Source organism: candidate division WOR-3 bacterium, from assembly GCA_011052815.1.
In the GTDB taxonomy this organism is placed as follows: domain Bacteria; phylum Hydrothermota; class Tepidihabitantia; order SM23-42; family SM23-42; genus DRIG01.
This window is the reverse complement of sequence record DRIG01000066.1, coordinates 1-41,235: the sequence shown is the minus strand read 5'-3', so window position 1 is coordinate 41,235 and position 41,235 is coordinate 1. Positions and strand designations below refer to the sequence as shown.

At 44.7% G+C, this 41,235-nt stretch carries 39 protein-coding genes and 1 tRNA gene; 16 read left to right on the top strand and 24 right to left on the bottom strand.

Going from position 1 to position 41,235, the window contains the following annotated elements; all coding sequences use genetic code 11:
* The first annotated feature begins 395 nt into the window (after positions 1 to 395).
* From ENI34_06390 to ENI34_06330, 13 genes are all read left to right on the top strand, one after another.
* Positions 396 to 1,271, top strand: coding sequence for an Omp28-related outer membrane protein (locus ENI34_06390; GenBank protein ID HEC78754.1), 876 nt, complete (start codon positions 396 to 398; stop codon positions 1,269 to 1,271).
* A gap of 238 nt (positions 1,272 to 1,509) precedes the next feature.
* Positions 1,510 to 2,160 (top strand): response regulator transcription factor, encoded by a 651-nt coding sequence (locus ENI34_06385; GenBank protein HEC78753.1) that lies wholly within the window; start codon positions 1,510 to 1,512, stop codon positions 2,158 to 2,160.
* An 8-nt stretch (positions 2,161 to 2,168) separates the two neighbouring features.
* Positions 2,169 to 5,252, top strand: a complete 3,084-nt coding sequence (locus ENI34_06380) for a PAS domain S-box protein (GenBank protein HEC78752.1) — start codon at positions 2,169 to 2,171, stop codon at positions 5,250 to 5,252.
* Positions 5,249 to 6,343, top strand: a complete 1,095-nt coding sequence (locus tag ENI34_06375; GenBank protein HEC78751.1) for a histidine kinase — start codon at positions 5,249 to 5,251, stop codon at positions 6,341 to 6,343. Before ENI34_06380 ends, ENI34_06375 begins: the two co-directional genes overlap by 4 nt.
* Positions 6,344 to 6,354: 11 nt before the next feature.
* Positions 6,355 to 7,809 carry a PAS domain S-box protein gene (locus tag ENI34_06370; protein ID HEC78750.1) on the top strand — a complete coding sequence of 485 codons (1,455 nt, stop codon included), beginning with the start codon at positions 6,355 to 6,357 and terminating at the stop codon, positions 7,807 to 7,809.
* On the top strand, positions 7,787 to 8,173 hold the full coding sequence (locus ENI34_06365; protein HEC78749.1) for a response regulator: 387 nt from the start codon (positions 7,787 to 7,789) through the stop codon (positions 8,171 to 8,173). Before ENI34_06370 ends, ENI34_06365 begins: the two co-directional genes overlap by 23 nt.
* A gap of 129 nt (positions 8,174 to 8,302) precedes the next feature.
* Positions 8,303 to 8,959, top strand: coding sequence for a response regulator transcription factor (locus ENI34_06360; protein ID HEC78748.1), 657 nt, complete (start codon positions 8,303 to 8,305; stop codon positions 8,957 to 8,959).
* An 89-nt stretch (positions 8,960 to 9,048) separates the two neighbouring features.
* The gene (locus ENI34_06355) at positions 9,049 to 9,921 is read left to right on the top strand and encodes a response regulator (GenBank protein HEC78747.1); all 873 of its coding nucleotides are present in this window, start codon (positions 9,049 to 9,051) and stop codon (positions 9,919 to 9,921) included.
* Between the two features lie 29 nt (positions 9,922 to 9,950).
* The gene (locus tag ENI34_06350; GenBank protein ID HEC78746.1) at positions 9,951 to 10,958 is read left to right on the top strand and encodes a response regulator; all 1,008 of its coding nucleotides are present in this window, start codon (positions 9,951 to 9,953) and stop codon (positions 10,956 to 10,958) included.
* Positions 10,951 to 13,638, top strand: coding sequence for a PAS domain S-box protein (locus tag ENI34_06345; protein ID HEC78745.1), 2,688 nt, complete (start codon positions 10,951 to 10,953; stop codon positions 13,636 to 13,638). Before ENI34_06350 ends, ENI34_06345 begins: the two co-directional genes overlap by 8 nt.
* 70 nt (positions 13,639 to 13,708) lie before the next feature.
* Positions 13,709 to 14,458 carry a hypothetical protein gene (locus tag ENI34_06340; protein ID HEC78744.1) on the top strand — a complete coding sequence of 250 codons (750 nt, stop codon included), beginning with the start codon at positions 13,709 to 13,711 and terminating at the stop codon, positions 14,456 to 14,458.
* Between the two features lie 2 nt (positions 14,459 to 14,460).
* Complete coding sequence (locus ENI34_06335; GenBank protein HEC78743.1) at positions 14,461 to 15,366, top strand: carboxypeptidase regulatory-like domain-containing protein; 906 nt, start codon at positions 14,461 to 14,463, stop codon at positions 15,364 to 15,366.
* 70 nt (positions 15,367 to 15,436) lie between these two features.
* Positions 15,437 to 15,522: transfer RNA gene (locus tag ENI34_06330), tRNA-Leu, on the top strand.
* A 25-nt stretch (positions 15,523 to 15,547) separates the two neighbouring features.
* Here ENI34_06330 and ENI34_06325 read toward each other — a convergent pair.
* From ENI34_06325 to ENI34_06310, 4 genes are read right to left on the bottom strand one after another with little or no spacing between them, the layout of a single operon-like run.
* Complete coding sequence (locus ENI34_06325; protein ID HEC78742.1) at positions 15,548 to 16,894, bottom strand: sigma-54-dependent Fis family transcriptional regulator; 1,347 nt, start codon at positions 16,892 to 16,894, stop codon at positions 15,548 to 15,550.
* Positions 16,895 to 16,912: 18 nt separating this feature from the next.
* Entirely contained in the window at positions 16,913 to 18,526 is a 1,614-nt protein-coding gene (locus ENI34_06320) for a hypothetical protein (protein HEC78741.1), read from the bottom strand.
* Entirely contained in the window at positions 18,523 to 19,773 is a 1,251-nt protein-coding gene (thiC, locus tag ENI34_06315; protein ID HEC78740.1) for a phosphomethylpyrimidine synthase ThiC, read from the bottom strand. Before thiC ends, ENI34_06320 begins: the two co-directional genes overlap by 4 nt.
* Entirely contained in the window at positions 19,773 to 20,015 is a 243-nt protein-coding gene (locus ENI34_06310) for a hypothetical protein (GenBank protein HEC78739.1), read from the bottom strand. Before ENI34_06310 ends, thiC begins: the two co-directional genes overlap by 1 nt.
* A 119-nt stretch (positions 20,016 to 20,134) precedes the next feature.
* On the opposite strand from ENI34_06310, the gene ENI34_06305 reads away from it, so the two are divergent.
* Complete coding sequence (locus tag ENI34_06305) at positions 20,135 to 20,389, top strand: translation elongation factor-like protein (protein ID HEC78738.1); 255 nt, start codon at positions 20,135 to 20,137, stop codon at positions 20,387 to 20,389.
* A 13-nt stretch (positions 20,390 to 20,402) separates the two neighbouring features.
* Here the strand turns inward: ENI34_06305 and ENI34_06300 are convergent, their stop codons facing one another.
* The 16 genes from ENI34_06300 to ENI34_06225 all read right to left on the bottom strand — a co-directional run bounded on the left by ENI34_06300 (position 20,403) and on the right by ENI34_06225 (position 34,219).
* Entirely contained in the window at positions 20,403 to 22,049 is a 1,647-nt protein-coding gene (locus tag ENI34_06300) for a long-chain fatty acid--CoA ligase (protein HEC78737.1), read from the bottom strand.
* Complete coding sequence (locus ENI34_06295; protein HEC78736.1) at positions 22,042 to 22,434, bottom strand: hypothetical protein; 393 nt, start codon at positions 22,432 to 22,434, stop codon at positions 22,042 to 22,044. The genes ENI34_06300 and ENI34_06295 overlap by 8 nt, the downstream gene beginning before the upstream one ends.
* A 7-nt stretch (positions 22,435 to 22,441) precedes the next feature.
* Entirely contained in the window at positions 22,442 to 23,422 is a 981-nt protein-coding gene (gene hprK, locus ENI34_06290) for an HPr(Ser) kinase/phosphatase (protein ID HEC78735.1), read from the bottom strand.
* Entirely contained in the window at positions 23,419 to 23,736 is a 318-nt protein-coding gene (gene raiA, locus ENI34_06285; GenBank protein HEC78734.1) for a ribosome-associated translation inhibitor RaiA, read from the bottom strand. Before raiA ends, hprK begins: the two co-directional genes overlap by 4 nt.
* A 63-nt stretch (positions 23,737 to 23,799) precedes the next feature.
* Positions 23,800 to 24,810, bottom strand: coding sequence for a thiamine phosphate synthase (gene thiE, locus ENI34_06280; GenBank protein ID HEC78733.1), 1,011 nt, complete (start codon positions 24,808 to 24,810; stop codon positions 23,800 to 23,802).
* A gap of 105 nt (positions 24,811 to 24,915) precedes the next feature.
* Positions 24,916 to 25,122 (bottom strand): cold shock domain-containing protein, encoded by a 207-nt coding sequence (locus ENI34_06275; protein ID HEC78732.1) that lies wholly within the window; start codon positions 25,120 to 25,122, stop codon positions 24,916 to 24,918.
* 137 nt (positions 25,123 to 25,259) lie between these two features.
* A complete protein-coding gene (locus ENI34_06270; GenBank protein ID HEC78731.1) occupies positions 25,260 to 25,742 on the bottom strand; it encodes a GNAT family N-acetyltransferase in 483 nt (160 codons plus the stop codon).
* Positions 25,708 to 26,631 carry a cation transporter gene (locus ENI34_06265; protein HEC78730.1) on the bottom strand — a complete coding sequence of 308 codons (924 nt, stop codon included), beginning with the start codon at positions 26,629 to 26,631 and terminating at the stop codon, positions 25,708 to 25,710. Before ENI34_06265 ends, ENI34_06270 begins: the two co-directional genes overlap by 35 nt.
* Before the next feature lie 22 nt (positions 26,632 to 26,653).
* Entirely contained in the window at positions 26,654 to 27,835 is a 1,182-nt protein-coding gene (locus ENI34_06260; protein ID HEC78729.1) for a threonine synthase, read from the bottom strand.
* Positions 27,836 to 27,875: 40 nt separating this feature from the next.
* Positions 27,876 to 28,613 carry a hypothetical protein gene (locus ENI34_06255; protein ID HEC78728.1) on the bottom strand — a complete coding sequence of 246 codons (738 nt, stop codon included), beginning with the start codon at positions 28,611 to 28,613 and terminating at the stop codon, positions 27,876 to 27,878.
* Positions 28,614 to 28,615: 2 nt separating this feature from the next.
* On the bottom strand, positions 28,616 to 29,365 hold the full coding sequence (locus tag ENI34_06250; protein ID HEC78727.1) for a polysaccharide deacetylase family protein: 750 nt from the start codon (positions 29,363 to 29,365) through the stop codon (positions 28,616 to 28,618).
* Positions 29,322 to 30,617 (bottom strand): MFS transporter, encoded by a 1,296-nt coding sequence (locus tag ENI34_06245; GenBank protein HEC78726.1) that lies wholly within the window; start codon positions 30,615 to 30,617, stop codon positions 29,322 to 29,324. Before ENI34_06245 ends, ENI34_06250 begins: the two co-directional genes overlap by 44 nt.
* Positions 30,618 to 30,620: 3 nt before the next feature.
* The gene (locus ENI34_06240; GenBank protein ID HEC78725.1) at positions 30,621 to 31,739 is read right to left on the bottom strand and encodes a glycosyltransferase family 1 protein; all 1,119 of its coding nucleotides are present in this window, start codon (positions 31,737 to 31,739) and stop codon (positions 30,621 to 30,623) included.
* On the bottom strand, positions 31,736 to 32,170 hold the full coding sequence (locus ENI34_06235) for a dUTP diphosphatase (GenBank protein ID HEC78724.1): 435 nt from the start codon (positions 32,168 to 32,170) through the stop codon (positions 31,736 to 31,738). Before ENI34_06235 ends, ENI34_06240 begins: the two co-directional genes overlap by 4 nt.
* Positions 32,171 to 33,019 (bottom strand): hypothetical protein, encoded by an 849-nt coding sequence (locus ENI34_06230; protein HEC78723.1) that lies wholly within the window; start codon positions 33,017 to 33,019, stop codon positions 32,171 to 32,173.
* A 12-nt stretch (positions 33,020 to 33,031) separates the two neighbouring features.
* A complete protein-coding gene (locus ENI34_06225) occupies positions 33,032 to 34,219 on the bottom strand; it encodes a pyridoxal phosphate-dependent aminotransferase (GenBank protein HEC78722.1) in 1,188 nt (395 codons plus the stop codon).
* A 95-nt stretch (positions 34,220 to 34,314) separates the two neighbouring features.
* On the opposite strand from ENI34_06225, the gene ENI34_06220 reads away from it, so the two are divergent.
* Positions 34,315 to 35,811: a leucyl aminopeptidase gene (locus ENI34_06220; GenBank protein HEC78721.1), complete on the top strand. Its 1,497-nt coding sequence runs from the start codon at positions 34,315 to 34,317 to the stop codon at positions 35,809 to 35,811.
* Positions 35,808 to 36,788 carry a hypothetical protein gene (locus ENI34_06215; GenBank protein HEC78720.1) on the top strand — a complete coding sequence of 327 codons (981 nt, stop codon included), beginning with the start codon at positions 35,808 to 35,810 and terminating at the stop codon, positions 36,786 to 36,788. The genes ENI34_06220 and ENI34_06215 overlap by 4 nt, the downstream gene beginning before the upstream one ends.
* Positions 36,789 to 36,890: 102 nt before the next feature.
* Here ENI34_06215 and ENI34_06210 read toward each other — a convergent pair whose 3' ends face one another.
* From ENI34_06210 to ENI34_06195, 4 genes are all read right to left on the bottom strand, one after another.
* The gene (locus ENI34_06210; GenBank protein HEC78719.1) at positions 36,891 to 38,546 is read right to left on the bottom strand and encodes an FAD-binding protein; all 1,656 of its coding nucleotides are present in this window, start codon (positions 38,544 to 38,546) and stop codon (positions 36,891 to 36,893) included.
* A 12-nt stretch (positions 38,547 to 38,558) separates the two neighbouring features.
* The gene (locus ENI34_06205) at positions 38,559 to 39,251 is read right to left on the bottom strand and encodes a 4Fe-4S dicluster domain-containing protein (GenBank protein HEC78718.1); all 693 of its coding nucleotides are present in this window, start codon (positions 39,249 to 39,251) and stop codon (positions 38,559 to 38,561) included.
* A gap of 220 nt (positions 39,252 to 39,471) precedes the next feature.
* The gene (locus tag ENI34_06200; GenBank protein ID HEC78717.1) at positions 39,472 to 40,485 is read right to left on the bottom strand and encodes a M42 family peptidase; all 1,014 of its coding nucleotides are present in this window, start codon (positions 40,483 to 40,485) and stop codon (positions 39,472 to 39,474) included.
* Between the two features lie 6 nt (positions 40,486 to 40,491).
* Positions 40,492 to 41,115: a hypothetical protein gene (locus tag ENI34_06195; GenBank protein ID HEC78716.1), complete on the bottom strand. Its 624-nt coding sequence runs from the start codon at positions 41,113 to 41,115 to the stop codon at positions 40,492 to 40,494.
* Between the last annotated feature and the right edge of the window lie 120 nt (positions 41,116 to 41,235).

Genomic DNA, 41,235 nt, shown 5'->3' with positions numbered 1-41,235 from the left:
GCATCCACTGCTTCTCCCTTTCCCTGTTTCTCCCCGTTATTCTAAGCACATTCACTCTGTTCAGTGTAAACTCCGCGAAGAATCTCCCATTCTCCGTTTCTCCGTTTCACCATTTCCCCTTTTCCCTCTTGACAATTTTCTTATTTTATATATATTATATAAAGTTATAGTAGAATAGAGAAATTTCCCATCGGAAAGGAGGCGATATGAAAAAAGCTCTATTATTAGGTTTAAGTCTTGTTGCAGGAATCGGCATGCTCTCACCTCTCTTCGCTGCAGAGCGTGTCGTGGTCTGTGAAGAACTCTATCAGGAAGGTTGAAGTTCATGCAATCCCGCCAGTGGGACACTGGCTAATATCGCAATAAACTATCCTGGAAGAGTCGCTGCCATTGAAATGCATATCTCTTCAAGCTATCCCCTGTATTGTGCCGAGGCAGTGCAGCGTATGTACACCTATCCTCCTCCATATTATTATAATGGCTCGTGGTACTATGCGACCCCCTGGCTCTGGTACGACGGCGACCCCCACGGCAGTTACACTTACTCGACATGGGAATCAAAAATCACCAGTCGGATGAGTCAACCATCACCGGTTACTGTCACGATGTGGGGCGATTATGATCCGGGAACAGGAACCGGTACAATAAACGCCCAGTTCCGCAACGATTCGACAGCGACGTTGAACGGAAGAGTCCTCTTCGTCATCACTGAAGATAGTCTGTATTATGCAGCTCCGAACGGCGATTACTGGCATAACCATGTGGCTCGTGATTATATACCGAATCAAAACGGCCAGAGTGTCAGCATCGCACCGGGAGACTCAGTCACGGTGACTCAGAGCTTTACCATTCAATCAGGGTGGGATGACAGTATGTGCGAAATCGTGACGTTCATTCAAAATCCGACTCTTGCCTCTGATTCCACTAAAGAAGTATGGCAGGGTGGAATCGTAAAGGTTCTTGACCTCATAGGAATAAAAGAGGAATCTTCGAAAACTACCACCGTTCAGAAGATATCACCGGTTCCCAACCCTTGCGTCAACGGAACAAACTTCCAGTTTGAACTACCCATTGGTTCTCATTATGAAATCAGTATCTTTGATATCACAGGCCGTCTCATTACAAAGATGACAGGTACAGCAACCGGCAATAGAGAATCAATCAAATGGTCGCTCAAGGATGACACCGGTTCCCAGGTGGGCGCCGGCGTATATTTCTATAGATTCGATAGTCAAACACTGACAACGAACGGGAAAATAGTTGTAAGATAAGATATACCTATCTGTTCTGCTATTCTTATAGAGGGGGGTTGCTTTAAAGCAAATCCCCTCTATATTACTGGATCAAATAATACTCCTTGACAATTCGATTTTTCCCGATATAATTTTACAATAGAGTATGAGTCACTGAAAATAGGTAATTATACTTACATTGAAACCGGTAGTTTGTCTAATTGAAAAAATAGGTAGAATATACTAAAATAAATAAAAAAACTTTAGGAGAATAATTATGTATACTATCTTTCTGGCAGACGACCATACCCTGTTACGGGATGGTCTGAAAAGAATCATTGAGGAGAATTCAGGATTAAAGATCATCGGTGAAACCGGTGATGGACTCCAAATAGTTCCACAAATCAGGAAACTTAATCCGGAAATGATAATTCTGGATATATCCATGCCCAATTTAAGAGGTATTGAGGCGGTCAGAAAGATAAAACGGGTTGATAAAAAAATAAAGATTCTAATTCTGACAATGCATAAAAATGAAGAATATGTCTATGAATGCCTGCTTAACGGCGCCCATGGGTATGTTCTGAAAGAAGATGCTGATACAGAATTAATAAGTGCAATCAATTCCCTGCGGAATAATAAACTTTATATCTCATGTTCTTTCTCAAGCGATGTCCTCAGAAGGCTGCTTGAGCATAAAAAGAGTGCCAGGGAAAATTCTGCATTCAAAAGCTTGTCTCCACGTGAAAGAGAAGTACTCAAACTCATTGCAGAAGCAAACTCGAACAAAAAGGTGGCGAAAAAACTCGGCATCAGTGTCAGGACCGTGGAACATCATCGTCTTAGCATTATGCGGAAACTTAATATACAAAACACCGCCCAGCTGATAAAATATGCCATAAAAACAGGGTTGATCGAGGTGACATAGGTGGAAGTATGAACGCCAGAAAGAAAATAACCCAAAAAGGCAGGAGAAGGATTAAACAAAAAAGAGCCTACCGCCGATACAGATCAAGCCAAACAAAACTGGAAGACGAGGAAAAATATCTGGCGATCTTAAAAGAATTACCGGATATCGTCTATAAAATAGACCCGGACGGTTATTTCACTTTCGTCAATAATTCAGTACGGATACTTGGATATGACCCCGAAGAATTAATCGGTGAGCACTTCAGTAAAATAATACATCCTGACGATGTCAGGGAATTCGGAAGATTATATGTTTTGCCGAAATACAGAGGTAAAATCACCGGTGACGAAAATGCACCAAAACTCTTCGATGAAAGAAGAACCGGCGTGCGAAAAACAAAAAATCTTGAAGTCCGGCTTATACCGAAAAAACAGAAAAACAAGAAGGATATTGAACCCCTGATCGGCGAGGTGATCGCATTCGGTGATGTAAGTTCCACCGGATATTATAACCCCTCGGCAAAGATGAAAAACAAGAAGTTTCTTGGAACTCTGGGGATTATAAGAGATATTACAGACCGCAAAAGGACAATGGAAAAACTCCATTACCAGGCAGACTTGCTCCAGAACGTCTCCGATGCTATAATCTCCACTGATCTTGACTTCCGGATCCGAACATGGAACCGTGCAGCGGAACAGATGTACGGGTGGCAGGCGTATGAAGTCCTTGGAAAACCTCTACACAAGGTCACCAATTCAATATTCCCGAGCGGAACAGAAGAAAAAGCGATGAAAGAGCTTTTCAAAAAAGAACACTGGCGTGGTGAATTAATCCAGGAGAGAAAAGACGGCTCACGGATGAAGGTGTTGTCCTCCATCAGTTTGATTAATGACCACACAAACAATTACATCGGTACCGTGGCTGTGAATCATGACATCACAGAACAGAAAAAAGCCGAAGAAAACATTTTGAAGAAGCACAAAGAACTGAAGATGCTTCAAGAAATCACTGCGACCCTTCACAGCAGCCTGGAGTTGAATAAGATATTCAAGCAGATAACCGAGGGTTTTATAAATCTCCTTGAATACAACAGTGCCTTTATCCTGATGCTGAATGAACAGAAAAATCGCTTTGAGGTCAAAACATCCTCCACACGACATAATCTTTTCCAAAAAATAAATGAAATTCTGGGTTATTCAATCAAAAATCTCTCCTTTTCTGCTGACGCCGACCTCGGAGCAAAAACCCGTTCGGCACTGACTGGGAAGATCGTCACCGCCGCATCCCTGGAAGAGATAGCTTATCCGATCTTAAGCAAAAAGATATGTCAGGCGTTACAGAAAATCGGCAGTTCGCGGAACTATATGGTCGTACCCCTGGAAGTGGAAAAGAAGATCATCGGTGGAATAATGATCTCATCACCACGTAAGGAAATATCTGAAGAAGAACTGGAAATCGTCAAAACCCTGGCGAACACGGCGGCGACCGCCATCAATAACGCCTACCTGCTTATGCAGACCAGAGAGGCTGAAAAAGCAATGCGCGAAAGTGAAGAAAAATACTCGTCTGTCGTTGAAAACAGCAAAGATGCAATAATCATCCACCAGAACGGTGTGGTAAAATTCGCAAACTCCGCCGCCTGTAAAATTGGAGGTTATAGATTTAAGGAGATCATGGGGAAAAACATCACCGACTTCATTGCCAAGAAATACCACTCAATGATACGACAGCGGGTGAAAGATCGCCTCGCCGGCAAAAGCGTCCCGAATATCTATGAAATAGAAATTCAAAAAAAGGACGGTACCCTCATCCCGGCTGAAATAAACAGCACAATAATTAATTACTTGGGAAAACCGGCGTTTCTCGTCTTCATGCGCGACATCACAGAACGCAAGCGTTCAGAAGAAGAAGTTATACAGCGTACCAAGGAACTCGCCACATTGAACACCATCTCCAAAGTCATCAGCCAATCACTCTATCTACAGGAAACTTTAAGTGCCGCACTCGCTAAAATACTGGAAGTGATGAACCTTGAAATTGGCGGCATATATCTTGCTGATGAAACAAGAAGCAAATTGGAACTGTTCGTCCACAGCGGTGTTTCCAAAAAGTTCGCGAAAGAGGTAAAGGTGATAAGCGTTGATGAGGGGACGATAAAGATGGTAGAGGAAAAAGGTAAATTAGGGGAATTTATATTGTCTCTAAAAACGATAATATCCAATCCAAGGGAGTTCGAAAGAATACTCTTGGCGATAAGGAAAGAAGGACTGAACCTGAAGTATATGCACTATGTATTATTGCAGGCGAAAGGAAAAGTTGTGGGGCTGATGATCGTCGGCTGCAGAACCTCCTGTCTGCTGTCCAAACAGGAAGAGCGCCTGTTGACCTCGATCGCCCAGCAGATCGCACTTGCGATCATAAACGCCCAGTTGTATGAAGAGAGTAAAAAAGAGCTGAAACAGCGTATCGAAGCCGAAGAAAAATTAAAGGCGTCATTGAAAGAGAAAGAAGCGCTCCTCAAAGAAATCCATCACCGAGTGAAAAATAATCTGCAGATCATTTCAAGCCTCTTGAATCTCCAGGCCGGATATATCAAAGACGAGTATTACCAGAATCTCTTCAAAGAAAGCCAAAACCGTATTAAATCAATGGTGCTCATACACGAAAAACTGTACCAATCAAAAGACCTTGCAAACATCAAAGCGGATGATTATATCGACGGTCTGGTAAGGCATCTCTTTCACTCTTATGGTGTAAAACCCAAAACCGTTGTTCTGAAGAAAAACATAAAGAACATCACGTTGAATATCGATACGGCGATCCCCTGCGGTTTAATAATCAATGAACTGATTTCCAACTCATTGAAACATGCCTTTCCTCGTTCTCTACCCCGATCTCCGGAGATCACCTTAAAATTATTCCAGGATAAACGCAACAGAACCGTTCTTATCGTCAGCGACAACGGTGTGGGGCTGCCGAAAAACATCGATCTCCAAAAAACAAAATCACTGGGACTGCAGCTGGTATCGGCATTGGTGGAGCAGCTCAGCGGTGTCATTACGGTTGAAGTCAAGGAAGGTACAAAATTTACCATTACCTTCAAAAAATGAATAAGAGAGAGCAACACCTCAATCTTGTGTTGCGCGCGATCCGCAACGTGAATCAGCTCATCACCAGAGAGCAAGAAAAAGAACTACTCCTTCAAAAGGCATGCGACATCCTGATCAAAGTGAAAGGCTACACCGCAATCCTGATCCATTACGACGGCAGGATATTCCAAGCAGGAGACCGTAAAGAATGTAAAAAACTGAAAAAGAAAATCCTGGGCGAAAAAGTTCTCCAGAAGAGAAAACTCCATGCAGAGTCTTTCAACGGAAAGTATCTCGTAATCTCACCCATCATAAAAAATACGATAAAAGCGACCCTCTATGTACTCCACTCCCGGATATTCGACCGGGAAGAACTTTCATTACTCAAAGAGATCAGCGGCGACCTTGCATTCGCACTCCATTCAATAAAACTCGAGTGTGAAAAGCGGGAAGCCGAAAAAACCATTAAAGAATCACTTCAGGAAAAAGAAGTGCTTTTGAAAGAAATCCATCATCGAGTTAAGAATAATATGCAGATCATATCAAGCCTCTTGAACCTCCAGATCCGCCACAGTGCGGATGGAAAGATAACCACGGTCCTGCGCCACAGTCAGAATCGCATCAGGACAATGGCATTGATCCACGAAAAACTATATGAATCAAAAGACCTGACACACGTAGACTGTGAAGAATATGTAAAAGACCTCAGTAAACAGTTGATGCTGTCCTATGGAATAAGTAGATCACGTATTAAATTGAACATCAATATCAAAAACATATATTTTGATATCAATACGGCGATTCCCTGCGCATTGATCATCAATGAACTGCTGTCAAATGCTTTAAAATATGCATTCCCCCGCCTTTCCATAATCCCGAAAACCCGCAGACAGCATAAGATCGACGTAATACTCCGTAAGAGCAAAAAAAATCTCTATACCTTAATTATCAGAGATAATGGAGTCGGCATTCCTCAGCATATCACGCTGAATAGCTTAAAGACCCTGGGGCTGCAACTGGTTAAAACACTCGTTGAACAACTGAACGGTACGATAAAATTGGAAAGAAAAGGTGGAACAAAATTCACCATTACCTTTGAGAAAATCAAGTAGAAACTGATTTTATGTCCGGGACGCGGATATTAATTGTCGAAGACGAAAGTATCGTAGCCAAAGATATCGAGCAAAGGTTGATAAACCTCGGTTATCAGGTGACATCCATCTCAGCAAGCGGTGAAGCAGCCGTAAAAAAAATAAAGAAAGAAGATCCGGATATTGTACTTATGGACATCAAACTCAAAGGAAGAATGGACGGGATCGAGGCTGCTGAACAGATCCGTACCCGTTTCAAAATTCCTGTGGTCTACATCACCGCCTATGCAGACAACCAAACCCTGGAACGTGCCAAAATAACCGAGCCGTTCGGATATATACTGAAACCGTTCGAAGACACCGAATTAAAATCAGCCATTGAGCTGGCGCTCTACAAACACAAAATTGAAGGAAAATTGCGAGAGAGCGAAGAGAAATTCAGAACAATCTTTGAAAAGGCGAATGATATCATCGTATATTTAAATAAAGACGGCAAAATCATCGACATCAACGGAAAGGTCGAAAAGATACTCGGCTTTAAACGCAGCAGGATAATAAATAAAAACTTTTTAGACCTTTCTTTCCTCGGTGAAGAAACAATAGCAAAATTCTCTGATCTTTTCCAGAATGTCCTCGATACGAAAGATACCACTGAACTGATGGAAGTTAAAATAAAGGATGTAAAGGGAAAAACAAAGATCTTTGAGGTGAGTACGACGATAATCGAAGAAGAAGAAAGAGGAATCCAGGGATTTCTCGGTATCGTAAGGGATGTCACAAGACGCAAGAATATGGAAAAAGCACTGCGGGAAGAACAGCGGCGCACCAAAGAATTGACGAAAAAGATTATTTATGCCCAGGAAAGGGAACGTCTCTATCTCGCGTCTGAAATACATGACGACCTTCTCCAGGGATTGGTTGCGGTCCTCTATTTCTTTCAGATGATCGATCTTTCCAAGCTGGATGCGAAAACATTGAAACAGCGCAATAAACTGATTGAAATAATTAAAACGTCCATAAAAAGAGGACGGGCGATGATCAGTGAGATCGAACCGCTCCGGGAATTTGACGCAGGTTTTATCCATGTAATAAAAAAGACAATCGACCATAAATTCATCGATTCAAAGATAAAGATAGACTTCAAGTATCCTGAAAAACTGCCGGATATGACCCTCATTATACGAACGAACATCATCCGTATTATCCAGGAGGCACTCACAAACATAAACAAACATTCCCGCGCCACCGCCGTTTCCCTAGAACTCAAAGTGTATAAAAACAACCTGAGATTAAAAATAGAAGATAATGGAATCGGTTTTGACTTGAAAAACATCATGAACAAAAGAACAGGCCATTACGGTCTTCTTATTATGCAGGAAAGGGCGCGCTTGATCGGCGGGAGCATCACCATCAGAACGAAACCGGGAAAAGGAACTATCATCAGAGGAACTTTCCCTCTTGTAGATGAACAGAATGAAAAAAGATAAAATAAGAACTCTCGTCGTTGACGACAGTCTGTTTTTCCAGGATGCGATTAAATGCTTTTTCGAATCACACCCGGAAATTAAATTACTCGGAGTTATGGAAACAGGTGAAGACGCCCTTGAATTCATTGAAAAAGAAAAACCCGACCTGATAATACTGGATGTACGGATGTCCGGTATGGACGGCCCACAGACCGCTCGTTTAATTAAGGGAAAATATCCCTGGATAAAAATCATCATCTGCACGATCTGGTCGGAGAATGAGGCCGCCACCTATACCGCCGAGGCGGGAGCCGATGATTATTTTGTCAAAGGAGAACCGCTTCCTTATTTATTAAAGAAAATCCGCGTTCTTTTCAGCTGCTAAAACAATAAACAATTAACCTCCCACGATTTTGTAAATAGGTATTTATACATATGTAAATATACGCAATAGGTTCTATTGTAATTTCCCGGTTATTTTTTAGAATGTAAGTATGGAAAAGGAGTGATAACTATGCCTTATTCAATCTTTCTGGCTGATGATCATACCCTAATCCGCAATGGGTTAAAGCGTATCATCGAGGAAAAAGGTAATTACAGGATCATCGGAGAAACCGGTGACGGTCTGGAGATCATCACCGGCGTTAAAAAATTACAGCCCGACATCGTTATCCTCGATATTTCCATGCCCAGACTCAGAGGTATCGAGGCGATCAGAAAGATAAGGCGTTTCAACAAAAAAGTTAAAATTCTCATCTTAACGATGCACAAAAATGAAGAATATGTATATGAATCCCTGACATGTGGAGCTCAGGGATACCTGCTCAAAGAAGATGCAGACAAAGAACTTATGACCGCTCTCGAGACATTGAAGAACAACAAACTGTACGTCTCCCCCACTTTCTCAAGCGATGTGATAAAAATGCTCGTCCAGCGTAAACAGAAACCGGCAAAACGAACAAAAAAAACACCATACACAACCCTCACGCCACGCGAACGGGAAGTTCTTAAACTCATTACAGAAGGCGATTCGAATAAAAAAGCCGCCAGTAAACTGGGGATCAGCGTGCGGACCGTGGAACATCATCGACTGAGTATAATGCGTAAATTGAACGCCCACAACACCGCTGCTCTGGTCAGACTAGCGATTCAGAATAAGTTGGTTCAATAGATTATGAGAAGGCACGGCTCATTCTTTTCGTACCTCCCTCCTGAGGCAGCTGGGACGGACGTCCCGGCTGCCTCATTAATTTAAATGATATGAATATCCGGCTGTTGTTGATTGAAAATGATCTCGAACAAATCGAGATTTTCCGAACAATGTTGACTGAAGTAATGGACTCAGAATTCGAACTGGTCACGAGCGACAATCTGGAAGAAGGATTAAGTAAGTTAATTGAAGAAAAATTCGATGTTGTTCTACTGGACCTGCAGCTCCCGGATATTCAGGGGCTTGATGCATTCAGCCGTCTCTATGGGCAGTTTCCGGATGCCCCGATAATAGTCGTCACCACGGTCGAGCAGAAATCACTGGGTGCCAAAGCAACCCAGCTCGGTGCAAAGGACTTCATAATCAAAGAGCAAACAGACAGTTCACAACTTTTATGTTCAATCCAATACGCCATTGACCAACAAAGAATCCAGCAAGAACTGAGCGGACTGCCTCTGATAGATAAACCCACCGGTTTATATACGAAACAATCATTTCTCATCCTGGCGATGCACTATTTGAAATTGGCGAAACGCAATAACCGCGGTCTTATAGTTCTCGTCGTCGAATGGAATAAAACACCGACATCTGGTGAACCGTCTCAGAAAAATCAGGAGGAATTGATTGCGGTCGCCAATATCCTGAAACAGACATTTCGCAGATCAGATATAATATCCCGAATAGACGAAAAACAGTTCGCGGTGATCGCCCTGGAAGCACATAAGAGTAATATCAATAAATTGATTGAACGTCTCAAAAAGAATCTGGATATCTATAATGCATCCAGGAAAATCAGCGGCAGGTTTTCTCTCAATATCGGTACGGCATACTACGACCCCGCAGTGAATCGTTCGATAGCGGAATTACTATCTCAGGCACGTAAAGTCTTATGTTGTATTCCCGGAGAAAGACGGACCACATGAAAAGAGAAGAAACAAAGAGAGAGAAGATCATAATATTCGAAGACGAAAGAATCGTCGGAGAAGACATAAAACTCATTCTGGAACGATTGGGATATAAAGTACCCAGGATCGAAACGAGTGGTGAAAAGGCGATTAAAATAATCAAAAAGTTCAAGCCGGATTTATTGCTCATCGACATTGTTCTGAACGGTAAACTTGACGGTATTGAAGTGGCTGAACAGATACGACGACATTACAACATCCCGATCATCTACCTCACGGCATACGCAGATGAAAAAATATTGGCGCGCGCCAAAGCGACTGAACCGCACGGTTATATAATAAAACCGTTCGACGAAAGGGATCTGCGTACCGCGGTGGAAATAGCCCTTTACAAGCATAAAACAGAGCAGAAACTAAGAGAGAGTTTTGAAAAGCTGAAAAAGAGTCTGGAATCAACCGTCAAAGCCCTGGCAATAGCTCTGGAAAAAAGGGACCCGTATACTGCAGGCCACTCGTGGCGTGTCGCTCAACTGGCATTCGCCATTGCAAAAGAATTAAAGATTCCTGAAGAAAAAATTACCGGTGTTCATATGGCGGCGGCTATCCACGACATCGGCAAAATCTACGTACCGTCGGAGATTTTAAGCAAACCGACCCGTCTTACCGAGGGTGAATTTATGATCGTCAAATCACACTGTCAGGTCGGTTATGACATTCTAAAGACCATTGAATTTCCCTGGCCCATTGCGAAGATTGTCTACCAGCATCATGAAAGATTGAATGGCACCGGATATCCCCAGGGGCTGAAAGACAAAGAAATACTTCTCGAGGCGAAAATCCTGGGCGTGGCTGATGTAGTCGAAGCGATGTGCTCCCACCGACCTTATCGTCCTGCTCCTGGGTTGGATAAGGCACTGAACGAAATTGCCGCGAACAAAGGGATTCTTTATGAAGCGGATGTCGTCGACGCCTGCCTGCGTCTCTTCAAGAAAAAACACTTCAAATTCAACAGTCAATATCTTTTAGATGAACCGGACAGGATGAATAATGGCTAATGAAAAAATACTGATAGTCGAAGACGAGATGATCGTGGCAAAGGATATCGAAAATATCCTGGCGAACAGAGGTTTTGTCGTCACCGCGATAGCCAATACCGGCAAGAAGGCGATCGAAAGCATCAAGAAGAACAAACCCGACTTGATCCTTCTCGATATCGTGCTTAAAGGGAAAATGGATGGGATTAAAACCGCTGAACAGATTCAAAAAATATTCGACATCCCCATTATATTCGTAACCGCATTCACAAACGACACCATACTCCAGAGAGCGAAGAAGATAGAGCCTTACGCATATATCGTCAAACCATTCGAGGCGAGTGAATTATATACAAATATAGAAATGACTCTGTACAAACATAAAATGAAACAGGCGCTGCAGGAGAGTGAAGAACGTTTTAAAATACTCTTCGAATACGCTCCGGATGCCTACTACATTCATGATTTGAACGGCAACCTCATCGATGGCAACAGGGCGGCTGAAGAAATAACCGGTTATTCGATAAAAGAATTAAAAGGAAAAAATATTTTCGAAATAAACATCCTGCCGCCTGAACAGATCCCGCGTGCCAGAGAACTGCTGTCAAAGGGGGTCAAAAAGATAATCAGGGATTCCCATGAGTTTACGATCATCCGAAAAGACGGCTCACGGGTTTACGTGGAAATAAGGACTTTTCCCGTAAAGATAAGAGGCAAAACATATATGCTGGGTATCGCTCATGACATCACTCATCGAAAGCTTTTCGAAGAAACATTGAAGGAGAGTGAAAAAAACTATCGGGAACTGGTTGAAAAAGCAAGTGTGGCGATCTTGATCAACGACATCGACGGAAATATCAAATATTTCAATTCGAAATTCGCCGAGATATTCGGTTATACCTACGAAGAGATGAAAGATAAAACTTTTTCGGCGCTCATCCATCCGGATGATGTCAAGAAAGTACTAACATTCCATAAAGAGCGAATCAATGATAAACTGGCTCCGAAATCCTATGAATTTCGCGGGATTAAAAAGGATGGTTCTTTGATCTATGTAGAAGTGCAGACGACCACGATCAAAGAAAAAGGCAAAATAGTGGGAACACGTTCTTACCTGTGGGATATATCGGCTCGTAAAAATACTGAAGAAGAACTGCGCATTCTTTCCCTCATCGACCCTTTAACCGGCCTATATAACCGCCGCGGATTTCTGACACTTGTGAGACAGCAGGTTGACCTGGCGAATCGCAGTAAAAAAGGATTCTTTTTGATCTTCGCCGACATCGATAGAATGAAATGGATAAATGATAATCTCGGACACCACGAAGGTGACCGCGCTCTGAAAACAATCGCCGCCATCTGTAAACAGAGTTTTCGGAAATCAGACATCGTCGGCAGATTAGGAGGTGATGAATTCGCAATCTGTGCGATTGAGGCGCGCAAAGACAGTGCCCAGATGCTTATCAAACGTCTGCGGAAAAATTTATTCAACTACAATAAAAATTCGCAGAATAAAGTAAAACTCTCTCTGAGTATCGGCACCACATACTATGACCCGGAAAATCCATGTCCGGTGGAAGAGCTGCTCGAGTACGCCGACAAACTGATGTATGAACACAAAATGCAGAAACACAGCCCCCGCTTAGTTCTTACAAAATCCGAATCGCCCCATTTGGCGAAAAAAGAAAGAACAGAGTTTTATCTCCGTTCTGAGGTTATTAAAGTGCTGATAATCGAAGACAATCCCGATGACCGCGATCTCTTTGTCAAGATGCTTATGCAGGCGAAAAACAATAAATTCGACGTTGTTCATGTAAAAACTCTGAAAAACGGACTGAACTACCTCGCCCGGGAACCTATCGATATCGTAGTTCTTGATCTGAATCTTCCCGACAGTATGGGATTCGAAACACTGAAGAAACTTCATACGAAAGTTCCGGAAATTCCAATCATAGTCCTCACAGCCATGGAGGTCGAAGACCTTGCGGTGAAGGCAATAAGAGAAGGCGCCCAGGATTGCTTTGCAAAAGGAAAATTCACCGCCGACGTTTTGATCCGCGCCATCAGATATGCAATAGAGCGTAAATACGCCGAGCTTGAGTTGAAAAACAGCTTCGGAAAATTCCTGCACGTATTGGAAGAAACAATCAACACCCTGGCGACCGTCGTTGAAATGCGCGACCCCTATACTGCAGGCCACCAAAAAAGAGTGTCTGAACTCGCTCAGGCGATCGCTAAAGAGATGAAACTGAAGGAAGAACAGATCAAAGGAATAAAGCTCGCCGCTTTAATCCACGATGTAGGAAAAACAAAAGTGCCTGAGGATATCCTTAATAAACCTGAAAAGCTGAACGCCAACGAGATGAAAGTCGTCAAAGTTCATCCCATTGCAGGTTATGATATCCTGAAAACAATCAAATTCCCCTGGCTCATCGCACAGATCGTCCATCAACATCATGAAAGACTGAACGGTTCAGGATATCCCAAAGGAGTCAAGGGAAAAGATATCCTTCTGGAGGCGAAGATACTCGCCGTCGCCGATGTGGTTGAAGCGATGAGCGCGGACCGCCCTTACAGAAGCGCTCCTGGACTTGAAGAGGCATTAAAAGAAATTCAAAAAAACAGCGGTAAACTCTATGACAAAAAGGTTGTAGAAACCTGCCTCAAGTTATTCAAACAGGGAAAATTCAAATTTAAATAACCAGCACAGCCGCAGTATACTTGACAGGGCTGTTTTTATGATTATACTGTGGCTCTAACGGGATTCAAAAGTGAACACAAGAATAGTATCTTTATCCTTTCTTATATTCGTCACCGTTGCCATCGCCCAGGAATCAGTCGGTGACTCTTCAAGAACTGTTCTCTCGGATGCGAAATCTTATTATACGATCGGTGATTACACAAAAGCCATAAAAGAATTAAAGAAAATTGAAGATCAATCGAAAGGCAGCGAAAAGATCGAAGTATATGAATATCTTGCACTCTGTTACGCCGCCGTCGGTGACCGCGAAACAGCGCTCGATTATTTCAAAAAACTTCTGCATATTGAACCGAAATACGAATTAAATCCGATCACGACCTCTCCTGACATCCTCGAACTTTTTGAAAATGCAAAGAAAGAACGCGCCGGAGAATCAGCAATGTGTTCCTGTTTTATTCCTGGTTTCGGCCAGTTCATGGAAGGAAACGAAGAAAAAGGCAAAATAATAATGGCGGCAGCCGGCTTCTTTCTCGGTACATCAATCATATCCTGGCTGATCACCGACAATAAAGGCAACTATTATAACAGCCTGGGACCGGATGATATGAATGAGATAAAAGATGCCTATCAGGACTACGACAGATGGTATAAAATATCCCTGGTGAATTCATCGATCTTCCTCAGTATCTACATCTACAGTATTATCGACGCCCTCTCATTGAAGAAAGAAAAGAAGACGATACCCCAGGACAAAAATACAGGTTTATTCTTTGAATCGACCGCGAATTCATTCCAACTCGGTTACAGGATGGAATTTTAATTATGAGAAAACAGATAGTGATAATCTATTTTTTCATCATCGGCTGCATTAATGCTCCACACAGCAATATCTATGATCCGGAAAATCCTCATAAAGCGCGGATAACCGGCTCGGTCAGGGAACCCGACGGTACTCCCCTGGAAAATGCTGTAATCGCCCTGTTCCAGGGAGAAAAAATGATCCAAAGTGATACGAGTGATGGAGAAGGTGTGTTTATGCTGGATGATATCACACCGGGTATCTATAAAATAGAAGCGACGGCGTTATATTACACCATGGTGGAAATATCCCCTGAAACTTTATGGGCCGGCACAAAGCTGAATGGTTTCGATATATATTTTTCAACACTCCATTTTGATAATGAGGCGGCCGGTACGGCGTCGGCTTATGGATTCGAAACAATAACCGGAGACTGGAATATTATGAATGACAACGGACAAACTACAGAACACTCCCTGCCGAATGTCTACAACGGAAAGAACAAGAATACTGAGAAAGCGCTCGTTCTCTATTCAATGGATTTCGGTGATTTCAAATTCAAAACAAAGCTTAAAATTTTGAACAGTACGGAAGAAAATTGGGAGGCAGGTATTGTTTTTCGCTACAGAAACGAAGAAAATCATTACTGTCTTAAAATATCTTCAGATACACTTTCTCTGGTCAAAAAAGAAAACGGCATCCAGAAAGCAGTCGCCGTTGTTGAATGTGCAACACCGAAAGAAAAGTGGTTCTCACTGGGAGTCGAATGTTACTTCACCGTAATAAAGACCTATCTGAATGACCAGCTTATGTTCTATGAGGTCAATAACGTGCTGACAAGTGGAAGAGCTGGACTGACGGTGATGAATAAAATTCCGACACAAACAACCTCGGTAAATTTCGACGATGTCACGATAACAACAGATTGATCCGAAAAGATCGGTTGACATCATTTTCTTATTGAATATAATACATTCAAGTAATATTAATACCTTTAACGCCGGGGTGATGGAATTGGTAGACATAGCGGACTTAAAATCCGCTTCTCAGCAATGGGAGTGCCGGTTCGAGTCCGGCCCTCGGCAGTATTGAGAATATCAAATAAAGGGTCTATAAGTACCCTTTTTTCTTATACTCTTTTATCCTGTTAAGAAGTGTTTTGTAAGATATCTCCAGGCGGCGAGCCGCTTCTGACTTATTCCCCCCGGTCTGCAAGAGGGTTCTTTTAATAAGCGCCGCTTCGGCGATCGCACGCCCTTGTTCTGCAGCCCGGCGTAAAGTCTGCACCCCGCTTAGATCAGAAAACGAAACCTTTGTCTCCGGCAGCAATATATGTTCCGGTTTGATTATATCTCCGGCGAGGATCACCGCCCGTTCAATAGTATTCTCCAGTTCCCGTATATTCCCCGGCCAATCATAATCCTGCAATTTCAATAAAGCCTTTTCAGAAATTTTCTTTGGCGAATGCAACCTTTTCAGATTGTGTTCAACCAGCAGAGGAATATCCTCTTTTCTTTCACGCAGCGCGGGAATCGTTATCGGAAAGACACTCAAACGGTAATATAAATCCTCCCGAAATTTCTCTCCCCTGACAAGTTTCAGAAGGTCTTTATTGCTCGCCGCAATCACCCGCACATCTACTTTTATCGAACAGGTGCCTCCGAGCCTTTCAAAACTTTTTTCCTGAAGAACGCGCAGAATCTTCGCCTGTAAATCAAGATCAAGGTCTCCAATCTCATCCAGAAAAATAGTTCCTTTATTTGCGAGTTCAAACTTTCCGAGTTTCCTGGCGGTCGCACCGGTAAAAGCACCCTTTTCCGAACCGAATAGTTCATTTTCAAGCAGTTCACGAGGGATTGCAGCACAGTTGATCGGTACAAAAGGGTTTTCTTTCCGATTCGACAGCATATGACACGCCCGGGCAAAGAGCTCTTTGCCCGTACCAGACTCTCCGAGAAGCAATACAGTGGCATCGGTCGGTGCCGCTTTCTGAAGTAACTCCGCTGCTTTCTTTATCGCCGCACTCCTGCCGATGATCTGGAAACCGTGCAGTTTCTCCGTCTCTTCCCGCAGGATAATATTTTCGTAAAAACACCGCTGTTCTTTAAGAAGTCTGCTGAGCAGATTTATAAGCTGTTCGATGTCGAACGGTTTGGTGATAAAATCATAAGCCCCGAGCTTCATCGCCTCGACCGCCTTTTCGATCGAGCCGAATGCGGTCATTATAATAAATTTGGTGTCGGTGTCGAATTTCTTAAACTGACGGAGTAGATCAATTCCGTCGATATCCGGCAATCTTAAATCGATGAGAGCTATTTCATATTTTTCTTTTTTGAAGAATTGCAGGGCTTCCCTTCCACGCCTGACCCAGGCTACGGATATCTCAGCATCCTCAAGATTACCCTTGAGCATCTCACCGAAACTCGTTTTGTCTTCAACAATCAGAACATCCGCCATCTTATTTCTGTAAAAAGACTAATTCTCGCCGGTCTTTTCAACGGTGAACGTCTTTATCATCTTTTTCAACTTATTCGCGACGGAAACCAACTCCTGACTCGTTGCGGAAAACTCCTGGGTTGCGGCTGACTGTTCCTGAAGCGAAGCCAGAATCTGTTGAGCCGCCGCGGTGTTCTCCTCGGCAATACTGTGTGACCCCTCAACCTGTTTGATGATATCTGTAATCTGCTGCTCCTCTTTGGAAATCATCTCTTTGATATTCTTTATCGCCTCATTCAGCTCCAGTACATTATTGGATATGGACCTCAAAAAATCCACTGTTGATTTAATGACGACGCTTCCGTCGTTGATCGCCTTCTTCACTTCTTCGGTACTTACCGTAACCGTCTTTATGGACTCCATCATCTCTTTTATAATACGCCCGATTTCTGATGCCGATTCCTGGGAACTGTCCGCAAGCTTTTTAACTTCATCGGCGACGATTGAGAACCCTCTACCCGCCTCACCGGCACGAGCCGCCTCAATCGAGGCATTGAGGGAAAGGATATTAATCTTCTCTGATATAGAATCGATGGTATTGACTATTTTGTTTATCGTGGAAGATATTTCCTGCAACTTCGACATCAAAGAGATCAAATAAGAATATCTCTCTCCAATCAATTCGATATTCTTTATCACCACATCACTCTGTTTAATGGCGTTGCCGGCACTGTCTGAAACGCTCACTGAAAATTCTTCAACTTTCTTCACATTGCTGACGACATCGAAACTCAACTCGCTCAGGGTCTTACCGGTTGATATCGTCTGGTCGAGTTCAAGATGCTGTTCATTGATTCCTTCGGTCATCTTCTGGGTCGTATGTACGATCTCAGACGATGAAGCCGCCATTTCACTCGCGGTGGTGGCGATCTGTTCGCTCATATCGGTCAGGCTCTCCACTATATCCATAATCAATCTTACGAGATTAGCCTCAGTCTTCAGAACCCGGTTGAAACTATGCGCGAGAAAGGCGATATCATCCTTATCATCTGTAATCTCGATTCTTCCCGTAAGATCACCATGTTCCGCCATCCCCGCCACTTTCCGTATCTCAAAAATTCTCTTCAGGTCATTATCAAACTCAAAGATCAGAAGCAGAGCGATGACGGTCAGAAAAACTATTCTCATCGCCTCGGTCTGCAGACTGACATAAGGATACTTCGCCTGGGTGAGAAGCACCACAACAAGATAAGATATGATAGAAAGAAAAGTAGCTAAGATACCGTATTTTTTACCGAGAAATATAGAAGGGTGAAGAATAACATAAAAATATATCAAGAAAAACGGAATTCTTAAACTGGGGTTGATAAATCCGAGTGATATACTTAGCACCAGTATCGTCAGTATCATTATCAAATAGGGCATTATACTCGAAAAGATGCCTCTTTTGCATAGAATAAACAGAACAAACCCACTGATGAGAAGAACGGCTGTAAGAAGTACGATCAATTCCGGGATATACAAAAACTTGAAAATCAGTCCGAAGATATATAAAAGTTCCAGCAATATACAGAAGACCACAACTGTCCTGGATGCCTTTATCGTAAAATTCTTTTCTTTTTCACGAAGTTCTTCTCTTAAAATATCCATCATGACCTCCCGATAACTTCTTTTGTTTTTTTCATCGCACAAAATTCTCCACACATAGTACAGGTCATATTCGATTTTGAAGGCGAACGTTTGAATATCTTCTCTGCTTTCTTCTTATCGATCAAAAGATTCAGCATCTGCCGCCAGTCGAGTGCATACCGCGCCCTGGATAACTCAAGGTCCCTCTTCTTCGCCTTACTGTTTCCTCTGGCGATATCGGCTGCGTGTGCGGCGAGTCTTGCCGCGATAACCCCTTCCCTCACCTCATCCACATCAGGCAGACCGAGATGCTCGGATGGTGTTACATAACATAAATAATCCGCTCCATAATAAGCAGCAAGAGCTCCACCTATGGCTGAGACGATATGGTCATAGCCGGCTCCGACATCAGTCACCAATGGGCCCAGTACATAAAACGGCGCCCCTTCACATATCGTCTTTTCGAGTCGAATATTGGCTTCAATCTCATTGATCGGCACATGGCCCGGACCTTCCACCATAACGGAAACATCTTCGTCACGCGCCCATCTTACGAGCTCACCGATGACGATAAGCTCTTTTATCTGATATCTGTCAGTGGCGTCGGCGATTGCACCCGGCCGCAGTCCGTCGCCCAGACTCAGTGTGGCGTTGTACTTTTTTGCAAGTTTCAGTAATCTGTCATAATATTCATACAGTGGATTTTCCCTTTTGTTGTAAGCCATCCATTCAACCATCATCGAACCGCCTCGACTTACAATCCCACAAACCCGTTTCTTCCGTTTCAAACCCCTGATACTCTCCCTGGTGACGCCGCAGTGCACGGTAATGAAATCAACACCATCGTCAAGGTGTTGCTCGATCACATCGAAAATCTCATCCACCGATGCGTCTAAAAATGACCTCCTCTTTTTCCGGGCATCAATCGCCACCTGGTAAATGGGCACAGTACCTACAGGAACTCCGGAAGCATTTATGATTTCCTTCCTGATTCGATTGATATTTCCGCCCGTGGATAAATCCATTACTGTATCTGCTCCGGCATCAACCGCTGCCTTCAATTTCTTTAACTCGTACTTCAAACTGCTGATATCGGGTGAGGTACCGATGTTGGCGTTTATCTTCACTCTCAACCCTTCTCCGATCAGAAGCGGTTTGATACGATGTTTTTTGTTCTTGATAAGAACGATACGGCCGTTCTTCAGTCCCTTTCCGATATGCCGGACCGAAACGCCCTCTTCCTCTGCCAGACGTTGAAGCAACGAACGCATCACATCTTCTCCACGGATACACCTACAGACGTCTTGGGGACGGCGACCGAAACAAATTTCAGGATAAAAGACATCGCCCGTTCTTCATCAGGAGCCTCAAAGGTCAGCAAAAAGTCGGGTTTACCGAACAAGGTTAAAAATTCCCTGATTTTGATATCTTCAGGCAATTCGAGGTTCCGAATGATTTCTCTCAATTCATCGACCTTACCCGGTATACAATCAAGCGTAGTAACAAAAATCATAAGCCTCCTTACAAACTTATTATAATCCAAAATTTTTTTTTGTCAATAAGACCGCCTTCTTAATAAAATATTGACACTCATACTTTTATGAGTAGAATAGAACGAAAAAAGGAGGATGAATGGAAAAATTAATCGGTACGATCACCCACTATTTCGGTAAGATCGGTGTGGCGGTTCTGAAAGTAACCGACGACGAAGTGGCGGTCGGTGATACGATCCATATCAAAGGGAAACATACCGACTTCACCCAAACAATAAACTCGATGCAGGTTGAACACGAAAATATCGAAAAAGCGAAGAAAGGTAATGAAGTGGGTTTGAAGGTCGAACAACCGGTTCACGAAAAGGACGAGGTCTATAAAGTAACCGAATAAAGAAGGATATATATTAAACCCTGAGTCCCCGATCAATAAAGAGATGACGCTTGATCTTCTGGGTCGTCGTCTTGGGGAACTCCTCTTCCCTCAATTCGAACCGTGTGATTCTTTTGTAAGAGGGTAACTCCTCGTTTACCTTCTTTATCTCCTCTTTAAAGAGTTCTTCTATATCCTCTTTTGTAAGAGTAAGATCGGCTGAAATACTGTATTTTTCAAGCAATTCGTAGTCCGGAAAGATCAAGGCGCAGATCAGTTCTTTTTTGGTTTCCGGTTCGATACGCGGTACGACAAGGACTTCTTTCACCCATTGACTCTTCAATAACTTTTCTTCCAGTTCTTCCGGATAAACATTCTTACCGCTCTGTGTCACGATCAAACTCTTTTTTCGACCGGTGATATAAAGATATCCTTCTCTATCAATCCACCCCAGGTCGCCGGTATAAAGCCAGCCGTTACGCAGAATCTTATCAGTTGCTTCTTTGTTTTTATAATAGCCGAGCATTACATTCGGACCCCGTACCACAACCTCACCGATACCGTTTTCATCCGGTGCATCTATTCTGACCTCTACCCCGGGGATAGGAATCCCCACTGATCTATTCTTGGGTCTTTCCAGAGGACTCACCGATATCACCGGTGAAGCCTCTGTCAAACCATACCCCTGAATAATAGGCAGGGCGAAAAGTTCCAGACCGCGTGCCACTTTTTCAGTAAGCGCGGCGCCGCCGGCACAGGCGATACGCAGATTACTGAGTCCCATCTCCTTACGGACCTTTGCAAAGAGCGGTTTGCGCAAAAATTTAAAAGCCGAACCTATCCCTTTAATCGTGTTAAACAGAATCTTTGTGGGAAGCGGGGAATGTGATATTTTTCTATAAACCGCTCCGAGAAATTTCTCGAAAAAGAGCGGCACCGCGATGATGCAGGTAACCTTGGCTTCTTCCATTGCAGCCAGAAGGTCTTTCGGTTTCAAACTCGCCGGGTAATAAACAGTGGCGCCCTGATAAAGGGGATACAGGAAGCCGCACGTTCCTTCAAATGTGTGGTGCATCGGAATGATTGAAACCATTGTATCATTCTCATCCACCCTGATCGCACTGTCGATTGCGATCAGATTACTGAAAATATTTGTATGGCTCAACATAACCGCCTTCGAAGTACCGGTGGTTCCGGAAGTGAATATCAACACCGCCAATGAATCCGGATCCAATTCCGGTACAGAAAATTCCCGCGTCGACTTCAGCTTCTTTATTTCATCCATCCGAATGATGAACTCCAGATTCTTCAATTCTTCTTTTACGTTTTCGATCTTTTCCAGATAGTGTTCAGAAACCACAATCCCTCTGGCTTCACTCTGCCGAAGGATATGAAGAATTTCTGTCTCTGAAAGCAATCGATCCACAGGGACACAAACCAATCCCGCCCTTACAACCGCCAGATATCCGATCGCCCATTCAGGTCGGTTCTCACCCAGCACCGCAAACTTATCTCCCTTTTTCAATCCAAGATAAAGAAGATAATTCTTCAGTTTTATCACTTCTGTCTTGAGTTGCCGATACGTGTAAGCGGTATCTCCTTTTTTGAGAGCCAGTTTATCCGGAAATTTCTCGGCGGCGTATTCAAAAACTTTCCCCAGATTTTTTATCTTTTTATTCATTTCTACACCTTAACTGAATAATATTCTCTTTTCCTTTTGCTATTAAAATGGGAATAAGTTCCCGTGCAGAGTGTTTTTCACGCAGCACAAAAAATTCAATGAGCATCGGCAGATTCACACCGCTTATGATGTTCAATTCTCTATTCTCTTTTAATAATGCATAACAGCTTATCGTACAGCTGCCGCCCGGTAGATCCAGAAAAATCAAGCTCTCCTGTTCTCTGTCTTTATCAACCGCCTCTGCAATCTTCTTATTCAACATATTACAGGAAAGTCCTGTATTGGAAATAATCTCGACATGATTCTGTTTTCCGACTATCTGTTCAGCCGTACTGACCATAACTTCAGCGAATTTACCATGTCCGACGACGATCGCCCGTACCATACCGTCCTTACTCTATATCTTCATCATAGTGCACACTGGGGGTTTCCATTTGAGACAGAACACGCCGCAGTTCTCTATCGTATTCTTCAGCAGGTCGGATACCACGCAGTTCAAGCAGATGATTCATGGCAATCACTTCGGCGATAACCGATATATTCTTGCCGGGTGTAAGAGGAACAACATAACGGGGGATTTTAACATCAAGAATCGTCTTCGTCTTTCTTTGCAGACCGACACGGTCGAAATCGCCTTTACTTTCATCCCAGAGTACCAGCTCAATAACAACCTCGATACGTTTTCTCAGACGCACTGATTTGACACCGAATATTCGAAAAATATCCACAATCCCGACGCCCCGAATCTCAATATGATGCCTCAAACGATCACTCTTTTCCGCACCTGAGCCGACAAGGATGTTCCCCCGCTGTATGATCTTCACAAGATCATCGACAACGAGACGATGCCCCCTCTCGATCAAATCAAGAGCACATTCGCTCTTACCCGTACCCGGTTTTCCGATCAAGAGTACTCCGACACCATAGATGTCCACGAGTGTACCCTGAATATATTTCGTGGGAGCAAGTTTATAATCGAGGTATGTCGAGAGCTTATGAATGAAGGGGGTCGTTGACATCGGAGTCCGTAAAATCGGAATCTTGCGTTTCTCTGCCTCTTCAAGAAACTTCTTATCGATCGCCAGCCCTTTGGCGACAATAATGCAGGGTTCAACGAGCCGCATAACAGTGGCGATGCGACGGCTTTTTATTCTCTTCGGCAACGTCTTTAAAAAAGAAACCTCTGTCTTACCGATGATGGCGATACGGTCACCGAGGAAATAACCGGTATATCCGGCAAGAGCCATACCGGGTCTGAAGATATCATAGGTTGTTATCTTTCTTGTCTTTAAATACTCCCCGCCGACGAGAATTTCAAACGAAAATTCATCTTTCTTTTCACGATACAAAGTTTCTACTGTTATCTTCTTCATTTCCGCCTTGTCTTCTGGGCGATCCTCTTTCTTTCACGGAATTTCTCTTCATATTTAATCAACTGCCGCTCGATTTTTCTGAAGACTTCATTTATCCCCTGATAGATATCGTGATTCTTCACCTTACTTATGACAGTCGAATGTTTGACAGAAAGATTCAATTCAACGATGCTGAAAGACTTATCCTTTTCAAAAATCAGATCCCCTTTTATAATGTGATGAGAGTACTTTTCCAGTTTGGAGATTTTCTTCTGTGCATATTTTTCCAGAGCATCAGTGAGTTGAAAATTTTTTGCGGATATCTTCAAATCCATAAAACCTCCTTGTTTTTGGGGTGATTATGTTCTGAGATAACATATTCTATTCAATTATAACCATTATTTTTTTCGTGTCAATGCACGAATCTTTCTTTTGATATCTCCGTCGAAAATATATGAACAAACCGCGATACCGGCGGCGCCGCTTTTAAGAACACGCTGAAAATTCCCGGCGTTGATACCGCCGATCGCCACCACCGGGATATTGACCTTCCTGCAGATCTTCTGCAGGGTCTTCAAACCGCATACAACAGCGTCGGCTTTGGTCACGGTTTTAAAAACAGCACCGACACCGAGGTAATCCGCTCCCTGTTTCACCGCTCTTTCCGCTTCCTCTGTTGTCCGTGCCGAAACCCCGATTATATAGTTCTCTCCAAGAATCTCACGGGCGATCCTGGCATTAAAATCATCCTGTCCTAAATGAACTCCATGGGCGCGGCAGGCTAAAGCAATATCGGTACGGTCGTTAATGATGAACTTTAAACCGTCACCCCTTATCGCCTTCTTAATCCTGACTGCATAATTGTAAAACTTCCTGGCCGTCAATCTCTTGGCTCTCAATTGAATCATTGTAACGCCGTTTTTCTCAAAGATGCTCACAAGATCTTCTATCCTGTGGAAACCTAAATACCTTTCATCGAGAATCACATACAATGAGGGATCGAACTGTTTTGCCAGTATAGCTGCCACAGTCTTTTCCAGATCATAAATTTTGAACCTGAGCTCTTTCACTCTGCGGCTTATGCCCAGTGTTCCGCTCTTGGTAAGTTCCTCGAGAATGCGACAGGACTCCTTTGCACGTGTAAAGTTGGCGATAACAAGTTCTTTCAAAGAAGAGTCGGTCCGGGTGTCAAACTTACCATGCCTGCCCGGATCCTTTTGGCTTTTGCGGTGACCGATGATTTCAAACCACGGTAGATTCCTCTTGATATTCAAAAATTCTCTTCTTATGTTTCTGATTAAATCAAGAGATTTTTGATTCGCAAGTTCGAATCTGATTAAATCTTCTAAAAATTTCAGGGATTCATCGAGACGATTCAAATTTACGTCCGCAATACGCTCCCACTGCACATAGAATTATAACTAAATTACTTTTTATGTCAATATGAACAACTACCTAAAAAAACAGGGGGTCTGGTTTGAGCCAGACCCCCTGCGAGACGGTTTAAGTCTCTTTTATTCGCTTACTCGTTCGACTTTCAAGGCTTTATCACCTTTTGGTGTTGATGTAATTTCAAACTTAACTCTTTCGCCTTCTCTAAGGACCCGATAACCATCACCCACTATATCTGCATAGTGAACGAACACATCACCGGAGCCGTCTTCTTTCTCTATAAATCCAAAGCCTTTCTTACTATCGAACCACTTAACCTTACCGTAGATATCCAAATGTCCTCCTTTCAAGCCATCGTACCTTTATTCACATTTTAAAAATGCTAAAAAGGCAAACCTCTACGGTCACAGCTTGAATCATTATATCCGATATAGAACTTTTGTCAAGAAGATTTTAAAGCCGCAGGTTAAACCTTCGGCCCCTTCCTTTTTGTAAAATAGATGATATCGGAATGGCGTTTATATCCCATCCTTTCAAACGCCGTCATGGACACTTTGTTCCACTCTTCAATCAGGCAGGCGATTATCTCTATCCCCATCTTTCCGAAACGGCGCTCAACCTCCTGCACCAGTCGATGACCGATCCCCTGCCTTTGATACGCCGGAGCGACCGCAAGCCGGTTTATCCAACCCTTTCTACCGTCGTGCGTACCGAACACCGAGCCGATCAAGATACCGCCTTTCTCTGCAACGAGAAATACAGCAGTGGGGTGTTTCAATTCAACGGCGATTTTCTCTCTCCTGTCCCGACCTTCCGGTTTATAAGGTAATCCCGCTTCATTCCACAACCGAATGAGATCATCATAATCTTCGATGCGTAACGGCCGAATCTTAATACCGACCTGATTACCGCTTTTACCTGTGACCATCATCACCTTCCGGCTCGACATGGACAGTCACTTCTGCCCCTTCGATAAACTCCTTTATACACTCTTCCACTTCGGTGGCTTTTTTATGGGCTTCATCAAGAAGGGTATCGGGTTTCAATCTGATATGGACCGTTATCTCATATTTTCCGCCGTAGTCGTGGACATGGATGTGGTGCACATCATTTATGCCGTCGCATTTCAAAGCGATCATCTTGATTCTGTTGATAAACGACGCTGAAGGTGCCTCACCGATGAGAAAACTGGATGATTCTTTAATGATCCCCAGACCTGTATATACGATAAAACACGCAATCAGTATACTCAAAATTCCGTCTACATAATAAAGCCCGAACCGATACATTATAAATCCGATAATTACAAGAACTGTTGAAACGGCATCGGCGCGGTGGTGCCATGCATCAGCCCGCAGCGCTGAAGAATCGATCTTTCTTCCCAGTTTAAAAGTGAAGCGTGCAAGCCACTCTTTGCAGATAACTGTGATAAAAAGAATCAAAACAACAAGCCACCTGAATTCCACGGGAACAGGATTCCGCATTCGATGGAATCCCTGGATAAAAAACTCAAAGCCGACGATGATGAGCATGCAGGCGATGATGATCGAGACGACCCGCTCTGCACGACCGTGACCAAAGGGATGCTTATGATCGGGAAGTTTCGTCGAAATCCTGAAACCGATGATTACCACCAACGAGGTGGCGACGTCGGAAAGGGAATGTATCGAGTCTGTAATAAGAGAGATACTGTTCACCGCCATTCCCATGATAAACTTCACGAGTGAAAGAATGATGTTTACTATAATACTGATGACACCAGCGGCATATCCGTATCTCCGCTGTCTGTTTTCACGGTCGAGTCGAAATAGAGAGGTGAAAAAATCACCCATTCTCATTAAAAACTTTTATACCTTTCTATTACAAACGAAGATTTTTCACCCACAGGTGGGCATACTTGATGCCTGTAGCGGTGTTGAAAAGGACCACTGTTTCATTATCCTTGATCCATCTTTTACTGCGTAATTGTTTGAAAGCGGCGAGTGTAGCCGCTCCTTCAGGGCAACAGAATATTCCCTCTGTGGTTCCTATCTGGGTTATCGCCTCCATCATATCTTCATCAGAAACCGCAACCGCCGTCCCCCGGCTTTCGCGGATCGTACGTAAAATAAGAAAATCACCGATCGCAGCCGGCACCCGGATTCCACTGGCAATGGTCTCTGCTTCCCGCCAGGGTGCCGCCGACTCCATACCGCCTTCAAACGCCCTCACAATCGGAGCACAACCTTTTGCCTGAACAACGACCATCCTGGGCAGTGCAGACTTGACCCATCCTAAATTCTTCAACTCCTCAAATGCCTTCCACATACCGATAAGTCCTGTACCGCCTCCGGTCGGATATATTATGACATCCGGTAATGTCCAGCCCATCTGCTCAGCGATCTCAAAACCCATGGTCTTCTTGCCCTCGATACGGTACGGTTCTTTGAGTGTCGACATATCAAACCATCCGTATTGTGCTGCATCACTTGCAGCACGCTGACCGCATTCGTTGATGAGCCCGTCGACGAGCTGAACCTGGGCTCCTCTTGCAATACACTCGACGATGAACGTCTTGGGAACATCGCGCGGCATATAAATATGCGCCTTCAATCCGCCGAGAGCGGCATAGGCGCTCATTGCACCGGCGGCATTTCCTGCAGAAGGCAGTGAAAGTTCGGTGACCCCGAGCTCACGCGCCCGTGAAACAGCCACCGCCATACCGCGTGCTTTAAAAGAACCGGTCGGATTCCTGCCTTCATCTTTTATATACAGATTATCGAATCCCAGAACCTGACCGAGCCGCGCGGCGTGAATCAAGGGAGTATATCCCTCCCCCAGTGAGATGACATCATCCAATGATTGTATCGGCAATAACTCGTGATAACGCCAGAGGTTTTGAGGTCTCAGCAGTATATCCTCTTTCTTCACCTTCTTCTTTATCTTCTTTAAGTCATACAGAACCACCAGAGGTTTACCGCAGAAAGTACACAAATTCCAGCGGCGATCCGCTTCCAATTTATTGCCGCACTTTGAGCACTCTAAATGATGTATATATGTCATAACATTATAATCATATATCGAATTTACAAGTAGTCAATATTTATTTTTCCTTCTCCTCGATCTCTTTGAGCAGTCTTTTCGCTTCTGGTTTGTGAATGAGCACATAATCGGCTTCATACGTGGGAGTCGTTATCTGCAGGACTTTATTCAAGTACCAGCGTGCCTTTTCATAGTTTTTCTTCTTGATATAAACCTTCGCCATATCAATATAGAGAACAGTATAATTTGAATCAATCTCAAGCCCACGATTCAGCGCCTCGATCGATTTGTTAAGGTTACCGCCCAATAACCACGGAAGTTCATAATAGAGCATCGCCCGGGCGTCAAATGCACCGGTATGTTCAGGATTAAGTTTCAACACCCTGTCGATCTCCTTCTTTATTTCAGGAACCAATGCCAGTGAATTCAGTACGCCTTTGGTTTGACCTATCCTCCCGAGGTTAACCATATACCAGAAATGCGCCCACGCTGAATCATCATCGGCTTTGATCGCCTTTTCACCATACTCCTTGCCCTTGTTGTACAGCTCCAGTTTCTCTTCCTTGGTCTCCGCAGCATCGCCGAGCAGATAAAAGACTCTCGAAAGTTCATATAACGCACGGACATTTCCAGGTTCCGAGTTTACGACCTCCTCAAGAATATCCCTGCTCTTGAAAAGATTCTCAAAATTCTGATGCCTGGTTAAATACAGCTCTACAGCCCGGTCAACGAGCGAGTCACTTGACTGAGCAAAGAGCAGCGGTAAAAGAGCAAATAATAATATAAAACTCCTGTGCATCTTCAACTCCTGTTTTTGGCATACACTTTCTTCTGGCTGAGCATGGTGGCTATCGTAAAATAGTTAATCACCTTCTGCTTCAGCCGTTCATATCCATACTGGAGGATCGGTCTTTCGAAAATTTTTATTCTCAAAGTACCGACGGTGTCTGTTATATATATCGCTTCTTTTTTCAAAGCAAGGGCATTACCGCCGTCGCCTCCGAAACCGAATTTATAACCTGCTTCACCTGCAACCCTGATCACCTGTTCATTGAGCCGATTAAAGGGATACGAGACGCAATCGCATCCGCCGATCTTCTCATCCAGTATTTTTTTCGACTCAAAGAGTTCATATTCAAGATCAGGAAGAGACAGCCTCGTCAGATTGCGGTGTGTCATTGTGTGAGAACCGAATTCAATTCCGTAATTCCTCATTTCAATAATTTCATTCCAGGACAAGTGTGCGGTACGTTCTCCGTTCAACGAAAGGTCCCAGATATTCGTTTTGCCCACGTATCCGGCAATCAGAAAAACCACGGCTTTCATATTATATTTCCTGAGAATGGGGAATGCATACTCATAAACACTCTTTTCTCCATCATCAAAGGTAATCACCACCCCCTCTTTCTCTTCACCGGGCAGAACGGCCGCTATACCACACGACCTTAAAAATTTCAAGAAGCTCTCGAACTGTTCCGGCCTGTTCCAGGTTCCACAAAACTGGAATTTAGGCGTTATCCTGTGAAACTGCAGAGCCTTTACCACGCGCAAGGATCAACCAGCTTACGACAGCAAGCACCGCCAGTAAAATGCCGAATACATAAAAGAGAAAATTCTTTGCAACGACTGTCGCGAGAAAACCGACAACCAGAGCCGCAGCCACGAACGAGCCGTTCAATATCCAGTCCCGTATGGAAAACATCCTGCCGCGGACGAACTCATCTGCATAACGATGGATCAAGGTCTCCTGACCGATGAATACCGGTGATATCGCAATACCTCCGATGAAGACCGCCACGGCGAACATCCAGAGATGATTCAAAAAAGGAAAAACAAATAAGGTGCCCGCCAACAGAATAAAACAGACGATGATTAATTTCTTCAGATCAAAATGATGGCCGAAAACACCCACCAGCCAGGCACCGGATAAAAGTCCGAGTGCACCGACGGCGGCGAGAAATCCAACCCCCCTTGTGCCCCATGCCATCTCCTTCTGTATCGTCGGGATGACCAGAACATAGATTATACTTCCGGCGATGATCAGCAGCAGGATTGAAATCATGGTGAAGCCGAGATTCCTTTCTTTCAATATAATCTGCACTGCATGTTTCAGTTCTTTCCAGACCTTGACCAGACCGTTACGGACCAGAAGCAAGAACCCCCGCGCCTCTAAATGCTGTTCCTGTTTCTTTATCTCCGGCAACCTCACCTTCATCACATAGAGCATAACCGCCGAGACACCGAAAGTGAGCGCATCGAGGATAAAAGCGACGATCCATCCGGCAAGTCCGATGAACTTATCCCACATCTGCCAGTCAACGATAAAACCGCCGGTCAACATACCGAGAAAAGTCGCTCCCCTGCCCACGAAATTGACCACGGAATTCGCCCTTAAAATACCGTCGTGCGGCACAAGGTTCGGAATTATCGCACTCCGTGCGGAATTAAAGAACAGGGTAAGGAGAAACATAAAAAAGACAACCCCGAATACCGGATAGATGTTCTTTGTCAAAAGAAACAATATCGGGATCAAAATAGCGCAGACCATCCGCAGGGTGTCGCAGACGACCATCACCTTCTTCTTATGCCAACGGTCGACAAGCACACCGGCTATCGGACCGAATATGAGCACCGGCAGTGTCATAAATATGGCGAGTTGCGATAAAAGAAAGGGAGTTCTGGCACCGGGGTAAAGACCGATCACCCCGATAAGGGCGATGTAGTCCAGTTTGTCACCGAATTGACTTATGGTCTGGGAAAAGACGAATATTGAAAAATCCCTGTTTTTTAATGTCGCCCACACCTGCTACCTTCCCTGTTCTAAAACTTCCTGATAAAAATCAAGCACCTTTTTCGTCACGATCTTCCAATCATATTTCAAAGACTTCTTCCTGCCGTTCTCTCCCAGAACCTCCATCTTCTTCCTGTTCTTCAGAAGACGGACCACGGTTTCGGCAAGTGACTCGGCGTCGCAAGCTTTAAAAAACACCCCTTCTTTATCATCCTCCAGGACCTTCCGATAACCGGGAATATCAGAAGCCACGATCGGCTTGCCTGACGCCATCGCCTCGAGCAGCACGATACCGAAACTCTCCTGCCCTGTCGCCGGAGAACAATAGATATCACAGGATGCATAATAACGGGGTAATTCTTCAGGACTTACGTGCCCTGCAAAGATGACACTCTCTTTTATATGTTCCTCTACATAGCGGCGGTAGAAACGTTCAAGAATCCCTCTGCCGACCACGATGAGTTTTGCTCCGGGAAACTCCCTGGTTATCAAAGGAAAGGCTTGCAAGAGGTATTTAAGACCTTTTCTCGGTTCGAACCTGCCGACGAAAAGAATCTTGGGTGAATATCTTTCCAACTCGGGCAGAGGTTTGACTGCAGGGTGAAACCGGGTGGTATCAATGCCATTGGGGATAATCCTGTAATTACCCGGGAAATATCTGGAAACCGAATCCCGCGCCACTTCAGAAACAGCGATCATTCCGTCGATCTTTCTGAAATACTGCTCCAGCACCGGTTCCCAGAGCAGATAACCGAAACTCTCCTCATGGGCTGAATGGCAGGTGACAAAGTTCTTCGCCTGTGAATATTTGAGTGCAAAATACGGCAGTACGGGCGCCACCGGACCGTGGATATGGATGACGTCGAACTTCTGCCGTTCAAGGAATCGTCTTAATCGCCAGGGGATCGTCAGCCCGATCGTAATAACGGAGAAAGATTTATTCTTCGGAATTTTTATCGCCCGGCCTATTCTCACTATGTTCTCATCAACATACGGATAATTCTTGCCGAATGATGGAGCAAGGACCTTTGCATCGTGACCGAACTTCCGCAGGTTCTGCCAGAGATAGAGCATATGCTCGGGCACTCCGCCGGTATGGGGATAGAATGTATCAGAAACAAGCAGTATCTTCATATTCCTGTATGTCCGAAACCTCCCTCACCTCTTTCTGTCTCCTGCAGTCTGTCCACGGGAATGAATTCCGCCCGGACAACGCGGCTGAAGATCATCTGCGCAATACGATCGCCGTTTTGAATGACGAATCTTTCACTTCCGAAATTGAATAATATGATCTTTATCTCACCGCGATAATCCGCATCGATCGTACCCGGTGCATTGAGAACACCTATTCCATTGACGGCGGCAAGGCCGCTGCGCGGTCTCACCTGGGCTTCATATCCTCGGGGAAGTTCAATCCTCAGCCCTGTCGGAACAGTACAGAACTGCCCGGGTTCAAGAACAATCTTTTCCTTAATACACGCACAGAGGTCACAGCCCGCCGCATGCTCACTGTGATAACGGGGAATGGATTTTCCTATAATCTTAACCTTTATCCGACTCTCCATCTATTCGATCCATTCCGGATGAAAGACAAACCATTGATCAGGATATCTTCGTATGATCGATTCGAATTTCTTCACCATCAATCTGTTGAAATCTTCAACACCGCCTTCAAAAACAAAAGGCGGTTCAATTACGCCGATATAACGATGACGCTTTGTCGGCGGGTTCAACGCCATATACGCGAATACAACCGGGATCTTCTTCTTCACGATGATCTCCGCCAACCCCCTGGGGATTTTCCGTTTGCCGGTGAAGAAATCCACGGTTAGTCCGTTCTTCTGAATATCACGGTCAGCCAGTACCGCAAGTATCCGATTATTCTTTATCGCATCAAGAAAGGCAAAAGCGGATCTGGAAACAGGAAAGGTCTTCATCCCGGTCCGTTCACGGTGTTTTGTGTAGAGGGCGAACATCTCAGGCTCGGTCTCTTCCACTAAAGCACTGACCGCCAAACCCTGGGCCGCGAGATAAGCACCGGCGTAATCCCAGTTTCCCAGGTGGAGGGTGAGAAGAACACATCCACGTTTCATTTTCAGGGCCTCTGATGCATGATATATCCCGACACCTTCAACGTCGAAATCTTCTTTCCCGATGAAATCCAGCCTGAAAAAATCAACCATCGTACGTGCAAAATTCATAAAAGTTCTCTTTATATAATAACAGAACATCTCAGATTCAATCTTCTGGTCTGAAAAGATATATTGTAAATTTTTCCTGATGTAATTCCTCTTTTCTCCGGCAAAATAACAGAAGACAAGCCCCAACAAACCGGCAATCCTGTCAGCGAGCTTAAAAGGTAAAATTCTTACAAGCGCGACGCCGCACTTTTGCAACCGCACAACAGGATTCATGCACCTTTCTTCTCAACCCTGATACGCCTGGAGGGCGGCTTTCAGAACCTTAATCGCCTCGCGCAAGTCTTTCTCTTTCAGCACATAAGCAATGCGGACCTCGTTCACACCTTTATCCGGAGAAGAATAGAAGCCGTTCGCCGGTGCAAGCATAACGGTCTTGTTCTCGTGATTAAAATCGGTCAAAAGCCACTCACAGAATTTATCCGTGTTGTCCACGGGCAATCTCAATACCGTATAAAAAGCACCTTCAGGTCTATGACCGTACACACCGGGGACCGCCGGAAGTTCTTCAAAAAGAATATTCCTGCGCAACTCGTATTCTTCAATCATCGGCTTTATATATTTATCGATATTCTTATAAGCAGCCACTGCACCGACCTGTTCAAGGGTCGGCGGACACAATCTCGCCTGGGCGAATTTAAGCAGGCGATCCATTATCATTTTGTTCCGACTGATAATCGAACCGACCCGGGCGCCGCAGGCTGAAAACCGCTTTGATATGGAATCCATTACAATTACACGATCCTCGATCTCTGAGAGTGAAAGTGTGCTTATATGCGTCCTCTGATCATAAACAAACTCCCGATACACCTCGTCCGAAAGCAGAAATAGTCCGTACTTTTTGCACAGGCCGTTGATGATAAACATCTCCTCTTCAGTAAGGACCGTACCCGTAGGATTATTGGGGGTGTTGATCAATATCGCTTTTGTCTTTGAACCGATCTTCTCTTCAATAACTTCTTTCGGAGGTAGATGAAAACCCTTCTCGACTTCGGTTGTGATGGGAACAAGTTTAACCTGCGACATCACCGCCAGTCCGTTGTAATTTGTATAAAACGGTTCAAAGACGATTATCTCATCTCCGGGATCGCACACCGTCATCATTGCGAAAAGAATGGCTTCGCTGCCTCCGGTCGTAATCCATACATTATCAATATCAATATCAAATCCCAGATTTCTGTGATAATCGACGACCGCCACACGCAACTCAAGAAGCCCTGCCGACGGTCCGTAGCGAAGTACTTTTTCCCGATAGTGTGCAATCGCCTCGAATATCTCAGGTGGAGTATCGATATCCGGTTGTCCGATATTGAGATGAAATACATGAATACCCTTTTTCTTCGCCTCTTCAGCAAAAGGTGCCAGTTTACGGATTGCTGAATACGGCATATCTTCTGCTCTTCTGGAAAGCTTTATTTCCGCCATAAAGAATTATATATAAGTAAGTTTAAAAGTCAACCTGCAGGCGAGTGAATCTTGACAACCATTCGATTTACGATATACTTAAACTTATGAAAATAGAAATAATCAACCAAAAAATCACGGATTTCGCAGGTGATGTAATCATTGTTAATCTATTTGAAGGAGTGACCTCCCCCGGCGGTGCGACCGGTGCCGTGGACAGGGCGCTCAACGGCATAATCTCACGACTCATAAAAAAAGGTGAGATAAAAGGAGAATTCGCTGAAACCACGATAATCCATACACCGGAAAAGCTGAAGACGGAAAGGGTTCTTGTGGTCGGCTTGGGGAAACAGAAAGAGTTCGACCTTGAGCAGCTCAGAAAGATCGCCGGCGCAGCGGCACATGCCTGCAGGAAAATAAGGGCGAAAAGAATCGGCACGATTGTACACGGAGCAGGCATCGGCGGCATCGCTCCGGAAAAAGCCTGTCAGGCGCTTGTCGAAGGCACGATCCTGGGGCTCTATCAATTCAAAGAATATAAGAAGATAGAAAATTCGCAGATTAAAGAATTTGCAATCGTTGAATTAGACAAGAAGAAGATCAAACCATTCAAAAAAGGACTGAAAATCGGTGAAATACTCGCTCAATCCCAGAATATCGCCCGTGACCTCATTAATGAACCGGCGAATAATCTGACTCCGGAAAAACTGGAAACAAGGATCAAAACACTCATCAAAACCACTGGTTTGAGTAAGGTGATAGGTTTCAAATGTCTCTATAGAAAAGACCTTGAAAAATTTGGTATGGGGGCATTATTGTCGGTTTCCCAGGGCAGTTGTAATGAACCGCGCCTGATAATACTGAGATTGAAAAACAGCAACAAACCATTGACGACCCTGATCGGAAAAACAGTGACGTTCGACTCCGGTGGAATATCGTTGAAACCATCGGCGGGAATGGGAGCGATGAAAGGTGATATGGCGGGTGGTGCGGCGGTCATCGGTGCAACCATCGCCCTTGCCCGTGCAAAGGCCAGAATAAATCTAATGACCCTCATCCCTGCTGTAGAAAATATGCCCTCAGGTTCGGCTTCGCGGCCCGGTGATGTGGTGCGGGCGATGAACGGCAAAACCATTGAGATAATCTCAACCGACGCCGAAGGAAGAATGACCTTAGCTGACGCGATATGCTATGCGGAAAAACAGAAGGCGGAAACGATCATCGATATCGCCACCCTGACCGGTGGTTGTGTCATCGCCCTGGGCGATCTTACAGCGGCGGTGATGGGTAATGACCAGAGACTGATCGACAAGTTGTTATCAACGTCGAAAAGAAGTGGTGAACATCTCTGGCAGTTGCCGCTGTTCAAAGAATACAGCGAGCAGCTAAAGAGCGAGATTGCAGACCTGAAAAACTCCGGAGGCAGAAAAGCATCAGCCATCACCGCGGGGGTCTTTCTCCAATCATTCGTGGATAATGCCCGGTGGCTCCACATCGATATGGCGGGAAAAGAAAGCAGTGAAAAGAGCGGCTTTTATACGCCGGCAGGCGGTACTGGATTCGGTGTAAGAACCCTCTTCGAATTTGTGAACGAAGAACTATGATTCACATAATCCCCGTCCTTCTCTTCTCCTGCACCCTCACTCCCGCATCATTCCCGATCAGCTACTATACCCTGTCGAATCCCGCCTTCACCTTATACAAAGGTGATTACCAGGTTGTGATTGAGCCGAAAGGCATTGGCGACATCGCGGTCTTTAACTGCGGTGCACGTTTCAGAACATGGGGTATGGCATTTTCGAATCTGCGTGCCGAGACCGAACGAAAAAACTGGCTGAGTTTTGCATACCATTTCAATACCATACCTCTATCCCTCGGCGCGAATCTGGGGATCAACGAAAGAGCAAACGAAAACAGAAACCTCCTGTGCGATATCGGTCTCTGGTACAGAAGAGATTTGAAGTTCGGCTTTGATTACAGTAATCTCTTAGAAAACAACAGGGTATTGAGAGCCGGTCTGTCATATACCCTGAACAGATTCACCGGCACGCTTGAACTCGAGGATTCGATATCCCGGCAAAAACTCATCCCGCACATTCTACTCGGAGTCGCCCAGCCTGTGGCGAATTTCATCATTCAATTAAGCGGCGGTTATCATCCTGAACGGTTTGTCGCTGAATTAAGTGTGAAATTCCGTGACTTTATAAAATGGCAGCTCCTTTTCGAAGAAGAAACCAAGTTATTACTCGAGGTGAATTTCAGCCCACCGGTAATCGTAAAAGAGGTCACTGTTCTTGAAACCCTGCTGGTCGAGCAGCCGATCGTCGTCAAAAAAACAACCACGATAGAGAAAATCCCGAAAGGTAAGGTAAAGGATAAAAAAACCCCTTCTTCTCTTTCAGAAAAAGAAAAAAAATACTGTGAAACCCACTATCTCAAAGGAATAGAATGCTATCTGAACAACGAACTGGAGCAGGCAATAAAAGAGTGGAATGCAGTCATCAAACTCGACCCCGATTATAAAGACGTCAAACGATATCTGGAAAACGCCCGGGCTAAATTGAAATTATTGAAGGAATAGCCGGCAAATTCAATCCTGGCTTGGTTTTTAAGGAAAGAAAATAAAAACAGCAGGGGTGGTTGAAACCACCCCTGCTGTTTATCTGTCAACCCTGGATTGTTTCTAAAATACGTCGATCATCCGGGCGAGTACGGCTTTACCGCGATAATCAGGCAGAAGTATCGGCGCCTTACGGGTGGTCTCGATACCTGCTTCTTTCAACAACTTTACATAATTATCGAGATGTGCAAGTGTCATCTTTCCATGCTGGGGTGCGCTCTTCAAATATTCCGCCACAGAAATACCGGCTCTTCTTCCGAAAACAAGACAATCAAGCGTTGAATTGCCCATCAATCGGTTCTTACCGTGCACTCCGCCGGAGACCTCACCGGCGACCCAGAGACAATCAATATTCGTCTTACCCCATGGATCGGTTTCGACACCACCGTTCTGGTAATGGAGAGTGGGGAAAACAAGAACCGGATCTTTACGCATATCAATATCAAAACGTTTGAACATCCGGAACATACCGGGGAATGACTTCTCAATGGCACCGACGCCGTTCTTGAGCTCGATCATCGGGGTATCAAGCCAGACACCACGCATACCCGTCGGAGTCACAACCCCTTTGTTCCTGACATAACATTCACGGATAAAGCTCGCTGCTTCGACATCCCTGGGTTCAAGCGGAAAGACGAATGCCTCACCGTCCTTGTTCACGGGTTGAGCCCCCATACCACGCAGTTTTTCCGTAAGGAGAAGGCCGATGATCTGCTGTGGATATGCAGCTCCTGTCGGATGGTACTGAACTGTATCTGTATCACGCAGCTTTGCTCCCACCCGATAAGCGAGCACGACACCGTCGGCGGTCGCGCCATAATGGTTGGTCGTCGGAAAACCCCGAACATGGAGTCTGCCGAAACCGCCTGTCGCCAGAATCGTTGCTTTTGCCTGAACGATCTTATAATCGTGTGTTTCAAGATTATACAACACCGCGCCGGTCACACGATTTCCATCCGTCAAAAATTCGATGACCGGTGAGTACTCAAGGTACGGAATCTCCCGTGTTCTGAATTCGTCCCTGATGACCCGCAGTTCCTCGAGACCGGTATAATCTTTACAGGCGTGCATTCTTCGGCGTGAAGTTCCACCACCCGCCTTCTCCACAAAACTACCGTCTTCTTCTCTGTCAAGCATCGCTCCTAAATCACAAAGCCATTTCATTATCAAAGGAGCGTCTTCAACAAGAGCACGCAGCACATCCGGCTTATTGGTGAAATGACCGCCGCCGATGGCATCTAAAAAATGGCGGGCAGGAGAATCGTTCTCGCGGTCGGCGGCTTGGGTGCCTCCTTCAGCCATGATCGAATTTGCATCACCATGCCTCAACTTATTAACGAGAAGAATCTTATCCTTTTCAATACCCTGGTCATTCGCCCACACAGCAGCGGTTGTACCGGCAAGACCACCGCCGATGATAAGGAGATCCACCACATAATCGGGCTTACTTAAATCGACTTCATTACCCCCTATCAATGGATAGGCTTCGATCAAATCCACGACTTCATTCGGAGCCATATCCCCTTTATTCGGACCGATGGAGATCGCTCTTTTACCGCCCGGTGCAAAATCAGGGTGCACCTTCAAAACCTCTTCCCTTTCTTCCATCGTCATCGCTTTGGGGATATAATCTTTTCTCTGTGCCCTTGTCCGATTTACATTGTCGATCAACTTCCGCATATACTCAGGGTAGCCACCGATAAATTTTAACTCAGCCATTCTTTCCTCCTTTTATGCCTTCTCTATATCCCGGGAAGTATAAAGCTTCTTCAACTCATCAGTACTCGTACTCATAAGTTTATCAAGCTCTTCCTTGTATTTCCCCTCTTCAATCTCTTTAACCCTGTTGAGTAGATGATCAGGTGGTGGAGTCTCGTATTTTCCGTGCAGACGCCTTGCGAGTTGAGCATAATTATACTGAGCGAGCTCTGCCGGACAACGCATCGCACAAAGACCGCACATAATGCAATCAAATGATAAATCAGCCATCAAGCTGATATCACCCCGTTTTCCGGCGGCGATATATTCCATCACATCAATATCCTGAGGGCATGCCTTGGTGCAGGAATTACAGCCGAGACATCGTAATATCTCTGGATAATGGGTGAGAAAAGCCTCGATCCCCGCAGAAAGTTTGTTTATATCATAGTTCGCCCGTTCAGCCGGTGTAAAAGGTATCTGGGTGAGATACATACCGTCCTCGACCCTGGTCTGGCACGCCATGGCCGTCTTTAAACGATAATCTCCTTCTATCCGGTAAACCGTTGTACAGGCACCGCAGAATCCGGCGCGGCAACCACAGGAGCGGATGAACCGATAACCTGCAAATTCCATCGCCTGCATGATTGTGAGGCCTGCAGGAACTTTGTACTTCCTGCCGAGAATGGAAATCGTTATCCAGTGTTCGATCTCTTTTTCATCGATGCCCGTGATGACTGATTTGTTAGAATCGGCGATTTTATCCATAATATTGTCGTCTTTCTCAGACATTTTGGCTAACCTCCTTCTGCAGTTGACTTATAATTTAAACAAAAATCCGGAAAAGTAAAATAATCAACACCTCTATGTTATACAAAGACCCTCTATTATATCCAAAAACGTAATGATGTCAACAACCCGGTTTGCGAGAAAGTTCTCTTCTCATTCACAATCTTCTAATGGCGCCGACAATCAATTCTTTGGCGCGGATGATATCTTTGAGTGAAACCACCTCCACCGGGGTATGCATATAGCGGATCGGAATTCCTATGACACAGGTCGGAATACCTTCACGGTTGAATGCTATTGCATCGGCATCAGTCCCCGTATACGTAGGAAGCGGCTCGATCTGATATGGAATCTCCAGTTCTTCCGCGGTCCTGATAAGCAGATCATAGAGCTTTTCAGGAATCGTCGCTCCGCGGCCTATCACCGGCCCTTTGTTCAGCGGAAAATACTGGTAGTCCTTCAGGGTGGGGTATTCCCCGAATGTCACATCAACGGTTATGGCATAATGGATAGGAAGCCGATACGAGTGGATTCTGGCGCCGAGGCCGGTATACTCCTCCTGGCTCGTCGCTACAAAATAGAGATTGCAGGCAGGTACTGACCGAACAAGTTCCTTGAACGCCAGGAGACTGCATGCGACACTCGCACGATTATCCAATGATTTCACGCTCCGTAAATCTCCCTGTAGTTTTTTATAAGTCCCGACAAAAGAGATACAATCACCGATTCTCACAAGTTCTTTAACCTCGGCACACTCCAGTCCGACATCGACGAACAGCTTCTCCATGGGAAGAACCTTCTTGCGTTCCTCTTTGGTCATCAGATGAGGTGGCTTCGCCCCGATGTATCCTCTCAGTTTTTTCTTTCCATGAACAATCACTTCCTGTCCGGGCAGAATACGTACATCAACACCACCGATGCCGCTGAAACTTATCCGGCCCGCATCATCAATGGAGCTGACCATAAATCCGATTTCATCAACATGGCAGGCAAGCATAACTCCGATATTCTTTTCGCCGGGAATATGCCCGATGACGCTGCCGTCCTGTTCTGTACGCGCCTCCACTTCATAACCGCACAATTCCCGCCGGATGATCTCCAATACCTCTCCTGAATATGCCACTCCTGTAGCAAGCGTAAGTTTCGATAACAGAGTATCAAGGTATTCCATTTGTCTCTATCCCTTCTTCTGCTTCATCTTTGTCAAAACCAATGATTTGTTGTCCTTTGTATCAGCCAAAGAACAGAAGACCAAATTCCCGGTCTCAAACGCCAGCATGGTATTAACTCTCGCCGTGACTGTCTGATTTACGAATTTAGCGCCGTTCTCCACGATGATCTTGACCCCCTCGATATAGCCCACACCCTCGTTGTGATTCAATCCTCTCTTCAATATCCTGACGGTAATCAACTTATCCGGCGTGAATATCGGAGTCAGTACCCTGTACAGATCGCGGATATCGATGATACTGACCTGTGGAAAATATTTTGACTGCCGACAGACTTCATCCGATACGGTGAAGAGCTTCGCGCGTCTCTTTCGTGCGAGTTTCAGGACACAGACTTCTTCGACCAATCCGTTACCTTCTTCCTTAACGAATTCAACACGTGCATTCCTCTTTAATATATTTATCGCCCTCTCTCCTTTAGTGCCGATGAATTTCCGAACAATGGTCCTCACCAGTGTCGGAATTATTATCTTTCCTTCATAAAAATTTCTTTCAAAAAGATGGATGACCCTTCCATCAATAATGCTTGATGAGTCCAGAACAAATCGATTCTCTCTCTTAAAAAATATCATTTTTCCTCCTAAGAATAGCTTCCGTGGGTATATGGTTCATCTCTTCCTCAATAAATTTTCTCTCAGTCTCACTCCCCGAGTGCATACTTTACTGCTTCCTGCACATCACCGACACCGACG

Bases quoted from the DNA above. Each gene is read 5' to 3' on its own strand.
- ENI34_06215 (HEC78720.1), top strand. From the start codon at position 35,808: ATGATTCACATAATCCCCGTCCTTCTCTTCTCCTGCACCCTCACTCCC.
- ENI34_06265 (HEC78730.1), bottom strand. From the start codon at position 26,631: ATGAGAATGGGTGATTTTTTCACCTCTCTATTTCGACTCGACCGTGAA.
- ENI34_06335 (HEC78743.1), top strand. From the start codon at position 14,461: ATGAGAAAACAGATAGTGATAATCTATTTTTTCATCATCGGCTGCATT.
- hprK (HEC78735.1), bottom strand. From the start codon at position 23,422: ATGAAGAAGATAACAGTAGAAACTTTGTATCGTGAAAAGAAAGATGAA.
- thiC (HEC78740.1), bottom strand. From the start codon at position 19,773: ATGCGTTCGTTGCTTCAACGTCTGGCAGAGGAAGAGGGCGTTTCGGTC.
- ENI34_06240 (HEC78725.1), bottom strand. From the start codon at position 31,739: ATGAAGATACTGCTTGTTTCTGATACATTCTATCCCCATACCGGCGGA.
- ENI34_06385 (HEC78753.1), top strand. From the start codon at position 1,510: ATGTATACTATCTTTCTGGCAGACGACCATACCCTGTTACGGGATGGT.
- ENI34_06195 (HEC78716.1), bottom strand. From the start codon at position 41,115: ATGATATTTTTTAAGAGAGAGAATCGATTTGTTCTGGACTCATCAAGC.
- ENI34_06200 (HEC78717.1), bottom strand. From the start codon at position 40,485: ATGGAATACCTTGATACTCTGTTATCGAAACTTACGCTTGCTACAGGA.
- ENI34_06345 (HEC78745.1), top strand. From the start codon at position 10,951: ATGGCTAATGAAAAAATACTGATAGTCGAAGACGAGATGATCGTGGCA.
- ENI34_06365 (HEC78749.1), top strand. From the start codon at position 7,787: ATGAACAGAATGAAAAAAGATAAAATAAGAACTCTCGTCGTTGACGAC.
- ENI34_06375 (HEC78751.1), top strand. From the start codon at position 5,249: ATGAATAAGAGAGAGCAACACCTCAATCTTGTGTTGCGCGCGATCCGC.
- ENI34_06300 (HEC78737.1), bottom strand. From the start codon at position 22,049: ATGAATAAAAAGATAAAAAATCTGGGGAAAGTTTTTGAATACGCCGCC.
- ENI34_06370 (HEC78750.1), top strand. From the start codon at position 6,355: ATGTCCGGGACGCGGATATTAATTGTCGAAGACGAAAGTATCGTAGCC.
- ENI34_06310 (HEC78739.1), bottom strand. From the start codon at position 20,015: ATGATTTTTGTTACTACGCTTGATTGTATACCGGGTAAGGTCGATGAA.
- ENI34_06260 (HEC78729.1), bottom strand. From the start codon at position 27,835: ATGACATATATACATCATTTAGAGTGCTCAAAGTGCGGCAATAAATTG.
- ENI34_06305 (HEC78738.1), top strand. From the start codon at position 20,135: ATGGAAAAATTAATCGGTACGATCACCCACTATTTCGGTAAGATCGGT.
- ENI34_06295 (HEC78736.1), bottom strand. From the start codon at position 22,434: ATGGTACGGGCGATCGTCGTCGGACATGGTAAATTCGCTGAAGTTATG.
- ENI34_06355 (HEC78747.1), top strand. From the start codon at position 9,049: ATGAATATCCGGCTGTTGTTGATTGAAAATGATCTCGAACAAATCGAG.
- ENI34_06390 (HEC78754.1), top strand. From the start codon at position 396: ATGCATATCTCTTCAAGCTATCCCCTGTATTGTGCCGAGGCAGTGCAG.
- ENI34_06210 (HEC78719.1), bottom strand. From the start codon at position 38,546: ATGGCTGAGTTAAAATTTATCGGTGGCTACCCTGAGTATATGCGGAAG.
- ENI34_06380 (HEC78752.1), top strand. From the start codon at position 2,169: ATGAACGCCAGAAAGAAAATAACCCAAAAAGGCAGGAGAAGGATTAAA.
- ENI34_06270 (HEC78731.1), bottom strand. From the start codon at position 25,742: ATGTCGAGCCGGAAGGTGATGATGGTCACAGGTAAAAGCGGTAATCAG.
- ENI34_06360 (HEC78748.1), top strand. From the start codon at position 8,303: ATGCCTTATTCAATCTTTCTGGCTGATGATCATACCCTAATCCGCAAT.
- ENI34_06325 (HEC78742.1), bottom strand. From the start codon at position 16,894: ATGGCGGATGTTCTGATTGTTGAAGACAAAACGAGTTTCGGTGAGATG.
- ENI34_06320 (HEC78741.1), bottom strand. From the start codon at position 18,526: ATGATGGATATTTTAAGAGAAGAACTTCGTGAAAAAGAAAAGAATTTT.
- ENI34_06235 (HEC78724.1), bottom strand. From the start codon at position 32,170: ATGGAGAGTCGGATAAAGGTTAAGATTATAGGAAAATCCATTCCCCGT.
- raiA (HEC78734.1), bottom strand. From the start codon at position 23,736: ATGGATTTGAAGATATCCGCAAAAAATTTTCAACTCACTGATGCTCTG.
- ENI34_06230 (HEC78723.1), bottom strand. From the start codon at position 33,019: ATGAATCCTGTTGTGCGGTTGCAAAAGTGCGGCGTCGCGCTTGTAAGA.
- ENI34_06255 (HEC78728.1), bottom strand. From the start codon at position 28,613: ATGCACAGGAGTTTTATATTATTATTTGCTCTTTTACCGCTGCTCTTT.
- ENI34_06220 (HEC78721.1), top strand. From the start codon at position 34,315: ATGAAAATAGAAATAATCAACCAAAAAATCACGGATTTCGCAGGTGAT.